The organism is Microbacterium sp. HMH0099, from assembly GCF_049384025.1.
Classification (GTDB): Bacteria; Actinomycetota; Actinomycetes; order Actinomycetales; family Microbacteriaceae; genus Microbacterium.
Window position 1 is genome coordinate 794317 of record NZ_JBMRJR010000001.1, and the last position, 43359, is coordinate 837675.

Consider the following 43359-nt stretch of genomic DNA (forward strand, 5'->3'; position numbering starts at 1 on the left):
GGCGCAGATGTACGCGAAACCCCATGCTGCGCGTACATATGGGGCAAGTCAGCGCTGAAGAGGGGCAGGCGGAGGCTCCGCGAAGGGCTCGTACCTCACCCGGGGTCCGCGGAACATGCCGGGGCGCCGTCGGCCGCGCAGGAGAGGGAACAATCCTGTCTGAACGTCCGAGACCTTCCTCGTGCCGTCTTCGAGCGTGACCGTGGTGCGGCTCCAGCGCTCCCCGTGCGCTGCTCGCACGTGGCCGAAGACAGCGGCATCCATCAGCCTTTTCGCCAGCGCGATGTCGGTGTCGGAGTAGTCGAGTTCCCAGCGGCCGCGTCCCACGACGACGATGAGCCAGTGCTCGGCGGTGATCGTCACGGAAGCGGCCCGCGGGTTGTGCGGCGCGACGTCGATGACGTCGACAGCCAGGCCCGTCAGGGAACGGCGACGAACCACCGCGGTATCACCCGCGACGAGGTCCGCGTGTGCGACGAGCGCCGACAGTGCGGCCTCCTGCTCCGCGCTGAGGCGCGAGTCGTCGGGTCCCGCGGATGCCATGGACGAATCATTCCATCGGCGACAGCGCCCCCGTGGCATCCCTCCGCCGTGAAACGCTGCGGGGCCCGGACCCGGACTCGATCGCCGGGCCCCGCGGGGTAACTCAGTTCTGGAGGAACGGGTAGTCGGTGTAGCCGTGCTCGCCGCCGCCGTAGACCGTGGCCTGGTCGACCTGGTTCTCGTCGGCCTCGTTCTGCCAGCGGGTGACGAGGTCGGGGTTCGCGATCGCGGGGCGCCCCACGGCGACGAGGTCGGCGATGTCGCCGTCCACGGCCGAGACGGCCTCCTCGCGCGTGGTCACGTTCGAGAAGCCCGAGTTGACGATGAAGGTCCCGCCGAAGGTGCGGCGGAGGTCCTGGATGAGGTCACCGGCCGGGTCGGCGTGCAGCACGCTGAGGTAGGCCAGACCGAGCGGGGCGAGCCCGGCGATGAGTGCCTCGTAGGTCGCGCGGGTCTCCGCCTCGTCCTTCTCCCACACGTCCTGGATGTTGTGAGCGGGGGAGATCCGGATGCCGACACGTCCGGCCCCGATCTCGGCGACGACGGCCTGTGCCACCTCGATGACGAAACGCGCGCGGGCCTCGGGCGATCCGCCGTACTCGTCCGTGCGCTGGTTCGACGCGGGGGAGAGGAACTCGTGGAGGAGGTAGCCGTTGGCGGAGTGCAGCTCGACCCCGTCGATCCCGGCATCCACGGCCCGGCGCGCGGCGGCGACGAACTCGTCGCGGACGGTCGCCAGCTCCGACGTCTCGAGGGCGTGCGGGACGGGGTAGGAGACCTTCGAGCCGTCGGCCAGGCGCGTCTCGCCCTCGATCGCGATCGCGGACGGGGCGACGATGCGGTCGGTGCCGGTGATGTCGGTGTGCGACACGCGTCCGCTGTTCATGAGCTGCATGAAGATCGTGCCGCCCTCGGCGTGGACGGCGTCCGCGACCTTCGCCCAGCCGGAGGCCTGCGCCTCGGTCACGATGCCGGGCTGACCCGCGTAGCCGCGGGATTCCGCGCTGGGGTACACGCCCTCCGTGACGAGGAGGCCGATGCCCGCGCGCTGCGCGTAGTACTTCGCCACGAGGGGACCGGGGACGCCGTCGGCGCCGGAGCGGAGGCGGGTCATCGGGGCGAGGGAGACGCGGTTGCGGACGTCGACGTCGCCGACGGTGGTGGGGCTGAACAGGCTCACGGGGATCCTTCCGAGCGGGGTGGGGGACACGCCCTCCAACGGAAGGCGCCGAGGCCCTATTCCACCCGGCCCGTTCCGTGGGGCGGGCCCGCTTGACGCGCGCCGGTCTGTCGGTCCGCCCCCCGCCGGCCGCCGCGCGTCAGCTCGCGGCGGCCGTCCGGGCGGCGACCATCGCGCCGAGGTCCTTCCGCGTCGCGGCGCCGACCTTCTGCCGGGCGACGTAGACGTGCGACTCGACCGTGCGCACCGAGAGGAACAGCCGTTCGGCGATCCGCCGGTTCGACAGGCCCTCGGCGATGAGGGCGGCCACCTCGCGCTCGCGGTCGCTGAGCAGCTCGACGCCGCCCGCGACGCGTTCCGCGCTCGTCGCCCCGGCCCAGTGGCCCGCCGACCACAGCAGGAACGGCGACTGGTCGCCGTCGCCCCGCGCGTGGCCGGTGCCCGACCAGCGGCGCACGATGGTCGACACCGGCGCGTCGACGAGGGTGCTGAGCTGGCGCAGGCGTGCGACGTGGTCGGGCCCCGCGGTGCGCACAGCCGTGACGAAGTGGAACAGCGCGTGCAGCTCCAGCAGCAGGCCGCCCCGCCCGGTCCGCAGCAGCAGGTCCGCGGTCTCGCTCGTCGGCGTCTCGCCGGAGGACCCGCGCGCGTACTCGAGGGCGGAGTCGGAGACCGACAGGTACCAGCGGACCAGCGGCACCTTCTCGGCGGCGGCGCGCGAGATCTGCAGCAGCTCCTCGGCGCGCGCCACCTCGCCCTTCACCGCGAAGCAGGTCGCGACGGCGATCCGCACCATCGGCAGGATCCACTCGTGCTCGTCGAGGCCCGCGGCGTTCGCCGAGACCACGGCGAGCTCCAGCTCGGCCGCACCCGCGTTGCCCGACATCGCGTGCAGGCAGGCGCTGAGCGCGCTCGCCAGCAGCAGCGAGCCGTCGTCCTCCTCGTTCACGGCGGCGATCGCGCGGCGGGTGAGCCGGGTGCAGACCCCGTCGAGCGGGGCGCCCGACAACGTGCGGGCGTACGCCTCGAGCCAGAGCCCGAGCAGCTCGTCCCACCCGTGGATGTCGTGCGGGAAGACGTCCGCCAGCGTGTCCGCGCGCTCGAAGAGGAGCGCGCTCTCGGTCCACGATCCCGCGTACGCCGTCGAGAGTCCCGCGGCGACGGCGGCGAGGTACCGATCGCGCGGCGCGGCGGACGGCAGGAGGAGGATGCGCCGGGCGCCGTCGTTGGCCCCGACGAAGTCCATGTTCAGGACCCGCTCGAAGATCACGGCGACCTCCGGACGGCGCGGCGCCCCCGTCGGGACGGTGATGGGCTCGCCCGTGTCCCGCGCGGAGGCGGCGTCCTGCACCTGCTCCGAGCGCCCGCCCAGCGTGCGCATGGTGACCGCGACGCGCACGAGCGGTTCCGGGATGTGGCTCATGCCGTCGGCATCCGGAGCCGAGAGGACGCGCGCCGCCTCGAGACGCATCGCCATCTCGCTGCCGACCACCTCGGCCGCGGGCGTGCCCTCACCGTTCTCGATCAGGTGGGCGAGCATGCGCTGGTCGTGCTCGCTGAGCGGCAGCAGCAGGGAGGAGTACGCGTCGAACAACGCCGACCCCAGATGCGGCCGCGCCATCGCGCGCCTCTGCGCCTCGGCGTCCGGGCCGGCGGCGACCGCGGCGGCGTGCAGCTGCTGCGCCAGGACGCGGACGCCGTTGCTCCACGCGACGACGCGGGCGCGGCTGACCAGCGGCAGGCGGTCCGCCGACCCGATCTCGCGCATGAGCCGGATGAGGGCGTCGTCCGACAGGCGACTGACGTCGATGCGGTGCGCGCTCCCGTCCAGCCAGGCCCGGGAGAGGGCCATCGCGAAACGCCCGATGGGCGCTGCGGCATCCGTCCGGGGAAGGGACGACAGCCCGAGGACGACGGGCGTGGTGCCCCGCCGGATGGTCTCGAGGAGGCTCATACGGGCGTCGGTCGACAGCGAGGCGGCATCCGGGAACCACTGCGCCGTGCGCCAGACGTCCGGCCGCTGCGCCTTGACCTGCGCCTCTACCGCGAAGACGTAGAGCGGGGCCCCCGATCCCGCCGGTCCGCTGAAGACGATGGACTCGCCCGCCAGCACGCGGGACACGGCACGGTCGACGAGTCGCCCGTCGATCCAGGGGTGCCGGTCGGTGAAGGACTGCGCCGTCTCGTCCGGATCACGCTGCCGCATGGAACGCGCTTTCACTGAACCGTTCGTCCTCGGACGGTCTGCGATGGCGCTGGTCGTAAATCATCTGATCCCCCATTTGTCTTCCGCTCCCACAATCAGAATGCCGCAATCGACGAATCTGCGCAGCCTTCTGCCGCCGGTCGACGTAAACAACCGGACATGTCCACCGCGACGTCGCGCGGCCCGAAGGTCCACCGCCGAGGCATCCACAGGGGGCACGGAGGTCTGCCGGGAACCGAGGAATAGACTGGATGCCATCGTCCTCGCTCCCTCAGGATTAGCCGTGACCTCTCCTTCACCCGCGCGCGCGTTCGACGTGCGCCATCTGCAGCTCGCGCGCGCGCTCTTCGCGGCCGTCGCCGCCGTGATGGTGACGTTCTCGACCGACCACTCCGCACCGGTCGGCCTGTCCGTCTTCAGCGGGTTCGCCATCGCGACCGGACTCGTGTTCGCCCTCGGCGCCTGGCTGGCCTTCCCGAAGGGCCGGCGCGCCCCGGTGGTCCTGCTCGCGGTGGTCACGGTCCTCGCCGGACTGGTCGCGTCCGCGGGACGCGGCACTGTCTTCTTCTTCGTCGTGGTCATCGCGTGGGCCCTCGTGAGCGGCGTCATCGAGGCGACCGCCGCCCTGCTCGCCCGCCGGGCGGGACGGGTCGACGGCGCCGCGCGCGACGGCCTCGTCGTCGGCGCGCTGACGGTGCTCCTCGGCGTGGCCCTGCTCTTCACCAACTCGGGCTACGCCCTCGAGTACTTCATCGAGGACGCGGGACGATCGTTCACCCTGACCGGGATCACGATCGCCGTCGGACTGTTCGGCGGGTACGCCGCCATCGTCGCGGTCTTCCTCGCTATCGCGGGTCTGTCGCCGCGTCGCCCCGACACCGTCCCGGTCGCATCCGTCGAGGAGCCTGCGTCATGACCGACAAGCCCACCCGCCGCGACCTGATGAAGCCCGTCCAGCTGCTCGGACTCGCCTTCGTCGCGGCCCTCTTCGCCGGGGGCGTCACCCTCGTGTCGATGGGGTTCTTCCAGTCGCGCCCGGCCGAGCAGGTGCAGCGCGCGCTGATCATCGGCCTGATCGTCGCCGGCGTCACCTTCATCGTCGTTCTCGTCAGCGTCGCCCTCATGCTGCTCGCGGTCGACCCCGCGCAGGTCACCAAGCAGGTCGACCGTCCGCTGCTCCTCCCGAAGAAGGACCCGGATGCCGCCCCGACGGCGTCCCCGTCGACGAACGACGACCGCGGCCCGGCGCCCCCCGCGGGGTCCTGAGCCCGACGGCACCGCTGCCGACGGCACCGCGTCCGCGCGTCGCGGGTCCCGTCTCGGGGGTTCCGGCCGGTCAGGCCCGCCGCGGGTCGATCATCGTCATGCCCACGGGGGAGGCGGTGTCCATCCCGGGCAGCAGGCCGGCGGCATCCGTCAGCCCGACGATGCGCTCGATGAGGTCCTGCGGGCGCAGGGCGCCGCTGGCGATGAGCGCGAGCATCTCGGGATAGTCGACCGCGGCCATGCCGTGGCTGCCGAGCAGGTCCAGCTCCCACGCGATGACCCGCGCCATCGGCATGGCGCTCATCCCGTCGGCGGTGGGGAGGAGGCCGACCTGCACGTGGCGGCCCCGCCGCCGCAGGCTCAGGACCGCGTCGCGGGCGGTCTGCGCGCTGCCCACGGCATCCACGGCGACGTGGCTGCCGCCGTCGGTCACCTCGTGCACGGCGGCGGCGATGTCGCGTCCGTCCGCGACGATCGTGTGCTCCGCGCCGAGCCGGGTCGCCGCGTCGAGAGCGGCCGGCGTGCGGTCGACGGCGATGACGCGAGCGCCGAGCGCGCGGGCGATCATGACGGCACTGAGGCCCACGCCGCCGGCGCCGACGATCGTCACCCATTCCCCGGCCTGCAGCCGCGCCCGTCCGGTGAGCGCGCGGAACGCCGTCGCGAATCGGCATCCCAGGGCGGCTGCGGCCTCGAACGACACGTCGTCGGGGATCGCGACGAGGTTCGTGTCGGCGGCGGGGAGCGAGACGAGTTCCGCGAACGACCCCCACTGCGTGAAGCCGGGCTGCTCCTGGTTCGGGCAGACCTGCGCGTCGCCGCTGCGGCACCACTCGCATGCGCCGCACCCGTTCACGAACGGGACGGTGACGCGGTCGCCGACGTGCCAGCCGAGCACCCCCGCCCCGACCTCGACGATGACCCCCGCCAGCTCATGCCCGGGCACATGCGGCAATGCGACGTCGTCGTGCCCGGCCCACGCGTGCCAGTCGCTCCGGCACAGTCCCGTCGCGCGCACCTCGACGACCACGCCGCCCGGGACGGCCGTGGGCGCCGCGACATCGCGAACGGCCAACGGGGCGGCGAGGGTGTCCATGATCATGGCGCGCATGGCATCCATCCTCTCGCGCCAGGACGCCCGCCCGAGAAACGCGACCTGCCCCAAGGAACGCCGGGTGCGGGCGTTTCTCGGGGCAGGGGCCGTTTCTCGCGAGGTCGGCCGTGCTCAGCCGCAGGACTTCGCGGCGAACGGGACGGTCTGCGTGCCCTGCGCCTCACCCGCGCTCGCCGTGACGTCGACGGTGCCCGCGGCGATCGACGCGGCGCGCGTGGTCGTCGCGACCGACACGGTCTTCCCCGGCTCCACTGCGGCGAACGTCCGGTTGCCCCAGGCGGTCTTCACCGTGAGGGCGATCGGTGTCGTCTCGTCGTTGCGCGCCGTCGTCACCAGGGTCACGCGCCCCGCGACGCATCGAGGGGATGCCGCCGCGGTGACGCGCGGCGCGACCTCGACCTCCGGCACGACGATCTCGGGGATCTTGAGGTACGACCCCGGCGTCGCGAACGTGAGGCGCAGCCCGGTGGCGTGGACCGGCGCGAAGCGCAGGACGGTCTTCGTCCCGGTGACGACGGAGGGCGCCGCGCCGATCGGCGTGACGGCCGTCCATCGGCCGTCCGTGGTGCGGTACTCGGCGGTGACCCCGGTGACGGTGCCCTCGATGTTCGTGAACTCGACGCCGCCGATGCCGTGCGGCTGATCGGTGGTCAGCGTGAACGTCGCGGAGTCCTTCAGGGCGGTGTCGCTCCAGGTCGACCACGCGGTGCCGCGGCGACCGTCGCACGCGCGGTCGGGCGTCATCGTCTCGTACCGCGTCTGCCACACGGACGCCGTGACCTTTGCGTCGGCGGCCCGGCAGACGTTCGGCGTCCCGCCCTGTCCCCAGATCGCGACCTCGGCGATCGACTGCCACGTGTTCGTCTGCGTCGTCAGGCGGAGGCGGAGGGCCGTGGTCGCCGGGACCGCGCGGACGTCGATCGCGACCACGGGCGCGGGCGCGGCGGCATCCTGAGCCAGGGTGACGGCCGCGGACGAGGTCGCCCACGCCCCGTTCGCGTCGCGATATTGAACCTCGATGCGCGAGGGCCAGGTCGCGGTGGCGCCGTCCTTGTAGGTGTCGACGACGACCGAGTCCAGGGCGCGCGCGGTGTCCCACTCGAACGACAGCCAGCTGTCGCGCGGATACCCGCTCCCGGACCAGTCGTCCCAGCCCTTGCCGGTGCTGCCGTCGACGACGGTGCGGGCGAGATCGTTGCGATGGGATGCCGTGACCTCGGCCTCCGGCGCGATCTGGACGATGCCCGGCTCGGTCACGTCCACCGTGCGCGTGAAGGTCCGGCCGGCGGTGAAGTCCGCGTCGGCGGCGAGGGACCCGGTGAGCGTGCGCGTGCCGAGGCGGCTGGTGTCCAGCGCCGACCAGGTGACAGGGACCTCGGACCGGCGACCGTCGACGTCGACGGTCACGCGGGTCGGCAGCGCGGGGGACGAGCCGCGTCGGACGTCGTCGGGCAGGCGGTCGTCGACGACCTTCCACGTGCCGTGGCCGAAGCCCTTGTCGTCCCAGTACGACGCGTCCCATCCGTCGGCGTAGCGCTCAGGGTCCTCCGTCGCCGGGTTGTGCATCTCGAGTCGGCCGTTCTCACCCACGGTGAGCGGGAGCCAGACGTAGGTGGAGTCGCTGGCGCCGTCGTTCCAGCGGTCGCCCATGTAGACGAACTTGCCCGGCTCCAGCTCGAGCACGTTCGTGGTCTGCGAGCCGAAGGTGGAGCGGCGGACGTCGCCGACCGACAGCAGGCCGTCACCGCCGTCCGGGATGCCGCTGTAGGACGTGGTCTCGTGGGCGTCGCCCGGCTCGACGCCGCGGATCCACGTGCCCATCAGGTCCGAGGCGGTGTAGTACGTCTGCGGGTTCGGCGCCCATCCGGTCGCGCCGGAGGTCACGACGCTGTACGTGCCGTCGCGCTCGAAGATCGCGGGGGCCTCGAGGTGGCCGCATTCCTTGACGATCTGGAAGTCCTCGCCGCGCACGGGCGCCTCCGGCGTCCCGTCGGCGAAGACGTACGGGTAGCGACCGTCCTCCGAGTACTGGTTCACGTCCAGGGTGTCCCGGTCGGTCGTGTGGGTGACGTTCGTGTACGTCTCGTCGAGCTCGGCGATGTAGAGCGTGTAGTTCTCCTCCGAGGAGTAGGAGATGTATGCCGTGCCGTCGTCGTCCTGGAACACGGTCATGTCGCGCGCCTGACCGGGCACCGCGTACGGCGTGCAGGCCTGGTAGTCGGCCCGGTTCGGCATGCGGAACGCGCCGGTCATCCGGAAGGGTCCGGCGGGGGAGTCGGACACGGCGACGGCGGCCATGGACCGGGCGTACGTGCTGCCGCCGGGCTCGATGCGCCCGTCCGCGTGCCACCACATCACCCACTGGTCCGTGGCGGCGTTGTAGAGCACCTTCGGGCGCTCGAAGATCGCCGTGTAGTCCGAGTTCTGCGTCGAGTTCAAGTGGTAGGCGAGGGCGTCGACCTTCTCCGTGCGCGGCCGGCCGTTCTCGTCGACGGTGTCGTAGAGGTCGTCGAAGTACGGCGTCAGCAGCTCGTCGCGGGTGGAGACGCTGCGCAGCGCCGTGCCGAGGTTGGTCCAGTTCTTGGCATCCGTCGACCGGTACACGCCGACGCCGGGGCTGTTCCAGTACCCGTTCGTGCGGTCCTCGCCGTACCAGTAGTAGACGGTCCGGCCGTCCTCCTCCGTCGTCACGACCTGCCCGCCGTGCGCCTGGATGTGCCGGCCGTCGGTGTCGAACCACTTCGGCTCGAAGTACCCGGACGCCCCGCGCCCCGGGTCGGTGACGGCCGGGAACCGGTCGTACGTCACCGGTACGTCCGTCCGCGGCACGCCGTCGTTCGGATCGGTCGGGACGCCGGCGGCCGCGACGGCGGCCACGGGCGTGGCCAGGGCGGCGACGAGGGCCGCGACGAGCGCCGTCCGGCACAGGCGTCGGAGGAACGGTCGCGCGCTCCCCGGTCGCGGGGTGCGCTCTTGCGGGGTCTGTTCGCGCGGGGTGCGCTCGAGCGGTGTGTGCTCGCGCGGGGCCCGCTCGAGCGGGGCGTGCTCGCGCGGTGTGTGCTCGAGCGGTGTGCGCGGTCGCGGGGTGTGCGGTCGAGGCGTCATCGCGTCGTTCCGTTCTGCGCCGCGACGGTGCGGCGCGACGTTGTCCGTCCGGGGGCGGCGGATCGCGGTCGGGGGATGTTGACGTCAACACTGTACGGCCGGGTGCTGCCCGCGTCTAGGGCGAATGTTCGCGCGAACATGGCACCCGCGGCATCCCGAGTCCGTGCGAGGTGTCGGCAGTAAACGCCCCCGGCCGGTGGAAACGCCGTGTCATGACGTTTCCACCGGCGGAGAGCGTTTATTGGATGCCATCGGGCCTCGCGAGCGCGAGTGCGGGCCCGGTCCAGCGGGACAGGGCGCCGCGGGCCAGCGCGAGCCGCAGGTCAGCGGGCGCGGGTCAGCGGGAGAGGGCGCCGCGGGCAAGCGCGCGCCGGCAGGTCAGAGGGCGCGGGTCAGAGCACGGCGCAGGTCAGAGGGCGCTGCTCAGAGCGCGTCGACGACCGACGACGCCAGACCGGCGTAACCCGCGGGCGTGAGCGCGAGGAGGCGCTCCTTCGCGGCGTCGCCGATGTCCAGTCCGCGCACGAACTCGGCGAGCTCGGCCGCGCCCACGCGACGGCCGCGGGTGAGGTCCTTGAGGAGGGCGTACGGGTCGCTGATCTGCGACCGCCCCGCGGCGATCTCGGCGCGGACCACCGTCTGGATCGCCTCGGCGAGCACCTCCCAGTTCACGTCGAGGTCCGCGAGCAGCACGTCCTCGGCGAGGGAGATCTCGGTCAGGCCCCGCTGCAGGTTGTCGAGCGCGAGCAGCGAGTGCCCGAACGCGACGCCGATGTTGCGCTGCGTCGTGGAGTCGGTGAGATCGCGCTGCAGGCGGCTCGTGACCAGCGTCGAGGCGAGCGTGGCGAACAGCCCGCCCGAGATCTCGAGGTTGGCCTCGGCGTTCTCGAACCGGATCGGGTTGATCTTGTGCGGCATCGTCGACGACCCGGTCGCGCCCGCCACCGGGATCTGGGTGAAGTATCCGAGCGAGATGTACGTCCACACGTCGGTCGCGAGATTGTGCAGGATGCCACCGGCGTGACGCGCGCGGTCGTACAGCTCGACCTGCCAGTCGTGGGACTCGATCTGCGTGGTGACCGGATTGAAGCCCAGGCCGAGCGACTCGATGAAGCCGCGCGTCAGCGCGGGCCAGTCGACGTCGGGCTCGGCCGAGACGTGCGCGGACCAGGTGCCGGTCGCGCCGGAGAACTTCGCGAGGTACTCGCCGCCCTCCAGCTGCGCGATGACACGCTGCAGGCGCCAGGCGAAGACGCCGATCTCCTTGCCCATCGTGGTCGGGGTGGCCGGCTGCCCGTGCGTGCGGGAGAGCATGGCCGCGTCGCGGTGCGCGACGGCGAGCTCGGCCAGGGCGGCGGTGACGGCGCGGAGCTTGGGCAGCCACACGCGCTCGACGGCGCGCTGCACGGTCAGCGCGTAGGCGGTCGAGTTGATGTCCTCGCTCGTGCACGCGAAGTGGGTCAGCTCGGCCAGTCCGGACAGGCCCAGGCTGTCCAGGCGGTCGCGCACCAGGTACTCGACGGCCTTCACGTCGTGACGCGTGACCGCCTCCTTGTCCTTCAGCCACGCGATCTCGTCGGCGCCGAAGTCCTCGTACAGCGCACGGAGCTTCGTGCGGTCGGCATCCGCGACCGGCTGCGTGCCGAAGAGCGAGCGGTCGGTCAGGGCCAGGAGCCACTCGACCTCCACCTCGACGCGGGCGCGGTTCAGGCCCGCCTCCGACAGGTAGTCGCCGAGCTCGGACACGGTGCCGAAGTACCGTCCGTCGAGGGGGCTGAGGGGCTGCGGAGGCAGAGAGGACACGGGTCTCCCGAGGATCGCGCGAAAGGGGTCAGCCCGCGGAACGGATGGCGGGCTCGAGCTGCCGGAAGAGGGCCCCGCTGGCGCGTTCGATCATACCGAGCACCTCGTCGAACATCTGGGGGCCGGCGTAGTAGGGGTCCGGGACGTCGAGGGTCGTGGCATCCGGGACGAAGGACTGCAGCAACGCGATCTTGTCGCTGTCATCGTCGTTGCGTGCCCACCCGCGGAGCACGCGCTCGTGGCTGCGGTCGAGCGCGACCACGAGGTCGTTGCGGTCGAAGTCGGCGTACCGGAACTGACGTGCGCGGTGAGCGGTGCCGTCGTAGCCGAGGCGTTCGAGCGCGGCGACGGTGCGGTGGTCGGCGCGCTCGCCGACGTGCCAGTCGCCGGTGCCCGCCGAGGAGGAGGCGATCCGGGCGCCGAGACCTGCGGTGTGCGCGAAGCGGCGGAACACCACGTCGGCCATCGGCGAGCGGCAGATGTTGCCGCTGCAGACGAAGACGACGCGGAAGGGCGCGTCGGCACTCGCGGTCATCCCTCCATCATGGCGGGGAAGCGCGGTCCGTGCACTACCCGCGTTCGGTCGCGCGCTGCCGCGGCCGCAGGGCGACCCCCATCACCCAGTTGATGACGCCGATGAGCAGCGCCGCGACGACGGTCAGCCAGAACTCGCCGGTGCGCAGTCCCCAGGGCAGGCCCGACGTGATCGCCGCCGTGAGCCACAGCAGGAACCCGTTGATGACGAGCGAGATGAGCCCGAGGGTCAGGATGTAGAGCGGGATGGCGACGATCCTCACCACGGTGCCGACGATCGCGTTCACGATTGCGAAGATCGCGCCGACGACGAGAAGCGTGAGCGCGACCTGCAGCCCCTCGCCGGGCGCGAAGGGGACGAGCTGCACCTGCAGTGCGGGCAGCAGCGTCACGATCCAGATGGCGAAGGCGTTCACGGCGACGCGGACGAGGAAGCGCATGGCGCCCATCGTGCCACGGGGGCGGCCGGCCGGCAGGGGGTTGCCGGGCGGGTCGCGGGCGTCGGTGCGGGCGGCCGGTGTGGCCCCGGGGCGACGGGTGTGGCCCCGGGGCCACAGCCACGAACGCGGGCTCCCGATCCGGCCCTGGTGTCCGTCGTAGTCCGTGGTAGTGCGGGGCGGCCGGTGTGGCCCCGGGGCGCCGGGTGTGGCCCCGGGGCCACATCCACGGACGCGGGCTCCCGATCCGGCCCTGGTGTCCGTCGTAGTCCGGGGCGTCCGGTGTGGCCCCGGGGCGCCGGGTGTGGCCCTGGGGCCATATTCACGGCCCCGCCCGCCGCGACCGCACCCCGCCACGGCCCCGGCCGCGGACGGGTCTGACGCGGAGCGGGACCGCGCGGATAGGCTCGCCTGGTGAGCGAAGAGCCGGTCCTGCCCCGCATCCGTCCCGAGATCGCCGCCCTGCCGGCGTACCGCCAGGGTCGCCAGGCGAGCCCCGACGCGTTCAAGCTGTCGAGCAACGAGAACCCCTTCGACCCGCTGCCCGGTGTCGTCGAGGCGATCCGCTCCGCCACGGGCATCAACCGGTATCCGGATGCCACCGCCTCCCGGCTCCGCGAGCGCCTGGCCGCGCGGTACGGCGTCTCGGCGGACGACGTTCACGTCGGCGCGGGGAGCGTGTCGCTGCTCGCGCAGCTGCTGCTGGCCACGGCCGGACCCGGCGACGAGGTCGTCTACGCGTGGCGCTCGTTCGAGGCGTACCCCTCCCTCGTCGCGGTCGCGGGGGCGACGAGCGTGCAGGTGCCCCTCACCGCCGATGCGCGTCACGACCTCCCCGCGATGGCCGCGGCCGTCACCGATCGCACCCGTCTCGTGATCGTCTGCAGCCCGAACAACCCAACCGGGCCGACGGTCTCGCACGACGAGTTCGCCGCGTTCGTCGACGCCGTCCCGCGCGACGTGCTCATCGTTCTGGACGAGGCCTACGCCGAGTTCGTCACCGATCCGACCTCGGTCGAGGGCGACCGCGTGCGCGTGCTCATCGCCCGGCCGAACATCGTGGTCCTGCGCACGTTCTCCAAGGCCTACGGACTGGCGGGCCTGCGCGTCGGGTACGCCATCGGGCACACCCGGGTGCTGGATGCCGCCCGCAGCACGGCCATTCCCCTCGCGGTCACCGCGGCGGGGGAGGAGGCCGCCCTGGCCAGCCTGGACGCCGAGTCGGAGCTGCTGCACCGTGTGAAAGTCATCGCCGCGCGCCGCGACGGTCTCGTCGAACGCCTGCGGGCCACGGGATGGGACGTCCCGGACGCCCAGGGCAACTTCGTGTGGCTGCCCGCCGGCGACCGCGCGCTCGAGGTCGCGGCCGTGTTCGAGCAGGCCGGTCTGGTCGTGCGGCCGTTCGCCGGCGACGGCGTGCGGATCTCCGTCGGCGAAGAGGAGTCGATCGACCGCGTGGTCGAGGTCGCCGCGGCCGTCGCCCCCTGACCCGCCGGCCGCCTCGACCGAGCGCGTCTGCAGGACCCGTGGGGCCGGTGGCGCCCTCCCGAGCGCGTCTGCAGGACCCGTGGGGCTGCTCGCGCACGTCCCGAGCACTTCCGCAGGACTCGTGGGGCTGGTGGCGCGAGGTGGGGCTGGTGCGGTGCCGCCGCCGCGGTGGCTCCTGGATCGTGGCCGCTGCCCGACCGGCACGCCCCGACGCGCGGGCACTCCGTTGTCGATGATCGACCGTGATTCGCGGCATCCATTGTGTCCCTCATGCGGTGAGGGGCATGAGTCGGGCATTAGCGTGGACGCATGACACCGCTCGACGACCCCGCTCTCGTGCGCGTTCTGGCGGCCGACGGCTCGATCGCGCCCACGCCCGAGGCCGAGCGGTACCTGCCGCTCATCGACGCCCTCACCGATGCCGAGCTCGAGACGTTCTACCGCGACATGGTGTCGATCCGGGCGTTCGACGTCCAGGCGACGAACCTGCAGCGGCAGGGCCAGCTTGCGCTGTGGCCGCCGTCCTTCGGGCAGGAGGCCGCCCAGGTCGGCTCCGCGCGCGCTGCCCGCGCCCAGGACCACGTCTTCCCGTCGTACCGCGAGCACGTGGTCACCCGCATCCGCGGCGTCGACCCTCTCGACATCATCCGGCTCATGCGCGGACTCACCCACGGCGGGTGGGACCCGACCGACCCGAAGAACGGCAACACCCACATCTACACGCTCGTCCTCGGCGCGCAGACCCTGCACGCCACGGGCCTGGGCATGGGCCTGGTGTTCGACGGCAAGTGCGGCACCGGCGACCCCGAGCGCGACGAGGCCGTCATCGTCTACTACGGCGACGGCGCCTCCAGCCAGGGCGACGTGCACGAGGCGATGGTCTTCGCCGCGAGCTTCCAGACCCCCGAGGTGTTCTTCCTGCAGAACAACCAGTGGGCCATCTCGGTCCCCGTCGCGACGCAGTCGCGCTCGCCGCTGTACAAGCGCGGCGAGGGGTATGGCATCCCGAGCCTGCAGGTCGACGGCAACGACGTGCTCGCGAGCTACGCCGTGTCGAAGGTCGCGCTCGACGAGGCGCGCGCCGGCGGCGGCCCCCGTGCGATCGAGGCCATGACCTACCGCATGGGTGCGCACACCACCAGCGACGACCCCACCAAGTACCGCACCTCGGACGAGGAGAAGGCCTGGGCGGGACGCGACCCCATCGCGCGCATGCGGGCGTTCCTCGAGGGACGCGGGGCCTCGCAGCAGTTCTTCGACGACGCGGATGCCGAGGGTCGAGCGCTCGCCGACGACGTGCGCACCCGCACGAACGAGCTGGGGTCGCTGCCCCGGACGCACATGTTCGAGAGCGTCTACTCCGAGGCGCACGCGCTGATCCAGGAGGAGCAGCGCTGGCTCGACGACTACGAGGCGTCGATGGAAGGGGGCGGGCAGTGACCGAGAACCTCCCGATCAGCCGCGCCCTGAACGCGGGCCTGCGCCGCGCCCTCGAGACCGACGACCGCGTCCTGCTCATGGGCGAGGACATCGGCCCGCTCGGCGGCGTCTTCCGCGTGACCGAGGGCCTGCAGAAGGACTTCGGCCCGCGTCGTGTCATCGACTCGCCGCTCGCCGAGTCGGGCATCGTCGGGACGGCGATCGGCCTCGCGATGGGCGGCTGGAAGCCGGTGCTCGAGATCCAGTTTGACGGCTTCGTGTTCCCCGCCTTCGACCAGATCACCTCGCAGCTCGCGAAGATCACGAACCGCCATGAGGGCGCGATCCGCATGCCCGTCGTCATCCGCATCCCCTACGGCGGGCACATCGGCGCGGTCGAGCACCACCAGGAGAGCCCCGAGGCGTACTTCACCCACACGCCGGGCCTGCGCGTGGTCAGCCCGTCGACGGCGAACGACGCCTACTGGATGATCCAGCAGGCCATCGCGTCGCCCGACCCGGTCGTCTTCCTGGAGCCGAAGGCGAAGTACTGGCAGAAGGGCGAGGTCGACACCGAGGCCCCGGCCCTGCCGCTGCACGCCAGTCGCATCGTCCGCCACGGCACCGACGTCACACTCGTCGGGCACGGCGCCATGGTGACGACGCTGCTGCAGGCGGCGGCGCTCGCCGAGAGCGAGGGGACCAGCTGCGAGGTCATCGACCTGCGCTCGCTGTCGCCCGTGGACTACGGCCCGCTGCTCGACTCCGTCCGCCGCACCGGCCGCATGGTCTACGCGCAGGAGGCTCCCGGCTTCACGTCGCTCGGGTCCGAGGTCGCCGCGACCGTCATGGAGAGGGCCTTCTTCGCCCTCGAGGCCCCGGTGCTGCGCGTGTCCGGGTTCGACGTGCCGTTCCCGCCCGCCAAGCTCGAGGGCACCTACCTGCCGGATGCCGACCGCATCCTCGAGGCCGTCGACCGGTCTCTCGCCTACTGACCTGTTTTCGTGACCGCGAGCGGCGTCGGTGAGATGCTGTTCGCGAGCAAAGGACACCATCGTGACCGATCAGACGTTCGTCCTCCCCGATGTCGGAGAAGGCCTCACCGAGGCCGAGATCGTGCAGTGGCGCGTCGCGCCCGGTGACACCGTCGCCGTCAACGACGTGATCGTCGAGATCGAGACGGCCAAGTCGCTCGTCGAGCTCCCGTCACCGTACTCCGGCACGGTCGGGGAGCTCCTGGCATCCGAGGGCGCCACCGTCGAGGTCGGTGCCCCGATCATCACGATCGGATCGATGGATGCCGCCACCCCCACGCCCGCGGCACCCGTCACGGTTCCGGAGCCCAGCGACCCGGGCGGCGCGGTCCTCGTCGGCTACGGCACCGGCGGCGCGGTGTCGTCGCGGCGCCGCAAGCCGGCGGAACGTCCCGTCAAGGCATCCGTCGGCGTCGTGGCGAAGCCCCCAATCCGCAAGCTCGCTCGCGACCTCGGGGTCGACCTGTCGGCCGTGACCCCTAGCGGCCCCGCCGGCGAGGTCACCCGCGACGACGTCGTCAAGCACGCCGAGCAGGCGAGCGTGTTCCGCAACATCGAGACGCCCGAGTGGGGCGCCGTGCGCGAGGAGACGATCTCCGTGCCCGCGCCGGCGACGCCCGCTCCCGTGGACGACGCGCGGGAGGAGTCCATCCCGGTCCGCGGCGTCCGCAAGGCGACCGCCAACGCGATGACCTCGAGCGCATACTCCGCGCCGCATGTGTCGGTGTGGGTCGACGTCGACGCCTCCCGCACGATGGAGCTCGTCAAGCGCCTCAAGGCCTCGCCGGACTTCGCCGACGTCAAGATCTCGCCGCTGCTCATCATGGCCCGCGCCGTGATGTGGGCGCTGCGCCGCACGCCGATGATCAACGCGGCGTGGGTCGACACCGAGGACGGTGCGCAGATCCGCGTGCGCCACTACGTCAACCTCGGCATCGCCGCCGCGACTCCGCGCGGACTGCTCGTGCCGAACATCAAGGACGCGCAGAACATGAACACCCGCGAGCTCGCGAAGGCGCTCGAGCACCTGACGCTCACCGCGCGCGAGGGCAAGACGAGCCCCGCGGACCAGTCCGGCGGAACGTTCACGATCACGAACATCGGCGTCTTCGGAGTGGATGCCGGGACGCCCATCATCAACCCGGGCGAGGCCGGCATCATCGCGCTCGGCGCCATCCGGCAGAAGCCGTGGGTCGTCGACGGCGAGGTGCGCCCTCGCTGGGTGACGACGGTGTCGGGCTCGTTCGATCACCGCGTCGTGGACGGCGACGGCATCTCGCGGTTCATCGCCGACGTGGCATCCGTTCTCGAGGAGCCCGCGCTTCTCCTCGACTGAGCGGGCGCCCGGCGGGTGCTCCGAACCCCGCAGAATGCGCCGGATCTCGCAGGATCCCCGGCGGATCTGCGAGATCGGCGTCGTTCTGCGAGCTGTGCGCAGGGGTCAGGCCAGGCCGAGCTCCGCGTCGAGGTCGTCGAGCTCCGCGGTCACGTCCGCGAGCAGGGCAGCGCGTTCGCCCGTGGGCAGCCACGACGCCTCCACGCCGTTCCGCACCATGTCGCGCAGCTGCGCGTGCGTCGCCCCGATGGGGCCTGCCGCGAGGCGGTACTCGTCGGTGAGCGTGGTGGGGAACATCCCCGGGTCGTCGGAGCACGGCGTCACCCGCAGCCCCGCGTCGAGCATCGCCCGGATCGACGCACGGCGCCACGGGCGCCACGACCGGCGGGAGGTCGTCGACGCCACGGTGAACACCACGCCGTCGCGGCGCACCCGCTCGACGACGGCGGGATCCTCCAGCACGAAGTAGCCATGATCGATCCGGTCGCAGCCGAGGAGGTCGAGGCACGTGGTGGTGTTCGCGGCGGTGGGGGCGTGCTCCGAGGAGTGCGCCGTGCGGCCGAGCCCCGCGTCGCCGGCGAGCCGGTAGGCGTCGACGAAGCGCTCGGGCGGGCCCGCGGTCTCGAGGTTGTCGAGGCCGATCCCGGCGACGTACTCGTGCGGGTTGTCGACGACCTCGCGGACGAGCGCCAGCGCCTCCTCGCCGCTGCGGCTGCGGTCGATGCCGGCGATCATCCGCCCGGTCATCCCGAAGTCGCGTTCGGCGAGACGGATGCCGTCGGCGTAGGCCTCGACGCTGCCGCGGTAGCCCAGCCCGGCGAGGTGCTCGGGCACGGAGTCGAAGAACAGCTCGAGGTGCCGGGTGCCGCTGCGGTGCGCGTCCTCGAACGCCTCGTAGACGATGCGCGTCAGGTCCTCGGGCGAACGCAGGAGCTGGACGACCCACGCGGACACCTGGAAGAGCGAGTACGAGACCTCGGGCTCGTCGGCGGAGCGGCCCTGCGGCACGGACACCACGGTGTCGCGGTAGAGCGCCGGGTCCGGCGGCAGCGAGTTGATGTCGGCGAAGACCCGCTCCGGCTCCGCGGGCAGCGCGAGACCCTCGCGGCGCGCGAGCTCGGCGAAGGTGCTCGCACGCACGGTGCCGATGAGGTGGCAGTGCAGGTCGACCTTCGGGATCCGTCGGAGCCACTCGTCCGGGACGGTGACGGCGGCGGTGGTGGCGGCGGCGGTGCTCATGAGATCTCCGGGGAAGCAGGTGGGGCAGACGGACCCGTGCGCGGCGTCGCGGTCGAGGCGACGCCGCGCACGGGGGAGGGTGCTACTTCGAGGTGACCTCGCGGGCGAAGCGGTCGACCCACTCCGACCGGGTCGGCACGAGCTCCGTCGGGTCGAGCGTGGCGTAGCCGGCAGCGGTCGGGTCGGCGGCGATGTCGCCCACGACGGCGGTGATCGTGTCGGGCACCTCGGCGCCGAGGTTGACGGGCAGGTCGCCGACGATCTCGGCCGACGAGGTCTGCGCCTCGACCGAGAGGAGGTAATCGATGAACTGCTCCGCGGCATCCAGGTTGGCCGCACCGGTCGGGATCATCGCCCGGTTGGTGGCCATGTAGCGCCCGGTCGCGGGAGGCGTCCAGGCGATCGGCTCGCCCGAGGCGACGAGGTCGGTGGCGAAACCGCTGAGGGAGTCGGCCGCGATGATCTCGCCCTGGGTGAGCAGGTTCGTGACCTCCGTCGACGAGCTGTAGAACTGCAGCACGCCGGGCGCCCACTCCGCGAGCGTCGAGAGCGCGGCGTCGATGTCGTACGGTCCGCTGCCCTCGGTGTCCGCGACCCCGCTGATCATCAGCTGGCCGGCGGTGACCGAGATGTCGGGCAGCGCCACCTTGCCGGCGTTGGCCGGGTCGCCGTAGAGCGACCAGTCGGCGGCCTCGTCCGCGCTCAGGGCGTCGGTCGAGTAGAGGGTGCCGTTGAGCTGGTAGCTGTAGGCCGGGCCGAGGTAGGCGTCCTCCTTCGCGAAGTCGGCGATCTCGCTCAGCGTCTCGACGTTCTCGGCGTCGACCTGCTGGAAGAGGTCGTCCTCCTGGCCGAGGGCGGCGTAGTAGTCGCTGATCAGCATCACGTCGACGCCGGGGTCGTCGCCGCCCGCCAGCTGCAGCTGGGACAGGCGGTCGGAGTTGGAGCCGGTCTCAATCTCGACCTGGATACCGGTGGCCTCGGTGAAGGGATCGACGACGGCCTCCTGGAACTGCTCGACGCCGAAGGGGAAGGTGCTGACGACGAGGGTCTGCGCGTCGGCATCCGATCCGGATCCGCCGGAGCAGCCGGCGAGGGCGAGGGCGCCGACGACGGCACCGGTCGTGAGGGCGAGGGTGCGCCGGGTGGAGGAGGGGGACATGGCGGGTCCTTTCGAGGGTGGGAGGAGCACGGGGTGCGTGGCGGCGGACGGGGCGGGACAGCCCCGGAACGCCGTTGCGACGCGGGGGAGTCAGGCGGAGGGAAGGGTGACGAGGCGGCCGGGGGCGGCCGACACCACGACCGGATCGCCCGGGGCGACCGTCGGCGAGCCGTCGGCCCGCACGTCCGAGACGAGCCGCACCTCCGCCCCGGTGGCGTCGCGCGCGGCGACGGTGACGAGGACGTCGACGCCGCGGTAGGCGACGTCGACGACGACGCCGTCGAGCGCGAGCCCCGCACCGGCGGGGGCGGCCGCCGAGACGGACAGGTGCTCCGGACGGACGGTGACGGTCGAGCCGTCGCCGAGGACGACGAAGTTCTCGTACCCGAGGAAGTCGGCGACGAAGCGGTTCGCCGGCGCCCCGAACACCGCGCTCGGCGCACCCTGCTGCTGGATCTGACCGGCGCGCATGAGGACCATCTCGTCGCTCATCTCGAGCGCCTCGTCCTGGTCGTGCGTGACGAGGACGACGGTCAGTCCCGTCTCGCTCTGGATGCGGCGGATCTCGGACCGCATCTGCACCCGCAGCCGCGCGTCGAGGTTGGACAGCGGCTCGTCGAGCAGAAGCAGCTTCGGTCGGATCGCGATGGCGCGCGCCAGGGCGACGCGCTGCTGCTGGCCGCCGGAGAGCCGTCGGGGCCGGCTGCCCGCGAGGTGCGCGAGGCCGACCATCTCGAGGCTCTCGGTCACCCGCTGCTGCCGCTCCGCACGCCCGAGGCCGCGCAGCTTGAGCCCGTAGCCGACGTTGTCGGCCACGCTGAGGTGCGGGAACAGGGCGTACGACTGGAACACCATGCCCAGTCCTCGCTTCTCCGGCGGGAGGCGGGTGCTGTCGACGCCGTCGATGAGGATGCGGCCCGAGGTGGGCGACGCGTAGCCGGCGAGCATCCGCAGCGACGTGGTCTTGCCGCACCCGCTCGGCCCGAGCAGGGTGGTCAGCTTGCCCGCGGGGATGGCGAGGTCGATGGCGTCGACGGCGGTGAAGTCGCCGAAGACCTGGCTGACGTGGACGAATTCCGCTGCGGCGTTCATCGGTTGATGCCTCCGAAGATCTTGGCGAAGCCGACGCTGCGCTCGGCGATGACGGCGATGACGACGGTCGCCGCGAGGATGAGGGTCGAGGTGGCCGCGACCATCGGGTCGTAGCTCTGCTGCACGTAGTCGAGCATCGTCACGGGCAGGGTCCGCGCGTCGCGGCTCTGCAGCAGCAGCGACAGCGGCACGTTGTTGAACGAGGTCACGAAGCCCAGCAGGGCGGCCGAGAAGACCCCCGGACGCAGGATCGGCAGCGTCACCGTGAAGAAGGTGCGGAGCGGGCCGGCCCCGAGGCCGCGCGCCGCCTCCTCGAGTGCGGGATCGCTCGTCGCGAGCGCGGCGCCGGTCACCCGCACCGCGTACGGCAGGAGCAGGGCGGTGTGGCCGAGGAGCAGCACCGGGGCGGTGTCGACGTCGAGCGTCACGACCAGCTGCTGGAACAGTGCCAGCCCCACGACCAGCTCGGGCACGATCAGCGGCGACAGGAACAGCCCCTCGACGAGACCGCGGCCCGGGATGCGCCCGCGATAGATCGCCAGGGTCGCCGGGATGCCGATGAGCAGCGCGAGCGCGGTGGCGAGCACGGCCAGTTGCGCGCTCGTCGCCAAGGACTCGAGGAACGGGTCGTAGGACAGCGCCTCGCCGAACCAGCGCAGCGAGAGCCCCTCGGGCGGGAAGCGCAGGGTCGAACCGGCGGTGAAGGCCGTGGCGACGACGAACAGGATCGGCACGATCATGATCACGTAGCCGGCGACGGCCAGCGACGCGGCGATGGGACGGCGGGTCTTCACGAGACGGCTCCTTTCCGCGCGACGAGCGACGAAAGCCCCGAGACCAGGAAGACCAGCACCGTCATCACGATCGCGGTGGCGGACGCCCCGGCCCAGTCGATGCTCACGCTCGAGTAGGAGAAGAGCTGCGTGCTCAGCATGCGCTGGGACGAGCCCCCGAGGAGATAGGGGGTCGTGTAGGCGGTGACCGAGCCGGCGAAGACCAGCGTCGCCGCAACGACGACGCCCGGCAGCGAGAGCGGGACGACGACGTCCCAGAAGGTGCGGATGCGGCTCGCGCCGAGTCCGCGCGCCGCGTCGTCGAGTCCGGCGTCGACCTGCGAGACGGCGGAGTAGCAGGAGATGATCGCCAACGGCAGGAACAGCTGCGTCAGACCCAGCACGATGGCCAGCTCGGTGTAGAGCAGCTGGGGCGCCTCCTCCACGAGTCCGAGACCGACGAGCGCCTGCCCGATCGCACCGTTCTTGCCCAGCACCACGAGCCAGCCGAAGGTCCGGACCACGTTGCTCAGCAGCAGCGGGAAGATCGCCAAAGCGAGCAGCACGCCCGCCCAGCGCGAGCTGGAACGGGCGAGCAGGTAGGCGATGGGGAATCCGAGCACGATGCAGATCACCGTGACCACCAGGCCGAGACCGACGGTGCGGCCGATGATGCCCAGCTCGTAGGGGTCGGTGAGCATCTCCCCGACGCGCGCGAGCACCTCGACGGGGCCGGTGCCGGGAGGGGCGAACAGCATGACGAGCGAGGGGATGACGAAGAAGAGCAGCAGGAAGCCCAGCCCCGGCAGGAGCAGAAGGGGAGCGGTCCTCGATCTCACGGCGACCCTCCGATCAATCGTGTCGGGCGGGCACGGAAAGCCCGCAAAAGAAATGTAACCGGTTGCATCGAGAGTAGACCGACGAGGGGACCCGGTTCGAGTCAGCCATGTGAACAGTGCGTTTCGGCACCGCCGTGCAGACGGGTGGCGACGTGCGACCGGTTGCAGGGGCACCGTATGATCGGCGCAGTCCACCGAAGGAGTCGCATGGCCACGCTCGCTGACGTCGCCGCCCTTGCCGGCGTCTCGAAGGCGACCGCCTCCCGGACGCTCTCGCGGCCCGAGGTGGTCTCGCCGGACACCGCGGCGCGGGTGCTGACGGCCGCAGCGAAGCTCGGCTTCACCCCCAACTCCGCGGCGCGGCAGCTCGCCCGCGGCCGCACGGGCGTCGTCGCGCTCGTGGTCCCCACGCTCGACAACGCGTTCTTCACCCCGATCATCGGCGGGGCGCAGCGCCGCGCCGACGAGGACGGACTCCAGCTCACGGTGGCCGTCCATCCGCTCGAGGGGGTGCGGGAGCTCACCGCGTTCGAGCGGCTGTCTCGGCAGGTCGACGGCTTCATCGTCGTCGCGCCGCGCGGCAGCGACGAGCTGCTGCTCTCGGCCGGGGCGCACAAGCCCACGGTGCTGGTCGATCGCGAGGCCGACGGCATGGCATCCGTCGTCGCCGACACCGCGTCGGCGTTCGGCGGGTTGGTCGAGCGTTTCGCGGCCGAGGGGCACCAGCGGCTGCTCTACCTCGGCGGCCCGGACGGCTCGTGGCAGGACGGGCAGCGCACCGCGGCCGTGCGCGCGGCTGCCGAGCGCGGCGGGGTCGAGCTGTCCGTGCTCGGCCCGTACCCCGCGACCTTCGCGGCCGGGGTCTCGGCGGCCGAGGCCGTGCGGGCCTCCGGCGCCACGGCGGTCGTGCCGTACGCGACGGCGCTGGGTCTCGGCGTGCAATACGCGCTGCTCGCGGCGGGGGCGCTCCCGGAGCGGCTCGTCGTCAGCTCGGAGCGCTCGATCGTCGATGCGCTCGGCCTCACCGGGGTCCCGGCGGTGGATGTGGACGGGGAGCAGCTGGGGCGCGCCGCGGCGGAGCTCCTCATCGAGCGGTTGGCCCGACGCGACGCGGCCCCCGAGCGTCGGCGGCTCGCCGTTCCCGTGCAGTGGCCGTAGAGGCCGCACAGGTGCCCGCGGCGTCCCCTGACCATCGCATGAGCGTCCGGTCCCGAGGGTGGTCGAGCCGGTGACCGCCGCCGTAGCGTGGAGCGCATGACCTTCGCCACGGCAGACGTGTACGACGAGCTCGGCGACGCCCTCGACTCCGTCGCCCTCCCGTTCCGGGATCTCGGCGGTCGCCGGGCTTTCCAGGGGCTGGTCCGGACGGTGCGCTGTCACCGCGACAACGCGCTCGTCAAGCAGCTGCTCGCGACGCCCGGAGACGGGGCCGTCCTCGTCGTCGACGGCGGCGGGTCGCTGCAGTCGGCGCTCGTCGGCGACATGATCGCCGCGTCGGCGGTGGAGAACGGGTGGGCCGGCCTCATCGTCCACGGTGCGATCCGCGACCTCGACGTCGTGGCGACCCTCGACATCGGGGTCAAGGCGCTGGGCGGCAACCCGCGGAAGAGCGCGAAAGACGGTGTCGGCGAGGTCGACGTCCCCGTCGTCATCGACGGCGTGACCTTCACCCCCGGAAAGCGCGTCTGGGCGGACGCGGACGGCATCCTCGTCGAGCGGTAGGAACCCGGCCGCATCCCCGCCGGATTGTCCAACCGGCCGGCTTCTGGCGGACAGATCGGCGTTCCGTCACACTGCTGTCATGCCCACCACCCTGCGCGCGCTGATGAGCGAGCCGCGGTTCGACCTTCGGCCCGTCTCGGGCGCCTCCGAGGCGGTGCTGTCGAGGCCGCTCCCCTGGGCGCACAGCTCCGACCTCCCCGATCCGACCCCGTGGATCGGCGCCGGCGGCCTGCTGCTGACGGACGGCGTGCAGTTCGGCGGGCAGGAGCCGGAGCCCGCGCTCCCCTACGTCGGGCGCCTGGTCGGTCACGGCATCCTGGCCCTCGGGTTCGCCACGGGCATCGTCCACGACGACATCCCGCACGACCTCATCGCGGCGGCGCGGCAGCTCGACCTCCCGCTCATCGAGGTCTCGGAACGGACGCCGTTCATGGGCATCATCCGTTTCGTCTCGGATGCCGTCGCGGAGGACGACCGGCTCGCGCTCGAGCGCTCGCTGAAGGCGCAGCGGTCGGTCGCGCGGGCCGCGCTGCGTCCGGACGGCCTCGCCGAGATCCTGCGGGAGCTCGAGCGCAACCTCGACTGCTGGGTGGCCCTCTACGACGCGCGCGGCAGCCGCGTGCCGGTGCCGACGCGGCACGGCATCCCGGGTGAGCTCCTCGCCGAGGTCGACGCGGCGGTGGAGGGGGTCCTCTCCCGGGGGCGGACGGCCGCGGTCCGCCTCAGCCTCCGCGCCGGCGAGGCGACCTTGCAGACGCTCGGTCAGCGCGGGCGTCTGCGCGGCGTCCTGGCCGTGGGGGTGGGGGCGAGCGCCCTCGACCGCGCGGGCGTGGACCTCGTCGATGCCGTCATCGCGCTCGCGAGCATCGCACTCGAGCAGAGCCGCACGCTGGACGACGCCCGACGGCGCCTCCGGTCCGGCGTGCTCGAGCTCCTCGCCGCGGGGCGGCACGCGGCCGCGACGCGAACGGTCGAACACCTCTGGGGCGCGCTCCCGTCCGACCCCCTCCGGGTGGGCTGCGTCGCGCTCGCCGCCGAGCCGGGCGCGGGAGCCGCCGACGTCCTCCGCTCCTCGCTCGAGCTGCTGGCCGAGGAGAGGCCGGGCGGCTTCTTCTTCGCCGAGCAGGACGGCCTCCTCGTCACCGTCACCGCCGCCGACGACCGCGAGGCGCTCACGTCGCTCCTCGCCCGGCAGGGCGCGCGGGCCGGCTTCTCGGCGGCATCCACGTGGGAGGGATTCGCGGATGCCATGGCGGAGGCCCGTCGTGCCCTCGCTCGGGCGACGGATCAGCACCCCGTCGCGGAGTTCGACGACCTCGCCAGGGCGGGCCTGCTGGGCCATCTGGAGCACACGCGCGCGCACGACATCGCCCGACGCATGCTGCTCCCGCTGGACGGGCCGGACGCTCCGGCGGATCTGCGCCACGCGCTGGTGGTGTGGCTCGATCACAACGGGGCGTGGGGGCCGGCCGCGGCCGCCCTCGGCCTGCACCGCCATACGCTGCGGCACCGCGTCGACACGGCCGCGCGCCTGCTGGGTCTCGACCTGGAGTCGTTCGCCGGTCGCGCGGAGCTGTGGGGGGCCCTGCAGCTCACGGAGGCTCCCTCGCGCGCGGTCGGCCCCGGTCTCTGAGCCCCTCCCGGGGCCGGCGGCGGACCAGGGCCGCCTCGGCCCCGTCGCGCGGGAGTCATCCCGCGGTGAGATGCTCCCGCGCGACGTCGACGAGGATCTGGTGCATCGCGCGCTCCCCGGGCGGGCGGACGCGGTCGCTCCGGTGCGCGACGACGATCCGCCGTGACGGCGCCTCCTGACCGAGGCTGACGATGCGCACGTCGGGACGGGCGGACTGCACGGCGGTGCGCGGCGCGAGAGCGACGCCGAGGCCGACGCTGACCATCGCCAGCGCCTCCTGGTAGTCGTTGGCCTCGAAGGCGATCGACGGCGAGAAGCCGGCGGAACGGCAGCTACGTTCCAACACCTCGGCGACGGGGTGGTCGCGTTTGCGGACGATCCACTCCTCGTGCCGGAGCATCGACATGGTGACGTGCCGAGCGCGCCCGAGGCGGTGCTCCTGCGAGACGACGAGCACCGTCGGGTCCTCGAACAGCGGCGTCAGCGACAGGTCGGGCTCCTGGATGCGGTTCCACTGGTAGTCCCACAGCAGGGACAGCCCGATCGCGTTCTCCTGCAGGGCGGCCACGAGCTCGTCGAACCGTGCGCTGTGCACGTCGAGGCGCACCTGGGGATAGTCGCGACGGAACCGGCTGATCGCGATCGGCATGATCGTGCTGCCGATGGTGGGGAAGGTGCCGACGGAGATCCGTCCGCGCTGCAGGCCCGCCAGCTCCCCGAGCTCGGACTCCGCCGCGCGCAGACGCCGGAGGATGTAGCGCGCGTGCCCCGCGAGGAGAGCGCCGGCCTCGGTCGCGGTGACGCCGCGCGGCTGTCGGCGTACGAGCGGCTGCCCCACCTCCTGCTCCAGACGCTGCAGCTGCTGCGACAGGGCGGAGGGCGAGTAGCCCAGCGTCTTCGCGGCCGCCGTGAGCGAGCCGTGATCGAGGATCGTGACCAGGACGGAGAGCCGTCGGACATCGAGCATGGGGGCCTCCTCGCTTCGTCCAGCGTACAGTCCACACGTCTTCGACTGAAAGCGCATGAAGCACAGCTTCACGACTCGGGGGAGGGATGCCATCACCTCAGGCCCCGTCGACGGCATCCATCCCACGACCTGCGGGCTGCGCGACCGTGAAGCGTTGCTTCATGTCTGTGAAGAACATCGCGATATCGCTGAACGTCCCCGCCGGACGACCATGGAGGCCGACCCCGAGGGAGGCTGCGATGTTGGACATACCGGCGACGCTCATGCGAGGCGGGACCAGCAAATGCTGGGTCTTCTCGCGGCACGAGCTGGAGCGGATCGGTGCGCCGGTCGACGACATCCTGGTCCGGCTGTACGGCAGCCCCGACGAGCGTCAGATCGACGGTCTCGGCGGCGGCACGTCGACGACCAGCAAAGCGGTGATCCTCTCGCGCAGCGATCGCGACGACGCCGACATCGACTACACCTTCGCCCAGGTCGGGCTCACCGACGGACTCGTCGACTGGTCCAGCAACTGCGGCAACTGCTCGGCCGCCATCGCGCCCTACGCCCTTCACGCGGGCTGGATCCTGCCGCGCGGCGACCGGACCCGCGTGCGGATCTTCAACACGAACACGAACCAGCTCATGATCGCCGAGGTGCCCACGCCGGGCGGGATCTTCGACGAGTCGGGGGACGCCCGCATCGTGGGCGTCCCGTACGCCGGGCTCGAGGTCGTGCTCTGGTTCGTCGACCCCGCCGGGAGGACGACCGGACGGCTCCTGCCGACCGGGCTCGCCGCCGAGCGCATCGACGGCGTCCCCGTGACGCTCGTCGACGCCGGTGCGCCGGTCGTCATCGCCGAGGCCGAGGCGCTCGGGCTCACCGGACTCGAGACCCCGGCCGAGATCGACGGCCGTCCCGAGCTGCTGCGTCGGATCGAAGGGATCCGTCGGGAGGCGGCCGTCCGCATGGGCCTCGCCCGGACGCCGGAGGAGGCCCGCAAGGCCGTGCCGAAGGTGGCGATGGTCTCGTCGGACGGCCCCGGCGGACGCGTCGTCGGCGTCACCATGATGTCGATGGGCAAGGCCCACCCGGCGCTCGCCATCACCGGCAGCGTCGCGCTGTCCATGGCCACCGCGACCGCGGGGACGGTCGTCCACCGCATCGCCACGCCCGACGACCAGGGCACGGTCTCGCTGCGGACGCCGTCGGGCGTCATCGTCACCCGCATCGGTATCCAGAACGGCTCGCCCGCGGTCGCCATCACCCGAACGGCCCGCCGGCTCGCGGACGCCTCCGTGACCCTCCCGGTCGACCAACTGCCCGGTCACGTGCCGGGGCTGGCCGAGGAAGCCCTCCTCGTCCGATGATCGAATAGGCGGCCGGCCCGCGGAAGCGGACCCGGCTGCCCCGACCCCCTTGGAAGACAAAGATGTCACCAGAACTCATCTCCATCCTCGCGCTGTTCGCGATGGTGGTCATCGCGACCCTGAGGCCGATCAACATCGGCATCCTGGGCTTCATCGGCGCGTTCCTCGTCGGGACGCTCGTCCTCGGGCTCGATGAGGACCAGCTGCTCGCCGGATTCCCCGCCGACCTGTTCCTCACGATCGTCGGCGTGACCTACCTGTTCGCCGTGGCGAAGCTGAACGGCACCGTCGATCTCATCGTGGACCGCGGCGTCCGTCTCGTCCGCGGCCGGACGGCGCTCGTCCCCTGGGTGCTCTTCGGCGTGGCCACGGTCCTCACCGCGATGGGGACGTTCCCGCCCGCGGCGGTCGCGCTCGTGGCCCCCGTGGCGTTGAGCTTCGCCGCCAAGCACGGCATGGACCCCCTGCCGGTCGGCATGACCGTCGTCTACGGCGCCCTCGCCGGCTCGCTCTCGCCGATCTCGGTGCTCGGACTCCTGGTCCGCGACATGGTGGGCGACATCCCCGGGTTCTCGCCGACCGTGCTGTTCGTCACGGCCTTCGTGTACTCGACGCTCATCGCGATCCTGACGCAGCTGTACTTCTCGCTCCGCTCGCGGCGCGCCCGGGCCCGCAGCGCGGTGATGCTGGACACGGAAGCGGGGGGCGTCGCCGGCACGACCCGAGTTCCTGCCGGTCCGCTGGTCCCCGCGACGGGCAACATCGCCGTGGAGGAGAAGCGCGGGACGACCCTCACGCTGACGCAGACGCTGCAGACCCCGCGGGTGCGCACGACCCCCGCGCAGATCCTCACCCTCGTCGCCCTCCTCTCGCTCGCCGTGGGCGCGATGGTGTTCCACCTCGACATCGGCATCCTGGCGCTCGCCGCGGGCACGCTCATCGCGTTCATCGAGAAGAAGCACCTGACCGCGGCCGTCGAGGGCATCAGCTGGTCCACGCTGCTGCTGGTGGCCGGCATGATCACCTACATCAGCATCGTCGAGGAGGCGGGAGCGATCGAGTGGGTCGCCCGCGGCATCGGCAGCCTGGGATCGCCGCTCATCGGCGTGCTGGTCCTCTGCGTGATGGCCGGAGTCGTCTCCGCGTTCGCCTCGTCCACTGCGGTCATCGCCATCTCCATTCCGATGCTCCTGCCGTTGATCGAGAACAGCCCGATCGCCGCCGGCATGGCCATCTCGGCGGTGGCCATCGCCGCCAAGGTCGTCGACGTCTCGCCGTTCTCCACCAACGGCGCTCTCGTCCTCGCCAATGCGCAGAACGTCGACCCGGCGGCGTTCTACCAGCGGATCCTGCGCTACTCCGGGGTGATCGTGCTCGTCGGACCGCCCCTGGCGTGGATCACGCTCGTCGTGCCGTTCGCGGGCGCGGCAGGCTAAAGAAATTAGCCAAAAACCTATGGGGTGTAGGATCGGGGTATGGCCCGAGCACCTCTGAACGAGAACGTGATCGTCGGCGCCGCCGCCGGTCTCGCCGATACGGCGGGGCTGGCGGCGGTGACGTTGTCGGAGGTGGCACGGACCCTCTCCGTCCGGACGCCGAGCCTGTACGGCCACGTCCGCGACCTCGCCGCGCTGCGGGACGGCCTCACGATCCTGGCGCTGGGCGAGCTGGCCGATCGGGTCGGCGAGGCGATCGCGGGTCGGGCCGGTCTCGATGCCCTGCGCGGGCTCTGCGAGGCCCACCGCGGCTACGCGCGGGAGCACCCCGGCCGGTGGGAGGCGCTGCAGCGCCGGGCCGGCGTCGCGGTGGTCCGCAGTGATGCGGCCGTCCATGCCGGTCGCGGCATGCTCGCCGTCCTGCGCGGGTACGACATCGAGGAGGGCGACCAGGTGCACGCGGTCCGCGTGGTCGCCGCCGCGATCAACGGCTTCGTCGAGCTCGAGCACGTCGGGAGCTTCGCGCACAGCGAGCCGCCCGCCGACGACAGCTGGAACGTCCTGATCCTCCAGCTCGACGCCCTGCTGCGCCGATGGAACCGCACGACCGCGGGAGGGGCCGCATGATCGACGTCGCCCTCACCCCCGACCTCCTGCACGGCGGTGCGGAGACGGAGCAGCGAGAGAGCGGCATCCTGCTCCACCGTCTCCCGCAGCCCTACCGCTCGCGCGAGGCGGACGATCAGCTCCGGCTCGTGGAGGTGCAGCCGTCGGGCGTCCGTCTCAGCCTTCGCACGGCGGCGACCGTCGTCGAGCTCGCGCTGCGCGCCACGCGCGTCGCCTACCGGGGGTTCGCACGGACGCGAGGTGCCGTCGACGTGACCGTCGATCACCGGCCCGTCGCGTCGATCCCCCTCGTCGCCGGCGATCTGCTCGAGCTCGACCTCGCCGCGGGCACGCGCACGTCCGTGCCGGGCGAGCCCGACGTGATCCGCTGCGACGGCCTGCCGCCGGGGGACAAGCTCGTCGAGATCTGGCTGCCCCACAACGAGCAGGTCGAGCTCGTGTCGTTGCGGGCGGACGCGCCGGTCCATGCCGAGCGGGACATGCGTCCGGTATGGCTGCACCACGGCAGCTCGATCAGTCAGGGATCCAACGCCGCGACGCCCACCGGGATCTGGCCCGTGATCGCGGCCGAGCGCAGCGGCATCCATCTCCGCAACCTGGGTTTCGGGGGCAGCGCGTTCGCCGACCCCTTCGTGGCGCGCGTGATGCGCGACACCCCGGCCGACCTCCTCAGCGTCAAGGTGGGCATCAACGTCGTGAACCTGGATGCCATGCGCTTGCGCGCGTTCGTCCCGGCGGTCCACGGGTTCCTCGACACCGTGCGCGACGGGCATCCCGAGGCGCCGCTCCTGCTGATCTCGCCGCTGCATGCCGCCATCCACGAGGACACCCCGGGTCCGGGTGCCGTCGACCCCGCGGGCTTCGCGGACGGGGTGATCCGCTTCCGCGCGACCGGACAGCCGGGGGACACCGCCCTCGGCCGGCTGACGCTCCAGGTGGTGCGGGAGGCTCTGGCGACGATCGCGGCGGACCGGGCCGACGACCCTCACCTGCACGTCCTCGACGGGCTGAGCCTCTACGGACCGGAGGATGCGGACCGGATGCCGCTCCCCGACGGGCTGCATCCGGACGCGCAGACGCACGCGATGATCGGCGAGCGGTTCGCCGCGCGGGTGTTCGCCGCGGGCGGCCCGTTCGCCATGGCCGCCGCGTCGACGAGCGGCTGACGGCGGCGGACCGCCGCCGGCCCGGGTCAGCCGCGCGCGTCCGTCTTCATCGTCGGGCAGTCGCCACCCGGCGATGTCGCGCGTTCGAAGTGCCAGGACTCGTTCGCGTAGGTGCGGCACAGGCCCCAGCCCTGGCCGTACGCCTCCAACCATTCCTGCGCGTCGAGGTTGCCGACGTCGACGGCCCGGCCGGTCACGTGGCTGGACGCGTCGGCCTCGGCGACGATCTCACGCGCCGCCTCCTCGGACCCCAGCGTCGCGATGGCGTCGGTCATCAGCCAGCGCTGATACGCCTCGCTCCGCCATCCGCTGGTGATCTGGAAGCGGATGCCGTCGTCCGCGGCCATCGCCTGCGCCTCGGTCAGCGCGCGACGGAGATCGGGATCGAGGCGGGCGATCGCGGGCGCGGATGTGTTCGAGATCGTCAGCGGCAGCCCGTCGTCCACGAGACCGTCGGCGACCGTGGGCGAGAAGTCGGCCCCGAACACGCCCTCGTCCGGGGCGACGACGTCCGGCGCGGGTGCGGCGGACACCGACACGGGCATCGCGCTGAGCGCCAGCGTGCCGCCGAACAGGAGCGCGCCCGCGGCGCCGAGCAGCACGAGGGCACGACGCCGACGAGTGGGACCGGGAAGGGATGCCTCGACCATGGCTCCAGTGCACGCGCGCCCGCGTTGCGAGGGCGTATGCGCGACGGGATACATGGCCGATATCACCCGCCGGTTCGCCCGGCGAGCGTCGCCAGGATCAGCACGGGCACGGGCGTCGTCAGACCCAGGTCCACGTGGCGAGCGCCGATTCGGCGATGGTGGACCGCATCTTCTCGTCGACCGACGGGCTGAACGAGAAGGTGACGACGTATCCGCGCGAGGCCTCGACGAGGTAGTACTGCTCCGTCGCGTACGTGACGGTCCCGGTCGTCAGGGTGGCGCTCAGATGGGTTCGAGCTGAGCCCGCGATCTCGATGCGGGGACGGACCTCGATGTCCTCGGCCCCCACGCTCTCGAGGCCGGCCCTCGCCTGGTCCTCGACCGTGTCGTCGACGACCGCGGCGCCGGTGCTGACGACGTTCACGTTGTCGGCGAAACCGTCGGCGTCGGTCATGTCCGCGGCGAAGAGCGCGGTTGACGGTCCGCCGGCCACAGCGGCCACGTCGGCGGCATCCATCTCCTGCCATCCGGCCGGCAGGTGGAACTCGAAGCCGTCCCCGGTCACAAGCGGCCCGGTGGCGGGCGAGGCGGTGATCCGAGCGCCCGTCTCGGTCGACGGGGCCTGCACGTCGGAGGAGGTGGCGGGGATCGCGCATCCCGTCAGGACGACGACGGACGCGAGGGCGAGGGCGAGGGCGGGCGAGGTGCGGTTCATGCCTGCACGTTATGCACCGGCGACCCCCGGGGGTCCGCCGTCGGATTCCGCCATGACCGGGTGAAGGGGGACCTCTGCCTGGGAGAAGCGTCAGTGTCTCGGCCGTGACTTTGAGAACGATTATCAGTCACGTTACTCTCGTCGCATGACCCGTCGACTCCTCGCCCCCGCGGCCCTCGGTGCCGTGTCCGTCCTCGCGCTCGCCGGCTGCGCCGGCGGCACCACGGCGGGGGACGCGGACGCGACGTCGACGCCCGCGGCCGACGCGCTGACGGTCGTCGCCTCCACCAACGTCTACGGGCAGATCGTGTCCGAGATCGGCGGCGACCATGTCGACGTCACGTCGATCGTCAGCTCCTCCGCTCAGGACCCGCACTCGTACGAGCCGAGCGCCCAGGATCAGCTCACGATCAGCGAGGCCGACCTCGTCATCGAGAACGGCGGCGGCTACGACTCGTTCATCGACGCCCTGATCGAGTCGAGCGGCTCCTCCGCGCCGGTCATCACCGCGGCGGAGTACAGCCACGACTTCCCGGGCGCCGAGTCCCACGACGAGGCCCACGCCGACGAGACGGCCTCCCCCGCGCCGACGGAGTCCGAGGAGGACCACGCCCACGAGGGCGAGGACCACGCCCATGAGGAGGGCGACGGCCACGACCACATCGAGGGCTTCAACGAGCACGTCTGGTACGACCCGCACACGATGGAGGACCTCGCCGAGGGCATCTCGGCGGAGCTGAGCGAGCTGGCGCCCGAGCACGCCGCCGACTTCGAGGCCAACGCCACGGCCTTCGTCGGCGAGATCGGGGGTCTCGAGGACTCTCTCGCCGAGATCGAGGCCGCCGACGCCGGCGCCGGGGTCTTCGTGACCGAGCCCGTCCCCGTCTACCTCATCGAGGCGGCCGGTCTCGAGAACGTGACGCCGTCCGAGTTCAGCGAGTCCGTCGAGGAGGGTCAGGACGTGCCGCCGGCCACGCTCCTCGAGGCGATGCAGCTGATCGACTCGGGTGACGTGCGCGTGGTCATCGTCAACCCGCAGACGGGCGGCGCGGAGACGACCCAGGTCGTCGGCGAGGCCGATGGCAAGGGCGTCCCGGTCATCGAGTTCGCGGAGACGCTCCCCGAGGGTCAGACTTACATCTCGTGGATGCAGGAGAACATCGCGGCGCTCGCCGGGGCGCTCGGCGAGTGACGCCGGGGGCGTCGCCCCTGCGCATCCGCGACGCCTCGCTGCGGCGCGGCGGACGTGAGCTGTGGTCGGGGCTCGACCTCGAGGTGCAGCCGGGGGAGTTCGTGGCCGTGCTCGGTCCGAGCGGATCGGGCAAGACGACCCTCCTCCGCGCCATCCTCGGCTTGGAGCGGGTCAGCGGCGGGAGCATCGAGGCCCTCGGGTCGCCGGTGCGCCGCGCGGGCAACCGCCGCATCGGCTATATCCCGCAGCAGCGACCGCTCCCGCGCGAGACCCCGCTCCGCGGACGCGACCTCGTCGGTCTCGGCGTCGACGGCCACCGGTTCGGGCTGCCGCTGGCCCGCCGGGCCGACCGCGCACGCATCGACGAGCTCCTCGACGCCGTCGGCGCCCGTGAGTTCGCGGACCGCCCGGTGGGCCTGCTCTCGGGCGGCGAGCAGCAGCGGCTCCGCGTCGGTCAGGCGCTCGCGGACGACCCGCCCCTGCTGCTCTGCGACGAGCCCCTCACGAGCCTCGACCTCGCGAACCAGCGGGCGGTCGTGCGGCTCATCGACCGTCATCGACGGGAGCGGGATGCCGCCGTCCTCCTCGTGACGCACGACATCAACCCCGTGCTGGACCAGGTCGACCGCATCCTCTACATCGCCAACGGGCGTTTCACGCTGGGGACGCCGGACGAGGTGCTCACCTCGGAGACCCTGAGCGCGCTCTACGGGGCGCCCGTCTTCGTCCTCCGCGCCGGCGATCGGCTGGTCGTCGTCGGCGCCCCGGACGCGGAGGACACCCACCACCACCATCACGAGGACGACGAATGAACTGGGCGGACGTCGGCGATGCGCTCTTCGGCGGGGTGAGTCAGTACGGGGCCATCCTCGGACTGGTGCAGAACTCCGTCATCGCGGGGGCGGTGCTGGGGCTCGTCGGGGGTCTCATCGGCGTCTTCGTGATGCAGCGCGACATGGCGTTCGCGGTGCACGGCATCAGCGAGCTGTCGTTCGCGGGTGCCGCCGCGGCCCTGCTCATCGGCGTCGACGTCGTCACGGGCTCGATCGTCGGCTCGCTCATCGCCGCGGCCATCATCGGTCTCCTCGGCGCCCGCGCGCGCGACCGCAACTCGATCATCGGCGTGCTGATGCCGTTCGGCCTCGGCGTCGGTATCCTGTTCCTCTCGCTCTACGACGGGCGGAGCGCGAGCCGGTTCAGCCTGCTCACGGGCCAGATCGTCTCGGTCCAGAGCGCTCAGCTCGGCTGGCTGATCGCGATCGGCACCGCCGTGCTCATCGCCCTGCTGCTGGTGTGGCGACCCCTGCGGTTCGACTCCCTCGATCCGCAGTCCGCCGCGGCGCGCGGCGTCCCCACGACCGCCGTGTCGCTCGTCTTCATGCTCCTGCTCGGACTCGTCGTCGCGGTGGCGGTGCACATCATCGGGGCCCTGCTCGTCATGGCGCTGCTGGTCACCCCGGCCGCGGCCGCGATGCGGGTGGCATCCGGTCCCCTCGCCGTCCCGGTGCTGGCCGCCTTGTTCGGCTTCGTCTCGGCGGTCGGCGGCATCCTGCTGGCCGTCGCCGGCACGCTGCCCGTCAGCCCCTACATCACGACGATCTCGTTCGCGATCTACCTCGTCTGCCGCCTCGTCGGCGCCCGCCGCGACCGGGTGACCCGCGCCGTCTGACGACGCCGGTGCCGAAGACGGCTGCGCCTCCGGCGAACTCCCGGACCGTCCCAGCCGTTTCCGAACTCGCGTCGATAGAATCTCCGCCATGGTCCAGCGCAACACGTGGCAGCGCGAACGCGTGCGAGAAGCCCTCGCCGACGCGCGCGGCTTCGTCAGCGCCCAGGCGCTGCACGCCACCCTGCGCGACGACAACACCGGCATCGGCCTCGCCACGGTGTACCGGACGCTCGCGGGTCTGGCCGCCCAAGGCGACGCGGACTCGCTGCAGAGCCCCGAGGGCGAGAACCTCTTCCGCGCCTGCGAGACGCGCGGTCACCACCACCACCTGATCTGCCGTTCGTGCGGCGTGGCCGTCGAGATCGAGGCCCACGACGTCGAGGAGTGGGCGCAGCGCACCGCCGCGCAGCACGGCTTCTCGGAGGCCGAGCACGTCGTCGACATCTTCGGGATCTGCGCCTCCTGCGCCGCGAACCGCGCCCGTGAGCGTGGCGACGACTAGTCGCACCGCCGCGCCGCGGCCCACCCGGAGCGGCGCCCCCCGCACCCTCGTCGCGCTCGGCCTGGGTGTCGTCGTGGTCGCCGCGCTCTTCGCGATCGACGCCTTCGCGCCGTCCCTCTTCGGCGCCTCGCTGCCCACGCGCGCCCAGGACGGCCTGACGCTCACCCTGAGCGTCCTCATCGAGTCGCTGCCGTTCGTCGTGCTCGGCGTCATCCTCTCGATCATCGTCCAGGTGTGGGTCCCGCCGGGGGCGATCGAACGATGGATGCCGCGCACTCCCTGGGCCCGCCGGGCGGTGCTGTCCCTGCTGGGAATGTTCATCCCCGTCTGCGAGTGCGGCAACGTGCCGTTCGCGCGGGGTCTGATGATGCGCGGGTTCGGCGTCTCGGACACCCTGACGTTCCTGGTCGCCGCGCCGATCGTGAACCCCATCGTCATCATCAGCACGCACGCGGCGTTCGGGTTCAGCGACGGCATCCTGGTGGCGCGTCTCATCGGCGGCTACCTCGTCGCCAACCTCATCGGCTGGTTGTACAGCCGCCACCCTTCGCCGGACTCCCTGCTCACCGAGCGCTTCCTCGCGACCTGCGAGATCGTCGTGCAGGAGCGGGGCGGCCGCGGGCGCCGGACGCTCGCGCAGTTCGTCGTCGAGCTCCGCTCGGTGATGCCGGCGCTCATCATCGGCTCCGTCCTCGCGGGCGCGGTGCAGGTGCTCGTTCCGCGCAGCGCGCTGCTCGCCATCGGCTCCGATCCCGCCCTGTCCATCGCGGCCATGATGATCCTCGCGATCGTCGTGTCGCTCTGCTCGAACGTCGACTCCTTCTTCGCGCTCTCCTTCGCCTCGACGTTCACTCCCGGCTCGATCGTGGCGTTCCTCGTCGTGGGTCCCATCGTCGACATCAAGATGCTCGCGCTGCTGCGCACCACCTTCACCGCGCGGGTGCTCGTGGGGCTGACCGTCGTCGTGCTCCTCTCCGCCTTCGCTCTCGGAACGGTGGTGAACCTCCTTGTCTAGATCCGCCGCTCTCGCGACCCGCTGGCTCGGTGTCGGCCTGTCCTCCTGCCTGGCGATCACGACGATCGTGCTGTGGGCGACCGGTCGCATCGCGCTCTACGTCAACCCCGACTCGGCCTGGTTCGCGGTCGGCATGGCCGTCGTCGCCGTCGTGGGCGCGGTCGCGACCTTCGCGCTCCCGCTCGGGGCGGAGGCGGACCACGGGCACGACCACGAGCACGGTCACGCCCCCGCCGAGGCCCGCGCCCGCCGAGAGGCCTTCGCGCACGCCGACCACGTCCACAGCGACCCGTCCGATGCGCACGACCACGACGTGCACGAGCGGCTGGCGGCGCGTCCGCGCCTCACGCCGGCGGGGATCGCGGCCTTCTCCGGCGGCGTCCTCGCCACGGGGGCGGTGGTCCTGGTGCTCCTGACACCCGCGACGTCGCTGTCCGCCGAGCTGGCGATCTCGCGCGACGTCGGGGCGCCGCCGCTGTTCGCCGGGTCCGACATCGTCACCCTCGCCGCGTCCGGCGACACGTCGGAGTTCGGCATCGGCGACTGGTCCGCCGTGTTCGCCACGTCCACCAACCCCGAGACGTTCGACGGCAAGCCGGTCACGCTCACGGGATTCATCACGCCCGGGCAGGACGGGGCCGCGTTCGACCTGACCCGCCTCGTCATCACGCACTGCGTCATCGACGCGCAGACCGCCACGCTGCCGATCGACGCGCAAGTCTCGGCCCCCTCCACCGGGCAGTGGGTCACCGTGACGGGCACCGTCCGGTCCACCGGCGACGGCGGCCTCGAGGTGCGCGCCGACGACGTCGCCATGATCGACGAGCCCGCGGACCCGTATGAGTACTGACTCCCGACGCGTCCGAGCGCGTCGCCGCCGCAGCCGCGGCTTCCTCGTGGCCTTCGCCGCGGTCGTCGGCGTGCTGCTGCTCGTCGGCGGCGTGGGCGGTGTCGTCGCGGTCGCGCAGGGCCCCCGCGTCACAGACGTGCAGGTGGATCCCGAGGCCGCCGTGTCCGCGTCGGGGGCGCGGCTCATCCTGACCACGACGCAGTCCCTGGCCGAGGTGGACCCCTCGCAGGTCGAGGTCGAGCCGGCCACGCCGTTCACCGTCGACACCTCGGGCCGCAACGTCGGGATCCGTTTCACGCTGCCGTTGAGCGACGCGAGCGACTACCGCGTCACCGTCCACGACGTCCGGGGGCTGGGCGCGGGTCCGGCGTCGACCCTGACGGAGACCTTCACGACTCCCCCGCTGCAGGCCTTCCTCCTGCAGCGAGGCCGCGCCGACGGCGACACGATCTTCCGGACCGACCTGCAGGGCGAGGCGGGGGTCGCGGTGTTCACACACGACCACATCGAGGACTTCCGCGCGACGGCCAACCACCTCGTGATCTCGGTCCGCGAGGACGACGAGGCGAAGATCCTCATCACCGATCGCGACGGCGGCCAGGCGCGCGAGCTGGCGCTGCCGGGACCGGGGTTCGTCTCCAACCTGCAGTCGGCGGACCGGGGAGAACGCATCGGCTTCACCTTCTCGGACGCCGACCTCGGATCCGCGGGCGGACGGGAGAGCCGCCTGTTCACCGCGTCCGCCGCGGACACCGCCGATCCCGTCGAGGTGGGGCTGACGGGCGGCGACGTCCGCGTCGCCGACTGGCGCTTCGTCCCGGACACCGACAGCATGCTCGTCCTCACCTTCGACTCCCGACTGCTGCTCACGGACGCGCAGGGCGGCAACGCGGCCCCCCTGGGCAGTGCGGTGGCGATCGACGGCATCGCCCGCGGATCGTCGGTGGCGGTGGTCGAGCGCCTGGAAGGCATCCGTCAGATCGACCTGACCGACGGATCGGAGAGCGCGCTTGTGGAGGCGGTGAACGCCCCCGGCCTCCCCGGGCGCGCGACACCCGTCCCCGGGGCCGGCGCGGGGACGATCCGGTCCTTCGCCGACATCGCCGAGGACGGGCGCTTCCAGTCCACGATCGTCGCCCACGTGGATGACGCGGGGGCGACGCGCACGCTCCTCGACGTGCCCGGGACCGACACCGTGCTGCAGACGTGCGTGTCTCCGAGCGGGCGGTACGCAGCGGTCCTCGTGGCTCCGCAGGCGGTCGACAACCCCTTCGACCGGTATCAGCTGCCGCTGCCGGAGCGACTGCTCACCCATCTCGTCGAGATCGACACGGGCGAGGAGCTCGTCGCGCTCCAGGGCTTCGACCTTTCGTGGTGCCAGGTGCCGCCCGGATGACCCGTCCGGCCACGCGCGCCGACCTCGCGGGGCTGCCCGTCGAGGTGGCACCGCTCCTGCTCGGCGCGGAGCTGCAGACGGAGGTGTCGGGGGAGCGCGTCGTGGTGCGCATCTCCGAGGTCGAGGCCTACCACGGTCGCGGCACCGGCGACCGGTCCGACCCCGGGTCGCACGCGCGCAGCGGCCCGACCGCGCGCAACGCCACCATGTGGGGCGAGCCCGGACACCTCTACGTCTATCTGAGCCATGGCATCCATTCGTGCGTCAACGTCGTGTGCGGCCCGGCGGGGGTCGCGGGCGGAATCCTGCTCCGCGGCGGCGAGATCGTGGAGGGCGCCGACGTCGCCGAGCGGCGCCGACTCGAACGTCGTGGCACGGTGCGGACGCCGCGGGACCTCGCGCGCGGGCCCGGCCGCCTCGGGGACGCCGTGGGCCTGCGGTACCCGCGGCACGACGGCATCGACGCGGTCGGGGGAGGCGAGCTCGCCGGCGCGCGTGCGCGGCTCCTCCTGCCCGACGTCCCGGTGCGCGATGTGGCGACCGGCCCGCGGGTCGGCGTGGCGGGCGAGGCGGGGACGGATGCCTTCCCGTGGCGGTTCTGGATCCCGGGCGACCCCACGGTCTCGGCGTTCCGCTGGGGCCGGGGAGCGGCGGAGGCGGCGGCCCGTCAAGCCGACACGCCGCCCGTGCTAGACTGACCGCTTGTCTGCGCGCACTCCAGCACGCAGTACGTACCCCTTCATCCGATCCCGGCCTCGTGCTGTGCCCGGACGGGGTGCAGACAAGGGATCTTGGGTGGCACCGTCCGGTGTCACGGTACAGAAGGAGACATCACCATGGCAGCAGTGTGCCAGGTGACTGGAGCGGTTCCCGGCTTCGGTCACAACATCTCGCACTCGCACCGCCGGACGAAGCGCCGCTTCGACCCGAACGTGCAGAAGAAGACCTACTTCGTTCCGTCGCTGGGTCGCAACATCAAGCTCAACGTCTCGGCGAAGGGCATCAAGGTCATCGACGCTCGCGGCATCGAGTCCGTCGTCCGTGACCTGCAGGCGAAGGGCGTGAAGCTGTAATGGCGAAGAAGGCTCAGGACGTCCGTCCGATCATCAAGCTGCGTTCGACCGCGGGCACGGGGTACACCTACGTGACGCGCAAGAACCGCCGCAACAACCCCGACCGCATCGTGCTCAAGAAGTACGACCCCGTGGTCCGCAAGCACGTCGACTTCCGAGAGGAGCGCTAAGCACATGGCCAAGAAGAGCAAGATCGCGCGCAACGAGCAGCGCAAGGTCGTCGTCAAGCGCTACGCCGCGAAGCGCGCCGAGCTGAAGAAGACCCTGGTCGACCCCAACGCGACCGACGAGGCCCGCGAGGCTGCTCGCGTCGGCCTGCAGAAGCTGCCCCGCAACGCCTCCCCGGCGCGCGTGCGCAGCCGCGACGTCATCGACGGCCGCCCCCGTGGCGTGCTGACGAAGTTCGGCGTCTCGCGTGTCCGCTTCCGCGACATGGCCCACCGTGGCGAGCTGCCCGGTGTGACCAAGTCGTCCTGGTAAGCACCTGACGTCCGAAAGGGCGGGGATCCTCACGGGTCCCCGCCCTTTCGCATGTCCGCGCGCGCTCCCGCGCGCAACCCCCGCGCCTCATCGCGGCCCGCGCAATAGCGTCGCGGACGTGGAACTCCTGCTCGCCGCCGGCGCCGGACTACTGTCCGGGCTCGCTCTCGTCGCCGGTGCCGCCGTGGCTTGGTTCGTGAGCGTCCCGAAGTGGCTCGTCGCGACGATCACCGCCTTCGGTGCCGGAGTGCTCATCTCGGCGCTGGCCTTCGACCTCGTCGCCGAGGCCACCGAGGTCGGGACGCTGTGGTCCTCGATGGCCGGGTTCCTGGGCGGCGCCGTGCTCTACGTGGGTCTCGACGCGCTCCTCGAGCGGAGCGGTCACCGCCGCAAGCGCCGCCACGACCAGGCGGCCGCGAGCGGGACGGGCCTCGGCATCGCCCTCGGGGCGCTCCTCGACGGCATCCCGGAGACCGCCGTCCAGGGCGTGCAGCTCGCCGGCGAGGGGGCGCTGCCGATCGGCGTGCTCGTCGCGGTCGTGATCTCGAACCTCCCCGAGGGGCTCTCCAGCACGGCGGACATGAAGTCCAGCGGCCGCGGCGCCGGGTACGTCTTCGGCGTCTGGGCCGTCATCGCGGCGGCCTGCACCCTCTCCGCCGTCGGCGGATACGCGCTGCTCGGCGACGCGCCGGGGGAGGTCCGGAGCGTGGTCACGGCGATCGCGGCCGGGGCGATCCTGGCGATGCTCGCCAACACCATGCTCCCCGACGCGTTCCGCCGTACCCGCACCCTCACCGGGCTCATCGCGGTGCTGGGCTTCTTCGCCAGCTACCTCGTGCACGAGCTGAGCTCCTGACATGCCACTCGACCCGTTCTTCCGGGAACGCCTGCGCGTCCACCGCCGATACCTGTTCGACCAGGCCGTCTCCCGCATCCGCGATCGCCTGCGCGGGTTGCGGAGGACACGGGATGCCGCCCCCTCGGCGTCGCCGTCCCCCGCTGCTCCCCCATCGCGTCGCTCGACCTCCGGCGCTCCCGCATCCCCGTCACCCGCGAGTGCGGGGCGCCCGCGCGGCCGGCACCTGTCGCCGCGTGAGCGGCACCGCCGTGCCGCGCGGCGATGGGACGCCCAGGAGCTGGCGACGGTCGGTCGTCCGGGTCCCGAGATGGAGACCGAGGAGCATGTCGTCCCGGTGGCCGGGTACCCCGACGTCCGCGTGCGGCTGTACCGCCCGGCGTCCGCGCCGCATCCGGCCCCGGCCTGCCTCGTCCTGGCCGGCGGTGCCTTCCGGATCGGCGGCATCGACTTCCCGACCGTGGATGCCGCCGCCCGGCGTCGCGCGGACCGGTCCGGCGTCGTGCTGGTCGCGGTCGACTACGCCCTCGCCCCCGAGGCGCGGTACCCCGCGGCGGTGGAGCAGGCGTACGCGGCGTGGGTGTGGCTCCACGCCGAAGCGGCCGGCCTCGGTATCGACCCGGATCGCCTGGGAATTGCGGGGACGTCGGCCGGCGGCAACATCGCGGCGGCGGTCACGCTGGCCAACCGCGACCGCGACGCACTGCCGGTGCAGCTGCAGATCCTTGAGGTGCCGGTGACCGACCTGACGGGACGGCGGATCGATCTCCGGGCGACGTGGGCTCTGGGCATCCCCGCCTTCCTCGCCCTCCGGGAACTGCGGTCGGTCGCACAGACGTACCTGGGGGACTGGCGCCGTGCCCGGGAGCCGTTGGCCTCGCCGTTGCGCGCCGCCTCCCACGCGGGGCTGCCGCCGGCCATCATCCTCACGGCGGAGTACGACCCCCTCCGGGGAGACGGGGCGGCCTATGGGGCGGCCCTCCGCGCGGCGGGTTTCGAGGCGAGCGTCACCCGTTACCTCGGGGTCACCCACGACACTCCGATCTTCGTCGGGGCTCTGGAGGCCTCCCGCCGGTGGGAGGACGAGGTCGCGAGCGGCCTCAGGAGGCTCTGAGACGCTCTCGCAGCCCGAGGGGGCGCTTCCGCGGGATTACGCGGATTCTGGGCCGCGACACGCCCGGGATGCGGCGTGATTGGCCAGACCGTGGGGACGCACGTAAAGTATTACTTGTTCGCCCCACAGGGGAGAGCGGAGCGGCCGAAAGGCCCCGCGTCCTCTCAAGCGGAGAACCACCCCCGACACCCACCGAGTCGCAAGACCCAGGGTATCGGATTTCGGTCAGACGACCGGAGCCGACGACGCAGATCTCTTCGAGAGGTCCCACAGATCGGATCCACAAGGTCGGATGATCACATAAGGTAGTGAAGTTGCCTCACGGGTAGGTCGAGAGATCGTTTCTGTGGGTGCGTCCGTTCCTTGAGAACTCAACA

At 72.1% G+C, this 43359-nt stretch carries 43 protein-coding genes; 26 read left to right on the top strand and 17 right to left on the bottom strand.

Translation table 11 applies throughout. The annotated features are described in order from the left end of the window. Positions 1-48: 48 nt before the first annotated feature. The 3 genes from ACO03V_RS03570 to ACO03V_RS03580 form a co-directional block, all read right to left on the bottom strand. On the bottom strand, positions 49-543 hold the full coding sequence (locus tag ACO03V_RS03570) for a hypothetical protein (protein WP_423136633.1): 495 nt from the start codon (positions 541-543) through the stop codon (positions 49-51). Between the two features lie 103 nt (positions 544-646). Next, the gene (locus ACO03V_RS03575) at positions 647-1723 is read right to left on the bottom strand and encodes an alkene reductase (protein ID WP_423136634.1); all 1077 of its coding nucleotides are present in this window, start codon (positions 1721-1723) and stop codon (positions 647-649) included. 139 nt (positions 1724-1862) lie between these two features. Further along, positions 1863-3929 (bottom strand): response regulator transcription factor, encoded by a 2067-nt coding sequence (locus tag ACO03V_RS03580; RefSeq protein WP_423136635.1) that lies wholly within the window; start codon positions 3927-3929, stop codon positions 1863-1865. Positions 3930-4212: 283 nt separating this feature from the next. Here ACO03V_RS03580 and ACO03V_RS03585 point away from each other — a divergent pair, with 283 nt between their 5' ends. Both ACO03V_RS03585 and ACO03V_RS03590 read left to right on the top strand, forming a co-directional pair. Then, positions 4213-4845 carry an acyl-CoA synthetase gene (locus tag ACO03V_RS03585; RefSeq protein ID WP_423136636.1) on the top strand — a complete coding sequence of 211 codons (633 nt, stop codon included), beginning with the start codon at positions 4213-4215 and terminating at the stop codon, positions 4843-4845. After that, positions 4842-5195 (top strand): amino acid transporter, encoded by a 354-nt coding sequence (locus ACO03V_RS03590; RefSeq protein ID WP_367733773.1) that lies wholly within the window; start codon positions 4842-4844, stop codon positions 5193-5195. Before ACO03V_RS03585 ends, ACO03V_RS03590 begins: the two co-directional genes overlap by 4 nt. Positions 5196-5265: 70 nt before the next feature. On the opposite strand, the gene ACO03V_RS03595 is transcribed toward ACO03V_RS03590, so the two are convergent. The 5 genes from ACO03V_RS03595 to ACO03V_RS03615 form a co-directional block, all read right to left on the bottom strand. Next, positions 5266-6306, bottom strand: coding sequence for a zinc-dependent alcohol dehydrogenase family protein (locus ACO03V_RS03595; RefSeq protein WP_423136637.1), 1041 nt, complete (start codon positions 6304-6306; stop codon positions 5266-5268). 114 nt (positions 6307-6420) lie between these two features. Then, on the bottom strand, positions 6421-9414 hold the full coding sequence (locus ACO03V_RS03600; protein WP_423136638.1) for a glycoside hydrolase family 43 protein: 2994 nt from the start codon (positions 9412-9414) through the stop codon (positions 6421-6423). A gap of 423 nt (positions 9415-9837) precedes the next feature. Next, a complete protein-coding gene (gene purB / locus ACO03V_RS03605) occupies positions 9838-11217 on the bottom strand; it encodes an adenylosuccinate lyase (protein WP_423136639.1) in 1380 nt (459 codons plus the stop codon). A 28-nt stretch (positions 11218-11245) separates the two neighbouring features. Beyond that, positions 11246-11752 carry a low molecular weight protein-tyrosine-phosphatase gene (locus ACO03V_RS03610; RefSeq protein WP_367733768.1) on the bottom strand — a complete coding sequence of 169 codons (507 nt, stop codon included), beginning with the start codon at positions 11750-11752 and terminating at the stop codon, positions 11246-11248. A 34-nt stretch (positions 11753-11786) separates the two neighbouring features. Next, entirely contained in the window at positions 11787-12191 is a 405-nt protein-coding gene (locus ACO03V_RS03615) for a phage holin family protein (protein ID WP_423136640.1), read from the bottom strand. Positions 12192-12602: 411 nt separating this feature from the next. Between ACO03V_RS03615 and ACO03V_RS03620 the strand changes: the two genes are divergently transcribed. The 4 genes from ACO03V_RS03620 (at position 12603) to ACO03V_RS03635 (ending at position 17465) form a co-directional block, all read left to right on the top strand. After that, on the top strand, positions 12603-13676 hold the full coding sequence (locus ACO03V_RS03620) for a histidinol-phosphate transaminase (RefSeq protein WP_423136641.1): 1074 nt from the start codon (positions 12603-12605) through the stop codon (positions 13674-13676). A 309-nt stretch (positions 13677-13985) separates the two neighbouring features. Continuing rightward, entirely contained in the window at positions 13986-15116 is a 1131-nt protein-coding gene (locus ACO03V_RS03625; protein ID WP_423136642.1) for a thiamine pyrophosphate-dependent dehydrogenase E1 component subunit alpha, read from the top strand. Further along, a complete protein-coding gene (locus tag ACO03V_RS03630) occupies positions 15113-16090 on the top strand; it encodes an alpha-ketoacid dehydrogenase subunit beta (RefSeq protein ID WP_423136643.1) in 978 nt (325 codons plus the stop codon). The genes ACO03V_RS03625 and ACO03V_RS03630 overlap by 4 nt, the downstream gene beginning before the upstream one ends. A 61-nt stretch (positions 16091-16151) precedes the next feature. Beyond that, positions 16152-17465, top strand: coding sequence for a dihydrolipoamide acetyltransferase family protein (locus ACO03V_RS03635; RefSeq protein ID WP_423136644.1), 1314 nt, complete (start codon positions 16152-16154; stop codon positions 17463-17465). A 105-nt stretch (positions 17466-17570) separates the two neighbouring features. Here ACO03V_RS03635 and ACO03V_RS03640 read toward each other — a convergent pair whose 3' ends face one another. The 5 genes from ACO03V_RS03640 to ACO03V_RS03660 all read right to left on the bottom strand — a co-directional run bounded on the left by ACO03V_RS03640 (position 17571) and on the right by ACO03V_RS03660 (position 22567). After that, positions 17571-18704: an adenosine deaminase family protein gene (locus ACO03V_RS03640; protein ID WP_423136645.1), complete on the bottom strand. Its 1134-nt coding sequence runs from the start codon at positions 18702-18704 to the stop codon at positions 17571-17573. An 82-nt stretch (positions 18705-18786) separates the two neighbouring features. Beyond that, positions 18787-19863, bottom strand: coding sequence for an ABC transporter substrate-binding protein (locus ACO03V_RS03645; protein ID WP_423136646.1), 1077 nt, complete (start codon positions 19861-19863; stop codon positions 18787-18789). A gap of 90 nt (positions 19864-19953) precedes the next feature. After that, the gene (locus ACO03V_RS03650; protein ID WP_423136647.1) at positions 19954-20955 is read right to left on the bottom strand and encodes an ABC transporter ATP-binding protein; all 1002 of its coding nucleotides are present in this window, start codon (positions 20953-20955) and stop codon (positions 19954-19956) included. Continuing rightward, positions 20952-21749 (bottom strand): ABC transporter permease, encoded by a 798-nt coding sequence (locus tag ACO03V_RS03655; RefSeq protein WP_367733757.1) that lies wholly within the window; start codon positions 21747-21749, stop codon positions 20952-20954. Before ACO03V_RS03655 ends, ACO03V_RS03650 begins: the two co-directional genes overlap by 4 nt. Then, the gene (locus ACO03V_RS03660) at positions 21746-22567 is read right to left on the bottom strand and encodes an ABC transporter permease (protein ID WP_423136648.1); all 822 of its coding nucleotides are present in this window, start codon (positions 22565-22567) and stop codon (positions 21746-21748) included. Before ACO03V_RS03660 ends, ACO03V_RS03655 begins: the two co-directional genes overlap by 4 nt. 207 nt (positions 22568-22774) lie before the next feature. Between ACO03V_RS03660 and ACO03V_RS03665 the strand changes: the two genes are divergently transcribed. The 3 genes from ACO03V_RS03665 (at position 22775) to ACO03V_RS03675 (ending at position 25922) form a co-directional block, all read left to right on the top strand. Beyond that, positions 22775-23725, top strand: coding sequence for a LacI family DNA-binding transcriptional regulator (locus ACO03V_RS03665; RefSeq protein ID WP_423136649.1), 951 nt, complete (start codon positions 22775-22777; stop codon positions 23723-23725). 96 nt (positions 23726-23821) lie between these two features. Beyond that, positions 23822-24289: a ribonuclease E activity regulator RraA gene (gene rraA, locus ACO03V_RS03670; protein ID WP_367733751.1), complete on the top strand. Its 468-nt coding sequence runs from the start codon at positions 23822-23824 to the stop codon at positions 24287-24289. Positions 24290-24368: 79 nt separating this feature from the next. After that, on the top strand, positions 24369-25922 hold the full coding sequence (locus ACO03V_RS03675; protein WP_423136650.1) for a PucR family transcriptional regulator: 1554 nt from the start codon (positions 24369-24371) through the stop codon (positions 25920-25922). 55 nt (positions 25923-25977) lie between these two features. On the opposite strand, the gene ACO03V_RS03680 is transcribed toward ACO03V_RS03675, so the two are convergent. Both ACO03V_RS03680 and ACO03V_RS03685 read right to left on the bottom strand, forming a co-directional pair. Further along, a complete protein-coding gene (locus ACO03V_RS03680) occupies positions 25978-26889 on the bottom strand; it encodes a LysR family transcriptional regulator (protein WP_423136651.1) in 912 nt (303 codons plus the stop codon). A gap of 97 nt (positions 26890-26986) precedes the next feature. Next, positions 26987-27139 (bottom strand): hypothetical protein, encoded by a 153-nt coding sequence (locus ACO03V_RS03685; protein ID WP_423136652.1) that lies wholly within the window; start codon positions 27137-27139, stop codon positions 26987-26989. Between ACO03V_RS03685 and ACO03V_RS03690 the strand changes: the two genes are divergently transcribed. The 4 genes from ACO03V_RS03690 (at position 27129) to ACO03V_RS03705 (ending at position 31470) form a co-directional block, all read left to right on the top strand. After that, positions 27129-28241, top strand: coding sequence for a PrpF domain-containing protein (locus ACO03V_RS03690; RefSeq protein ID WP_423136653.1), 1113 nt, complete (start codon positions 27129-27131; stop codon positions 28239-28241). The genes ACO03V_RS03685 and ACO03V_RS03690 overlap by 11 nt on opposite strands. A 62-nt stretch (positions 28242-28303) precedes the next feature. Beyond that, positions 28304-29677, top strand: coding sequence for an SLC13 family permease (locus ACO03V_RS03695; protein ID WP_423136654.1), 1374 nt, complete (start codon positions 28304-28306; stop codon positions 29675-29677). A gap of 39 nt (positions 29678-29716) precedes the next feature. Next, positions 29717-30304: a TetR/AcrR family transcriptional regulator gene (locus ACO03V_RS03700; protein ID WP_367733742.1), complete on the top strand. Its 588-nt coding sequence runs from the start codon at positions 29717-29719 to the stop codon at positions 30302-30304. Then, on the top strand, positions 30301-31470 hold the full coding sequence (locus tag ACO03V_RS03705; protein ID WP_423136655.1) for a GDSL-type esterase/lipase family protein: 1170 nt from the start codon (positions 30301-30303) through the stop codon (positions 31468-31470). Before ACO03V_RS03700 ends, ACO03V_RS03705 begins: the two co-directional genes overlap by 4 nt. Before the next feature lie 26 nt (positions 31471-31496). On the opposite strand, the gene ACO03V_RS03710 is transcribed toward ACO03V_RS03705, so the two are convergent. Continuing rightward, positions 31497-32120 carry a M15 family metallopeptidase gene (locus ACO03V_RS03710; RefSeq protein ID WP_423136656.1) on the bottom strand — a complete coding sequence of 208 codons (624 nt, stop codon included), beginning with the start codon at positions 32118-32120 and terminating at the stop codon, positions 31497-31499. A gap of 118 nt (positions 32121-32238) precedes the next feature. Further along, on the bottom strand, positions 32239-32835 hold the full coding sequence (locus ACO03V_RS03715) for a hypothetical protein (RefSeq protein ID WP_423136657.1): 597 nt from the start codon (positions 32833-32835) through the stop codon (positions 32239-32241). Positions 32836-32980: 145 nt separating this feature from the next. On the opposite strand from ACO03V_RS03715, the gene ACO03V_RS03720 reads away from it, so the two are divergent. The 13 genes from ACO03V_RS03720 to ACO03V_RS03780 all read left to right on the top strand — a co-directional run bounded on the left by ACO03V_RS03720 (position 32981) and on the right by ACO03V_RS03780 (position 42982). Beyond that, positions 32981-34027 carry a metal ABC transporter solute-binding protein, Zn/Mn family gene (locus ACO03V_RS03720; RefSeq protein ID WP_423136658.1) on the top strand — a complete coding sequence of 349 codons (1047 nt, stop codon included), beginning with the start codon at positions 32981-32983 and terminating at the stop codon, positions 34025-34027. Next, on the top strand, positions 34024-34839 hold the full coding sequence (locus ACO03V_RS03725; protein ID WP_367733730.1) for a metal ABC transporter ATP-binding protein: 816 nt from the start codon (positions 34024-34026) through the stop codon (positions 34837-34839). The genes ACO03V_RS03720 and ACO03V_RS03725 overlap by 4 nt, the downstream gene beginning before the upstream one ends. Further along, complete coding sequence (locus ACO03V_RS03730) at positions 34836-35696, top strand: metal ABC transporter permease (RefSeq protein WP_423136659.1); 861 nt, start codon at positions 34836-34838, stop codon at positions 35694-35696. Before ACO03V_RS03725 ends, ACO03V_RS03730 begins: the two co-directional genes overlap by 4 nt. Positions 35697-35784: 88 nt before the next feature. Then, positions 35785-36198: a Fur family transcriptional regulator gene (locus tag ACO03V_RS03735; protein ID WP_367733726.1), complete on the top strand. Its 414-nt coding sequence runs from the start codon at positions 35785-35787 to the stop codon at positions 36196-36198. Continuing rightward, on the top strand, positions 36185-37213 hold the full coding sequence (locus ACO03V_RS03740; RefSeq protein WP_423136676.1) for a permease: 1029 nt from the start codon (positions 36185-36187) through the stop codon (positions 37211-37213). The genes ACO03V_RS03735 and ACO03V_RS03740 overlap by 14 nt, the downstream gene beginning before the upstream one ends. Further along, positions 37206-38063: a DUF1980 domain-containing protein gene (locus tag ACO03V_RS03745; RefSeq protein ID WP_367733723.1), complete on the top strand. Its 858-nt coding sequence runs from the start codon at positions 37206-37208 to the stop codon at positions 38061-38063. Before ACO03V_RS03740 ends, ACO03V_RS03745 begins: the two co-directional genes overlap by 8 nt. Next, positions 38053-39459, top strand: a complete 1407-nt coding sequence (locus tag ACO03V_RS03750) for a hypothetical protein (RefSeq protein WP_423136660.1) — start codon at positions 38053-38055, stop codon at positions 39457-39459. Before ACO03V_RS03745 ends, ACO03V_RS03750 begins: the two co-directional genes overlap by 11 nt. Next, positions 39456-40157, top strand: coding sequence for a DNA-3-methyladenine glycosylase (locus ACO03V_RS03755; protein WP_423136661.1), 702 nt, complete (start codon positions 39456-39458; stop codon positions 40155-40157). The genes ACO03V_RS03750 and ACO03V_RS03755 overlap by 4 nt, the downstream gene beginning before the upstream one ends. A gap of 138 nt (positions 40158-40295) precedes the next feature. Continuing rightward, positions 40296-40532, top strand: coding sequence for a 50S ribosomal protein L28 (gene rpmB, locus ACO03V_RS03760; protein ID WP_055832508.1), 237 nt, complete (start codon positions 40296-40298; stop codon positions 40530-40532). After that, positions 40532-40702, top strand: coding sequence for a 50S ribosomal protein L33 (rpmG, locus tag ACO03V_RS03765; protein WP_013584775.1), 171 nt, complete (start codon positions 40532-40534; stop codon positions 40700-40702). Before rpmB ends, rpmG begins: the two co-directional genes overlap by 1 nt. 4 nt (positions 40703-40706) lie before the next feature. Beyond that, positions 40707-41012 (top strand): 30S ribosomal protein S14, encoded by a 306-nt coding sequence (rpsN, locus tag ACO03V_RS03770; protein ID WP_423136662.1) that lies wholly within the window; start codon positions 40707-40709, stop codon positions 41010-41012. A 118-nt stretch (positions 41013-41130) separates the two neighbouring features. After that, positions 41131-41868 (top strand): ZIP family metal transporter, encoded by a 738-nt coding sequence (locus ACO03V_RS03775; RefSeq protein WP_367733717.1) that lies wholly within the window; start codon positions 41131-41133, stop codon positions 41866-41868. A gap of 1 nt (position 41869) precedes the next feature. After that, positions 41870-42982 carry an alpha/beta hydrolase gene (locus ACO03V_RS03780; RefSeq protein WP_423136663.1) on the top strand — a complete coding sequence of 371 codons (1113 nt, stop codon included), beginning with the start codon at positions 41870-41872 and terminating at the stop codon, positions 42980-42982. Positions 42983-43359 lie beyond the last annotated feature (377 nt).

Coding starts and splice junctions, on each gene's coding strand:
- ACO03V_RS03610 (WP_367733768.1), bottom strand. CDS start 11,752: ATGACCGCGAGTGCCGACGCGCCCTTCCGCGTCGTCTTCGTCTGCAGC.
- rraA (WP_367733751.1), top strand. CDS start 23,822: ATGACCTTCGCCACGGCAGACGTGTACGACGAGCTCGGCGACGCCCTC.
- ACO03V_RS03645 (WP_423136646.1), bottom strand. CDS start 19,863: ATGTCCCCCTCCTCCACCCGGCGCACCCTCGCCCTCACGACCGGTGCC.
- rpsN (WP_423136662.1), top strand. CDS start 40,707: ATGGCCAAGAAGAGCAAGATCGCGCGCAACGAGCAGCGCAAGGTCGTC.
- ACO03V_RS03680 (WP_423136651.1), bottom strand. CDS start 26,889: ATGCTCGATGTCCGACGGCTCTCCGTCCTGGTCACGATCCTCGATCAC.
- ACO03V_RS03570 (WP_423136633.1), bottom strand. CDS start 543: ATGGCATCCGCGGGACCCGACGACTCGCGCCTCAGCGCGGAGCAGGAG.
- ACO03V_RS03710 (WP_423136656.1), bottom strand. CDS start 32,120: ATGGTCGAGGCATCCCTTCCCGGTCCCACTCGTCGGCGTCGTGCCCTC.
- ACO03V_RS03640 (WP_423136645.1), bottom strand. CDS start 18,704: ATGAGCACCGCCGCCGCCACCACCGCCGCCGTCACCGTCCCGGACGAG.
- ACO03V_RS03750 (WP_423136660.1), top strand. CDS start 38,053: ATGAGTACTGACTCCCGACGCGTCCGAGCGCGTCGCCGCCGCAGCCGC.
- ACO03V_RS03690 (WP_423136653.1), top strand. CDS start 27,129: ATGTTGGACATACCGGCGACGCTCATGCGAGGCGGGACCAGCAAATGC.
- ACO03V_RS03720 (WP_423136658.1), top strand. CDS start 32,981: ATGACCCGTCGACTCCTCGCCCCCGCGGCCCTCGGTGCCGTGTCCGTC.
- ACO03V_RS03730 (WP_423136659.1), top strand. CDS start 34,836: ATGAACTGGGCGGACGTCGGCGATGCGCTCTTCGGCGGGGTGAGTCAG.
- ACO03V_RS03650 (WP_423136647.1), bottom strand. CDS start 20,955: ATGAACGCCGCAGCGGAATTCGTCCACGTCAGCCAGGTCTTCGGCGAC.
- ACO03V_RS03700 (WP_367733742.1), top strand. CDS start 29,717: ATGGCCCGAGCACCTCTGAACGAGAACGTGATCGTCGGCGCCGCCGCC.
- rpmG (WP_013584775.1), top strand. CDS start 40,532: ATGGCGAAGAAGGCTCAGGACGTCCGTCCGATCATCAAGCTGCGTTCG.
- ACO03V_RS03580 (WP_423136635.1), bottom strand. CDS start 3,929: ATGCGGCAGCGTGATCCGGACGAGACGGCGCAGTCCTTCACCGACCGG.
- ACO03V_RS03625 (WP_423136642.1), top strand. CDS start 13,986: ATGACACCGCTCGACGACCCCGCTCTCGTGCGCGTTCTGGCGGCCGAC.
- ACO03V_RS03685 (WP_423136652.1), bottom strand. CDS start 27,139: ATGTCCAACATCGCAGCCTCCCTCGGGGTCGGCCTCCATGGTCGTCCG.
- ACO03V_RS03715 (WP_423136657.1), bottom strand. CDS start 32,835: ATGAACCGCACCTCGCCCGCCCTCGCCCTCGCCCTCGCGTCCGTCGTC.
- ACO03V_RS03780 (WP_423136663.1), top strand. CDS start 41,870: ATGCCACTCGACCCGTTCTTCCGGGAACGCCTGCGCGTCCACCGCCGA.
- ACO03V_RS03595 (WP_423136637.1), bottom strand. CDS start 6,306: ATGCGCGCCATGATCATGGACACCCTCGCCGCCCCGTTGGCCGTTCGC.
- ACO03V_RS03675 (WP_423136650.1), top strand. CDS start 24,369: ATGCCCACCACCCTGCGCGCGCTGATGAGCGAGCCGCGGTTCGACCTT.
- ACO03V_RS03600 (WP_423136638.1), bottom strand. CDS start 9,414: ATGACGCCTCGACCGCACACCCCGCGACCGCGCACACCGCTCGAGCAC.
- ACO03V_RS03665 (WP_423136649.1), top strand. CDS start 22,775: ATGGCCACGCTCGCTGACGTCGCCGCCCTTGCCGGCGTCTCGAAGGCG.
- rpmB (WP_055832508.1), top strand. CDS start 40,296: ATGGCAGCAGTGTGCCAGGTGACTGGAGCGGTTCCCGGCTTCGGTCAC.
- ACO03V_RS03755 (WP_423136661.1), top strand. CDS start 39,456: ATGACCCGTCCGGCCACGCGCGCCGACCTCGCGGGGCTGCCCGTCGAG.
- ACO03V_RS03705 (WP_423136655.1), top strand. CDS start 30,301: ATGATCGACGTCGCCCTCACCCCCGACCTCCTGCACGGCGGTGCGGAG.
- ACO03V_RS03735 (WP_367733726.1), top strand. CDS start 35,785: ATGGTCCAGCGCAACACGTGGCAGCGCGAACGCGTGCGAGAAGCCCTC.
- ACO03V_RS03590 (WP_367733773.1), top strand. CDS start 4,842: ATGACCGACAAGCCCACCCGCCGCGACCTGATGAAGCCCGTCCAGCTG.
- ACO03V_RS03695 (WP_423136654.1), top strand. CDS start 28,304: ATGTCACCAGAACTCATCTCCATCCTCGCGCTGTTCGCGATGGTGGTC.
- ACO03V_RS03615 (WP_423136640.1), bottom strand. CDS start 12,191: ATGCGCTTCCTCGTCCGCGTCGCCGTGAACGCCTTCGCCATCTGGATC.